The sequence below is a fragment of the Flavobacterium sp. genome (assembly GCF_025352425.1).
GTDB lineage: Bacteria > Bacteroidota > Bacteroidia > Flavobacteriales > Flavobacteriaceae > Flavobacterium.
The window spans coordinates 1-56,529 of the sequence record NZ_JANXTI010000095.1; the positions used below are offsets into that span (position 1 = coordinate 1).

The window sequence follows — 56,529 nt, forward strand, 5'->3', positions numbered from 1 at the left end:
TGAAGACGGTAGGTTTTATATAGAATCACCGGATAATTACACGGAGTTGGTGGTATCATTTGTTGGCTTTCCCGATAAAACCGTTACGTTGCCTGAAAAGGTAAACTATGATTTCAAAATAATCCTGACTGAAGGAAATGCGTTAAAAGAAGTCAAAATTTATGCAGGAAAAACATCCAAAAAGAACAACCCCGCATTGGATATCCTTAAAAAAATATGGGAACGGAGACGAAAGAATGGGTTGAAAATGTTCAAGCAATATCAGTATGAAAAATATGAAAAAGTAGAATTCGACATGAACACTATCGATAGTGCTTTTATGAAAAATAAAATTTTCAAAGGCATGGAATTCGTTTTTAAAAATATTGATACCTCAAAAGTAACCGGCAAAACCTATTTGCCGATCTTCATCAACGAAGCATTATCTGATGTGTATGGCGATAATCAAGCCAAGAAAGTCAAGGAAATTTTAAAAGCCAACAAAAATTCCGGCTTAGGTAATGGTGACGGAGTCAACACTTTTATAAAAGATTTGTATAATGATTTTGATATCTATGACAACTATCTATATTTTTTTGATAAGAGTTTCACGAGTCCACTTTCACGAACGGGAATAGATGTTTACAATTATGTTTTATCAGATACAGCGGTTATTGATAACAAAGTGTGTTACAACATTGTGTTCTATCCAAGGCGTAAAAATGAGTTGACTTTTAAAGGTGATTTTTGGGTGAACGACACTACTTTCGCCATCAAGAAAATAAATATGGCGATTACTAAAAGTGCTAATATCAACTGGGTAAAAGATATTTATCTGGAACAGGAGTTTGAGGTTTTGAACGATTCTGTTTTTCTGCCAACCCGGGATTATATGATGTCGGACTTCGCACTTAGAAAGAAAGAAGAGTCCAAAGGTGTTTATGGAAAGAGAACAACGCTCTACAGAAACTTCAAATTTGACGAAAAAAAACCGGACAAATTCTATAAGGACGAAATCAATTTTATAGACAATTCGGTATATAATAAGACCGATGACTTTTGGGATGAAAACCGATTTGAGAATCTGAATAAAGACGAGAAGAAAATCTACAAGATGATTGATACGCTGAAAACTGTTAAGAAGTTCAAGCATATTTATAATCTGGTTTCCATTTTGGGAAGCGGTTATGCACAATTTGGACATTTTGATTACGGTCCCATTTTTTCTACCATTGGAAACAATGAAGTGGAAGGAATGCGCCTTAGGGTTGGTGGAAGAACCTATTTTGGGCATAATGATCTTTGGCGGTTACAAGGCTATACTGCGTATGGATTTAAAGACAATAAATTCAAATATGGCGCTGCAGGAAAATGGATGATTGACAAGAAAAACAGAATTATTCTTTCTGGTGGGAATAGGCGTGATGTTGAACAAATTGGCGCCAGTTTAACCACCACTAATGATGTTCTCGGCAGAAGTTATGCATCATCGGGCTTATTTACAACAGGGTCCAACGGTAAGTTGACCAATATTAATCTGAGTACTCTTGCGGCAGAAATTGAACCGGTAAAAAACCTAATTTTCCAACTCGGATTTTCCTACCGTACTTTAGAATCGGCATCAGATACATTTAAGCTGGACTATTTTACCGACAATACGTTTACCACTACCAAAACCAATGTGACACAATCGGAAGTAAATCTTCAGTTAGAGTTTACCCCAAAGAAAAAAGCGATTGGTTATGGTGTGGAAAGAAGTGATGTTGATGCACCATTCAGCCGCTTTTTTGTGAATTATAGTCAGGGTTTTAAAGGGTTTATAAATAGTGATTTTGATTATCATAAAATCCAACTTTACTACAAACAGCCAATTATTATTGGGGCTATCGGACGCTCTAATTTTACAATGGAATTGGGAAAAACCTATGGTCAGATTCCACTTGGATTAATGAGCGTTGTGCCCGGGAATCAGACACTTTTCATCATTGATAACACGTTTAGCAATCTTAATTTTTATGAATTTGTAGCCGATACTTATGCAACTTTCCAATGGGAACATAATTTCAACGGCAAGGTATTTTCCCGAATTCCTTATCTAAGAAAACTAAATCTTCGGGAAATCGTTGGAGTAAAAAGCGTTTACGGAACAGTTTCAGATGAAAACAGAGCAATTAATGCTTCAGGATTAATTTACCAGGCTCCGGAAAAACCCTATTGGGAATACAGCGCCGGAATTGGAAATATTTTCAAAGTATTTCGCCTTGATTTTGCCTGGCGAGGAAATTATAGAGATTTGCCGGGAACCAACAACTTTACTGTAAAAGGTTCGTTCGGATTTTACTTCTAAAATGCAGGAAGCCATTTTATTTCTGGTTGAAAAAGATGCTGTTTTCCAAAAATTGCATCAGCAATATGGAAACCCATACATTCCATCAAGACCGGAAGGATTTGTAACACTTTGCAAATTAATCCTGGAACAACAAGTCTCTATTGATTCGGCGAAAGCGTGTTTTTTAAAAATCGAAAACCTTTTAGGAACAGTTTCTCCGGAAACTATAAGCGAATGTTCTGATGAAGATTTGAAAAGCTGTGGTGTCAGCAGACAAAAAATAAGCTATCTAAAAGTACTTGCAAAAGCGGTCTCCGAAGAATTGGATTTAGAAAGTTTGTCTGCAAAAACCGCTGATGAAGTTAGAAGTGAGCTCATCAAAATCAAAGGAATAGGTCATTGGACAATTGATGTTTACCTGATGTTCGCATTGCAATCGCCCGATATTATTCCGCTTGGCGATATCGCAATTGTTAATACGATTAAAGAACTGTTTGATGTTCATACTAAAGAAGAAATGGCCGCGATTTCAGAAACCTGGAAACCACACAGAACCATGGCAACCTTTATGCTGTGGCATCATTATCTGGAGAAAAGAAACAGAAAACCAATGGTTTAGCTCCGCTTCAAACATTCGTTAATTTATTCTTTTTATTTGTTAAAGATTTGTTACTTTTGCGACCGATAAAATTTATAACCAAAATTATATTTATGGAATCATACATGATTTATGTGCCAATAGTTATGGCGTTAATTGGATTGGCTTTTATGGCAATCAAAAGAGCTTGGGTATTAAAACAGGATGCCGGAGATGGGAAGATGAAAGAGATTTCAGATTACATCTACGAAGGAGCGTTGGCTTTCCTAAAAGCAGAATACCGATTATTGGCAATTTTCGTAGTTATTGCGAGTGTTGTTTTAGCTGGAATTACTTTTTTACCAGGCGTTAAAACACATTTATTAATCGTTGTTGCATTTATTTTTGGTGCTTTCTTTTCGGCTTTAGCCGGAAATATGGGAATGAAAATCGCAACAAAAACTAACGTAAGAACAACACAGGCTGCCCGTACGAGTTTGCCACAAGCATTAAAAGTATCTTTTGGTGGTGGAACTGTAATGGGATTAGGAGTTGCTGGTTTGGCAGTTCTTGGTTTGACAAGTTTCTTTATTATATTATATAATATGTTCATGGGCGGTGTTTGGACAGCAAACGGAACTGAGGACATGACCGTGGTTCTTGAAACATTAGCTGGTTTCTCTCTTGGAGCTGAATCTATCGCTTTGTTTGCCCGTGTTGGTGGTGGTATTTATACCAAAGCCGCTGACGTTGGCGCCGACTTAGTAGGTAAAGTTGAAGCGGGAATCCCGGAAGATGATCCAAGAAATCCTGCTACCATAGCAGATAACGTTGGTGATAATGTTGGTGACGTTGCCGGAATGGGTGCCGATTTATTTGGTTCTTATGTTGCTACAGTTCTTGCAGCAATGGTTTTGGGTAACTATGTTATCAAAGATATGGGAGGAATGATTACTGATGCTTTTGGCGGAATTGGACCAATCTTGTTGCCAATGTCAATTGCTGGTTTTGGAATTTTATTCTCTATCATCGGAACCATGTTAGTAAAAATTACTAGCGACGATGCTAAAGAGGCTCAAGTTCAAAAAGCATTAAATATTGGAAACTGGGTTTCTATTGCATTAACAGCTGTTGCTTGTTTCTTCTTGGTTAAATGGATGTTACCTGCTGAAATGAAAATGACTTTCTTCGGAGAAGGTTTACAACCTATTTCTTCAATGAGAGTTTTCTATGCAACATTAATCGGATTATTTGTTGGTGGAGCTATTTCATCAGTAACAGAATATTACACAGGATTAGGTACTAAACCAGTTATGGCCATCGTACAAAAATCATCAACAGGAGCAGGAACTAACGTAATTGCCGGTTTAGCTACCGGAATGGTTTCTACTTTCCCAACAGTATTATTGTTTGCCGGAGCAATCTGGTCAACTTATGCGTTGGCTGGTTTCTACGGTGTGGCTCTTGCGGCTTCTGCAATGATGGCTACAACAGCTATGCAGTTGGCAATCGATGCTTTCGGACCAATCTCTGACAACGCTGGCGGAATTGCTGAAATGAGTGAATTACCAAAAGAAGTTCGTACACGTACAGATATTTTAGATTCAGTAGGTAACACAACTGCTGCAACAGGAAAAGGTTTTGCAATTGCTTCTGCTGCTTTAACATCGTTAGCATTATTTGCTGCTTATGTAACGTTCACAGGAATCGACGGAATCAACATCTTCAAAGCGCCGGTATTAGCAATGTTATTCGTTGGTGGAATGATACCTGTAGTATTCTCTGCATTAGCAATGAATTCTGTTGGAAAAGCGGCAATGGACATGGTGTACGAAGTACGTCGCCAGTTCAAGGAAATCCCGGGAATCATGGAAGGAACCGGAAAACCTGAATATGGTAAATGTGTTGAAATTTCTACTAAAGCGGCTTTAAGAGAAATGATGTTGCCTGGAGTTTTAACTATCGGTTTCCCAATCGCAATCGTATTATTAGGTAAATTAGTTTACGGAGATAACAACCAATTAATCGCCGAAATGTTGGGGGGTTATATGGCCGGAGTTACAGTATCTGGAGTTCTTTGGGCAGTGTTCCAAAACAACGCTGGTGGCGCTTGGGATAACGCTAAGAAATCTTTCGAAGCCGGAGTTATGATTAATGGTGAAATGACATACAAAGGTTCGGATGCCCACAAAGCTGCCGTAACGGGAGATACAGTTGGAGATCCATTTAAGGATACTTCTGGCCCGTCAATGAACATATTAATCAAATTAACTTGTTTAATTGGATTAGTAATTGCTCCAATCCTGGGTGCTGGTCACAGTGAAGGAACAAAATCGATGGAGATGAAAATGGAGTGCAATGAAGTTATGGGTAAATGTGATTTAAGCAAATGTAAAGACATGACTAAAGAAGAATGTGCTGCAATGTGCGACTCTTTAGGCTGCAATGCAGAAGAAAAAGCTGCCTGTCTTTCTCACTATGATGCTGATGGAAAATTCATCACAGATAAAAACATGGATTGTTGTGCCAAAAAAGATGATGGTGCCATAAAATCATCTGTAGAGAAAAACGTAAAAGTTGTAATAACCAATACTAACGGAAAATCTAAAGCAATGATTACCACAACAGTAAACGGAACTGCAGCAACTGAAACATTTGAAGGAACAGAAGCAGAAGTAAAAGCTAAAGTTGATGCATTGAAATAATAAATTTCAATAGTTTATAAATAAAAAAGGCTCGCACTCGCGAGCCTTTTTTATTTATAAAAGTCTTTAAAAAAGTCCGTTTATCTCAGCGTTGATTTTATTGATTACAATACCTAAATCTTCGGGATTATTGACGAAATCAATATTGTCAACATCAATGATTAGCAGCTTGCCTTTGTCATAAGTGTGAATCCAGGCTTCATAGCGTTCGTTAAGTCGACTCAGATAATCAATGGAAATCGTGTTTTCATAATCCCGACCGCGTTTGTGGATTTGGGCAACCAAATTTGGAATCGAACTTCGCAAATAAATCAATAAATCCGGTGCGCCAACCAATCCTTCCATCAATTCAAAAAGATCGGAGTAATTCTGAAAATCACGATTAGTCATCAAACCCATAGCGTGCAAATTGGGAGCAAAGATGTGCGCATCTTCGTAGATAGTTCTGTCCTGAATTATGTTTTTACCACTTTCTCGAATTTGCAATACCTGACGAAAACGACTGTTCAGGAAATAAATCTGCAGGTTAAAACTCCAACGTTCCATTTGGTGATAGAAATCATCCAGATACGGATTGTCAACTACGTCTTCATAATGTGGTTCCCACTTAAATTGCTTTGCCAAAAACCGTGTTAACGTTGTCTTTCCTGCTCCGATATTTCCTGCTACTGCTATGTGCATTATGGTAATTTTATTTTATAATTCTTAATTTGCTGGTTGGTAAAAATAGCCAAAATTTGGTCTTTGTAATAATAATTTTGAAACGACTTCTCAACAATTTCTATTTCGTGAACAACTTTGGTCTGATTATTCAGGCTATAAATAATATTGTCTCTCGAAAACAACAGTTTTTCATTGTCTATAATCTGAATTTTCTCAAATGGAGGAATATTTGCCAGCAACGTTATCTTACCGAAAATATCAATCGAATACCAATTATTGATTTCATCTATCCAATAAAAATTATTAAAATCAGATTGTGTATACTTTATGCTTTCCTGAATAGGATTTCCAATGGCTTTCGAAGTGTTTTTTAAATAATCAAATAACATTATCTGCTGTGTCAGCGAATTATAAATCCAAAACTGATCCTGCGATGCCAGCCCAACTTTTGAAGCGAAAATAGCATTGTCAATTTCAAAAATATTGAGTTTCTGAATTTCGTTTAGCTGATTGTCAAGTGTGATTATCGTATTAAAATCTTCATAGAAAACAACTATTTTCAGAGGATTTACATAGTCAACAGAAGTTATTTTCCCCAAAGCCACGTTTTTATATTCCCAAACCTGACTTTCATTTTGCTTACTGAAAACATTATCTTTAATGTAATAATTGTTGCCCAAACCATCAAAACCAATATAAGTTTTGTTCTCAAGTTCTTTTGTATCTAATGCCGTAGTTTTTAGTTTTTTGCTTTGACAAAAACCAATCGTACAGCAGAATACTAAAAAGAAGAAAAGTGTTTTTTTCATTGTAGCGCTAATTTACATTAAACCAAATTAATTCCAACGGCTCCAAAAAGATATTTTAACAAAAGATTGGTAACAGAATTCATTCGGATTCGTCATATTTGTTCTTTAAAAATAAAAAGCAAATGCAAAACTTACTTTATACTTCATTATTCCTTTTAGCGTTTATTACTTCAAATGCACAAAAAGATTTTCAGGGAATGGCAGTTTATGAATCAAAAACCAGCACGTCCGATTTCAAATCCCGTTTTGAAGGTAACAAGGAAATTACTCCGGAAATGCAGAAAATGATTGAAGAGCGAATGAAAACAATGTTCGAAAAAAGATTCATTCTTAATTTTGATAAATCGGCTTCCATTTATAAAGAAGAAGAAAAACTTGATGCTCCGGGCGGACAACAAGGCGGTTTCAAAATGATGAGTTCCATGATGGGCGGTGGTGGAACATACTACAAAAATGTAAAAGACAAAAGCTACACAGTCGACAAAGAATTTATGGGGAAAGAATTTCTAGTAAAAGATTCCTTGCCTCAATTAAATTGGAAATTGGAAAGCGAAACACGAATAATTGGCGGCTACAATTGTTTCAAAGCCACGGCAGTTCGACCTGTAAGCAAATCAGATTTTAGAAATTTCAGGCCTAAAAAGCAGGAAGAAACGAAAGAAGGCGAAGTTAAAAAAGAAGAAAAGGATAAAAAAACCAATTTTATGGATGATTTCGATATGCCAAAAGAAATCATTATCACAGCATGGTACACGCCGGAAATTCCGGTGAATCAAGGACCTGAAAGCTATTGGGGTTTACCAGGTTTAATCCTTGAAGTAAATGATGGAAAAACGGTTATTCTGTGTTCCAAAGTGGTTTTGAATTCAAAAGACAAAGTCGAAATAAAAGCACCAACCAACGGAAAGGTAATTTCTCAAAAAGAGTACGATGAAACCGTTATAAAAAAAATGGATGAACTAAAGCAGATGAATCAAGGACAAGGAAGAGGTGGAATGCAAATCAGAATGGGTAACTAAGCAGCTCGTATGAAAAAAAGTTTACTGTTCTTTTTGATTCTTGCGGCAACTACTGTTTTTTCCCAAAATATCCGTTTTGAAGGTAATATCCTGGACTCAAACAAAGCGCCACTCGAAATGGCAAACATCATGGCAATGAACCAAGGCACCAAAACCATGGATGCATATGCTATTACAAATGACAAAGGAAAATTTGTTTTAAACCTCAAAGCAAACACAACTTACGCAATCAAAATGAGTTACCTCGGAATGCAAAACAAGGAACTTACAGTTACCACGCAAACTCAAAACATCACCCAAAATATTACGATGGAAAGCGGAGGGATTGAACTCGAAGGCGTTGAAATTGTTCGCGAAATGCCAGTGTCAATAAAAGGTGATACCATTGTTTACAACGCGGATTCTTTTAAAACTGGAACCGAAAGAAAACTGGAAGATGTCCTCAAAAAATTACCCGGAGTAGAAGTTAACGAAGATGGTGAAGTAGAAGTAGAAGGTAAAAAAGTCACCAAATTAATGGTTGAAGGCAAAGATTTTTTTGATGGCGATACAAAACTAGGCGTAAAAAACATTCCTGCGGATGCCGTTGATAAAGTGCAGGTACTGAGAAACTACAACGAAAATTCCATCCTTAAAGGTGTAGAAAACAATCAGGATAATGTGGCAATGAACATTAAACTTAAAGCAGGAAAGAAGAATTTTTGGTTTGGTGATGTCACAGCTGCCGGAGGTTTTGGCCCTGATGGTAAATTTGATCGCTACAATGTAAATCCAAAACTGTTTTATTACAATCCAAAATACAGCATCAACGTTATAACCAATACAAACAATATTGGAGAACTGCCCTTGACCGCTCAGGACTATTTTAAATTCACCGGCGGATTTAAAAACATGATGGCAAAAGGCGGAAGCAGCTTTAATGTTTCGAGCAATGATTTGGGAATTTCACTGTTGCGAAATAACAGGGCAAAAGAAATTGACACCGATTTTGGTGCTACAAATTTCTCTTATAACCCAACAAAGTCATGGAGTTTGAGCGGCTTTGGAATTCTTTCTTCTTCCATTACCGATTTGGAAACAAAGACGACGACTAATTTTTTAAATGAAAATTCGGAAACCGTTGCAGCTACAGAAAACCGACAGGAAATAGCTCATCAAAAAAATAAATTAGGATTGTTTAAGTTGAGTTCGAGCTATAAACCCAATATAAATTTTCAGTTTGATTATGACATTTTAGCCAAGTTATCGAAGCAGGACGAAGACAATTCCCTTCTTCGGGAAACTATTGATGAGAGTAGCAACTCAACAACAGAAAATATATTTACAGCGAAAAAGCAGGATCCAATAACGGTAAACCAAAACCTGAGTTTTTATTACACAGCTACTGAAAAAAGTGTTTTTGCTTTAGAAATGCAGCATTTATATCAGGAAGAAAATCCTTTTTATAACGCGAATCTGGAATCAGACCCGTTTGTAGATCAGTCTACAACCCCGGTAATAAATATTTTGAATTACGATTACAATCAAAACCGAACAAATCTGAACCAAAACCGGTTTGTAAAAACCAATAAATTAGATGCTAAATTGGATTATTACTATATGATTACCCCAAAAAGCAACATCAATGTTACGGTTGGAAATACTTTTTCGCAGCAGAATTTTGACTCGAGCATGTACCAAATTTTAGATAACGGAAGCGTAAATAATTTAGACAATCCGCCAAACACAAACGATGTAAACTACCGCTTTAATGATGCCTTCCTTGGATTTCATTACAAAATGCTGAAAGGAAAATTCACCTTTACACCAGGTGTGAGTTTACATACGTATGCATTAAACAATGAGCAATCGGGAACAAATTCTAAACAAAATTTCGCAAGAATATTACCTGATTTCTTGGCAATTTATCAAATTAAGAAGGCAGAAACCCTGACGTATAATTTTTCGTTTACCAATAATTTTACTGATATTAATCGCCAGGCGGAAGGATTTGTGATAAACAGTTACAGTAGTTTGTCAAGCGGAAACAGAATACTCGAAAATGCCATTCAGCAATCACATTCGTTGCGTTATTTTAAATACAATATGTTCAACTTTGAAAACATATCCGCTTTTGTGAGTTACAACAGGACAGTTAATGCTGTAAAAACAAGAGCGCTTTTTGATGGTGTAAACCAAATTTCATCGCCATACAATTCGGAGTTTGCTGATCAATCACTTATATTTTATGGAAATTACGGACGTTCCTTTTTAAAATATTATAAGATTTCCGTAAACGCGAATCTAAATTGGTCAAAATACAATAACATTCAGGTAGACAGAACTACTTTTCTGGATGGTGCAGTGACTAACGAAAGTTTCAGCCAAACCTATGGCATAAAAGCATCCACCAATTATAAAGATTTGCCCAATATCGAAATCGGTTACAGTTACACCATTAACGATTACCCGACGGATACTTTTTTCATCGATAAACCAACGATCAGATTGGACTATTTCTTCTTAAAAAGCTTCTCCTTTGTTTCCGAATATGAGTTTTATCATTACTATAACAAAGATAAATCGGTCGAGAATAAATATGACTTTTTGTCGGCTAGTTTAATTTATCAAAAAACAAAAGACAGCAATTGGGAATATAAAATTTCGGCAACCAATTTGCTAAACACAACGTCTTTAAACGACGATAGTTTTAGTCAGTTCTCTACACGCACATCTCAATATAAAGTGCAGCCGCGTTATGTGATGTTTAGTTTGAAATATAACTTATAAAAAGAAAACCCTGACTTTCATTGAGAATCAGGGTTTTTTCTTAGTGAACTTTGTGTATTTCTTTGAGGACTTTGTGGTTAAATTCCAAAAGCTGCTTTTACTTTATCTACAAAATCCAATTTCTCCCAGGTAAATAATTCAACTGTAACTGTTTTTGGTGCACCATTTGGCAATTTGAAGGTTTTAGTAACCGTTTCAGGTTTTCTCCCCATATGGCCATAAGCTGCAGTTTCACTGTAAATTGGATTTCTCAGTTTCAAACGCTGCTCAATAAAATACGGGCGCATATCAAAAATAGCTTCCACTTTTTTGCTGATTTCTCCATCAGTCAGATTAACTTTTGAAGTACCATATGTTACCACATTGATAGATGTGGGTTTTGCCACGCCAATGGCATACGAAACCTGCACCAAAACTTCCTCACACAATCCCGCAGCAACTAAGTTTTTAGCAATATGACGCGTTGCATACGCAGCAGAACGGTCCACTTTACTTGGATCTTTTCCAGAGAAAGCTCCGCCGCCGTGAGCACCTTTTCCACCATAGGTATCAACAATAATTTTTCTTCCTGTCAAGCCAGTGTCGCCGTGTGGTCCACCAATTACGAATTTTCCGGTTGGGTTAATGTGATAGGTAATATTGTCATTAAACAAATGAGTATATTGAGGATATTTTACCTTAATTCTTGGAATTAAAATCGACACTAAATCGCTTTTGATTTTGGCTAACATTTCAGCTTCGGGTGCAAAATCATCATGCTGTGTAGAAATTACAATAGCGTCAATTCGAACTGGTTTGTTATCATCAGAATACTCTAAAGTTACCTGTGATTTCGCATCCGGCCGTAAATATTTTATTTCGTTATTCTCTCTTCTTAAATTGGCTAATTCAATTAACAAAGCATGGGACAAATCCAAAGCCAATGGCATATAATTTTCAGTCTCATTTGTTGCATAACCAAACATCATTCCCTGATCACCCGCACCTTGCTCTTCCTTACTTGCTCGGTCTACACCTTGATTGATATCGGCAGATTGCTCATGAATAGCAGACAAAATTCCACAAGAATCCGCTTCAAACATGTATTCGCTTTTGGTATAACCAATTTTACGGATTACTTCTCTTGCAATTTGCTGAACATCTAAGTAAGTATTAGACTTTACTTCTCCGGCAAGAATTACCTGGCCAGTAGTAACCAATGTTTCGCAAGCCACTTTTGATTCAGCATCAAATGCCAAAAAATTATCAATCAACGCATCAGAAATTTGGTCTGCAACTTTGTCCGGATGTCCTTCACTCACTGACTCCGACGTAAATAAATAAGCCATAACTATACTTAGTTTAATATTAATGTTAAACGAAAAAAGAGAAATTAGGACTAAGTGCTAAAGAAGAAATGCTGCTTTAGCATTTTTTAACGAGGTTGCAATCAGTTCAAATTTTTCCTCTCATTTTTTCGACTGCAAATGTATAAAATCAAATTGAATTTCAAATTATTCTAAACTTTTTTTTGATAATTAACACATCGGTGTGATGTTTATTTTTAAAAAACTGTTGCAAAATAAGTTTCTATGCCTTTACTTTGCAGCGTTCATAAATTTATTGTTTGTTATCACGAAAGCTTGAGGGAATAGACCCGATGAAAGCTTAGCAACCCTTTGCTAAAAGAAGGTGCTACATTCTATCTCGTTTTTAGGAACGAGAGCAGATAACCCAGAGAATTCTTCTCACTTTCACGATGACATATTTATAATTTTTAGGAGCTGTTTCCTGCTGTACGCTATATCTTTTTTGTTTTGTCCCCCTGAGCGCAGTCGAAGGGCTTTTTCTAAAACAAAAAAGGATGCCGCTTCCATCAGGGCTAGATAAAATCATATTACAACTAAACTTTGCAACGCTGCAACGCTGAAAAAATGTCAACAATTCAACAAGCAATACAAGAAAGAATCCTCGTTCTCGACGGAGCAATGGGAACTATGCTGCAACGCAACAATTTCTCCGAAGAAGATTTCCGTGGCGAACGATTCAAGGATTTTCCACATCCATTAAAAGGCAATAACGACTTACTTTCCATCACGCAACCCGAAGCTGTAAAACAAGTCCATCGACTCTATTTCCAAGCCGGTGCTGATATTGTTGAAACCAATACTTTTTCGGGAACAACAATAGGAATGGCCGATTATCACTTAGAGGATTTGGTTTACGAACTAAACTACGAATCCGCAAAAATTGCCCGCGAAGTAGCCGATGAATTTACAGACCGACCACGTTTTGTGGCTGGTTCCATCGGACCAACAAACCGCACAGCATCAATGTCGCCTGACGTGAATGATCCGGGTTTCCGCGCCGTAACGTTTGACGATTTACGCATCGCTTACAAACAACAGGTTGAAGCTTTAATAGATGGTGGTTGTGACGTGCTTTTAGTAGAAACTATCTTCGACACGCTCAATGCCAAAGCCGCATTATTCGCCATAGAAGATGTAAAAGAAGAACGCAATCTGGATATTCCGGTGATGGTTTCAGGAACAATCACCGATGCTTCAGGAAGAACACTTTCCGGACAAACCGTCGAAGCATTTTTGATTTCCATTGCACACATCGATTTGCTAAGCATCGGATTTAATTGCGCTCTTGGTGCCGACCAATTGAAACCCTATTTAAAACGTTTGGCTCATAATACACAATTAAATATTTCAGCGCATCCGAATGCAGGATTGCCAAATGCTTTCGGGCAATACGACCAGACTCCAGAGGAAATGCAGGCATTAATTAAAGAATATTTACAAGATAATTTGATAAACATAATTGGCGGCTGCTGCGGCACAACTCCAGAGCACATCAAAGCAATTGCTGACGTGGCGAAGCAATTCAAACCAAGACAAATTTTAGAAACGATATAATGGCGGAAGCAAAAAAATATTTAAAACTATCAGGATTGGAACCGCTAATCGTTACGCCTGAATCCAATTTCATAAACGTAGGCGAACGAACTAACGTAACCGGTTCGCGTAAATTCCTGCGTTTAATCAAGGAAGAAAAGTATAACGAAGCGCTTACTGTCGCCAGAGAACAAGTCGAAGGCGGTGCCCAAATCATCGACATAAATATGGATGAAGGAATGTTGGATGGCGTATATGCTATGACAAAATTCCTAAACCTAATTGCTGCTGAACCAGATATCGCAAGAGTTCCGGTTATGGTTGACAGTTCCAAATGGGAAATCATCGAAGCCGGATTGAAAGTTATTCAGGGAAAAGGTGTTGTGAATTCCATTTCACTAAAAGAAGGAAAAGAAGCATTCATCCATCACGCCAAGTTAATTAAAAGATATGGCGCAGCAGTCATCGTAATGGCTTTCGACGAAAATGGTCAGGCAGATAATTACGAAAGAAGAATCGAAATCTGTAAAAGAAGTTATGATATCCTGGTGAATGAAGTTCATTTTCCGGCCGAAGATATCATTTTCGACCCGAATATTTTTCCGGTTGCTACCGGAATGGACGAACACAAATTAAACGCGTTAGATTTTTTCAGAGCCACAAAATGGATTCGCGAAAATTTGCCGCATGCAGGAATTTCAGGTGGCGTGAGTAACGTTTCGTTTTCGTTTCGCGGGAATGACAAAGTTCGTGAAGCGATGCATTCGGCTTTCTTATATCATGCTATTCAAAACGGAATGACAATGGGAATTGTAAATCCTGAAATGCTGGAGATTTATGATGAAATCGACCCAACTTTATTAGAGCATGTTGAAGATGTTTTGCTAAACAGAAGAGAAGACGCTACCGAAAGATTATTGGATTTAGCCGAAACTTTCAAAGGTGATTTTAAAGTAAATGAAAAAGCAATTCAGGAATGGCGTAATGGTTCGGTTCAGGAACGATTGACACATTCGTTGGTAAAGGGAATTGACGAATTTATAGAAATTGATGTAGAAGAAGCCCGAGCAAATTCCGACAAAGCAATCGAAGTTATCGAAATTAACTTAATGGCCGGAATGAATGTTGTGGGAGATTTATTCGGAAGCGGAAAAATGTTCCTGCCACAAGTAGTAAAATCAGCACGGGTGATGAAGAAGGCTGTGGCTTATTTGCTACCATTCATTGAAGCGCAAAAAGACGGAAAATCATCATCTGCCGGAAAGGTTTTGATGGCAACGGTAAAAGGCGATGTACACGATATTGGCAAAAATATCGTAGCCGTAGTTTTATGTTGCAACAACTTTGAAATTATCGATTTGGGCGTTATGGTTCCGCCGGAAAAAATTATTGAAGCGGCTATTCGTGAAAATGTTGACATCATTGGATTAAGCGGATTAATTACGCCATCGCTTGACGAAATGGTGTATTTAGCCAAAGAAATGGACAAACTCAATATCAAAATTCCAATTATGATTGGAGGCGCAACGACTTCGCGTGCGCATACTGCCGTAAAAATTGCTCCTGAATATAAAGAAACTGTAGTGCACGTAAACGATGCTTCGCGTGCGGTAACGGTTGCGAGTAATCTGCTGCAAAACGAAACCAAAGGAAGTTATGTGAAAGCCATTCGTGAAGAATATGACAAACTCCGTGAAGGTTATTTGAATAGAAGTCGGGATAAAAATTACTTATCTATTGAAGATGCGAGAAAAAATAAACTAAAGTTAGATTGGGATAATTTTACTCCGGTTAAACCAAATTTCATCGGAACAAAAACCATTGATGTAGAATTGTCTGAATTAGTTGATTTCATTGACTGGACACCTTTTTTCAGCTCATGGGAATTGTACGGAAAATATCCTGCAATCCTGACCGATGAAGTTGTAGGCGAACAAGCCACGGTTTTATTTGCCGATGCCCAAAAAATGTTGCAACAAATCGTTTCAGATAAATGGTTGACTGCTAAAGGAATTCTTGGAATCTTTCCTGCAAACACCATAAACGATGATGACATTGAGGTGAAGCTGACAACCGACAAACTACAACCCACTACTTTTTTAACGCTTCGCCAGCAATCGCAAAAAACAGCTGGTGCTCCAAACATTGCGTTAGCGGATTTTGTTGCGCCGAAAGATTGTGCAAAACAAGATTACATCGGATGTTTTTGTGTGACAACAGGTTTTGGTGTGGATGAAAAAGCAGCGGAATTTGAAAAACAATTAGACGATTACAATTCGATTTTAGTAAAAGCGCTTGGTGATAGATTGGCAGAAGCTTTCGCGGAATATTTGCACCTAAAAGTTCGTAAAGAAATTTGGGGTTATGCATCAGATGAAAATCTGTCGAATCAGAATTTAATTGATGAAGAATATAAAGGCATCCGTCCGGCTCCGGGCTATCCTGCATGTCCTGACCATTTAGAAAAACCAACCATCTGGAAATTATTGAATGTAGAAAAGGAAATCGGCGTAACGCTTACCGAAAGTATGGCAATGTGGCCGGCATCATCCGTTTCAGGTTATTATTTCGGAAATCCGGAAAGCAAGTATTTTGGACTCGGGAAAATAAAGGAAGATCAGGTAATAGATTACGCCAAAAGAAGAGGTGTTTCAACAGAAACAGCTACAAAATGGCTTAATCCAAATATAGCAGATTAAGAACCGTTGTCTGTTGTCAGTTTTCAGTTAAAATTGGAAAAAGGATAACAGACAACAGATAACAGATAACAGAAATGAAAGTAACCCAACATATAGAAAACGCTAACGGAAAACCATTGTTTTCGTTTGAAATTTTACCACCTTTAAAAGGACAAAACATCCAGTCAATTTTTGACAGTATTGATCCGTTGATGGAATTCAATCCGCCATTTATAGATGTGACGTATCATCGTGAAGAATACGAATACAAGGAATTGCCAAGTGGACTGTTGCAAAAGAAAATTGTAAAGAAACGCCCGGGAACGGTTGGGATTTGCGCCGGAGTTCAAAATAAATACAACGTAGATGCTATTCCGCATATTTTGTGTGGCGGTTTTACCAAAGAAGATACTGAAAACTTACTTATTGACCTGGATTTTCTCGGAATTGACAATGTGGTGGCACTTCGTGGTGATGCCCTGAAAACAGAAACCTATTTCAAACCCGAGAAAGAAGGCAATGAATATGCTACCGATTTGGTTTTGCAAGTTAGTAATCTTAACAACGGAATTTATTTGGATGAAGATTTGAAAAATTCGGCGCAAACAAATTTTTGTATCGGCGTTGCGGGTTATCCCGAAAAACATATGGAAGCACCAAGCCTTGACAGCGATATTTATTTTTTAAAGCAAAAAATCAAAAACGGTGCGGAATATATCATTACGCAAATGTTTTTTGACAATAAAAAATTCTTTGATTTTGTGGCAAAATGTCGCGCTTCCGGAATTACAATTCCGATTATTCCCGGTTTGAAGCCAATTGCGACCAAGAAACAACTGAATTTAATTCCGCACCGATTTAGTGTTGAATTACCCGATGATTTGATTATGGCAGTTGTAAAAGCCAAAGACAACGACCATGTAAAACAAATTGGAATTGAATGGTGTACGCAGCAAAGTAAAGAATTGGTTGCTGCAGGAATTCCGGTTTTACACTATTATTCAATGGGAAAAGCGGAGAATATTAAGGCAATAGCTTCAGACATTTTTTAGAGACTTTCACAAAAGACAATTTCCATTTAGCCCCGATTGCAACGGTATATTTTACACCTGTCAGGTTTTTTACACCTGACAGGTGTAAAAATTTAGTGGAAAGCGGGAATATAGAAACCAAAAAATGCCCGAACCACTCGCTCCTAATTTTAAAAATGCCGAATGTTTACTGGACATTCTCCTCTTAATATCAAATTAAAGATATTCTGTTATATTTGTGCGAATTAATTTTAGGATGAGGAAAATTTACCTACTGTTTTTATTGCTTCCACTTTCTTTTTTTGGTCAAAAGAATAATCCTTTTGCGGTTGAAGCTTCTTTTTTGAGAGGAAACGCTTTGCCACACACAGAAGATATGTACCATTTAATCAATGGACATCCCGATGGTCTGATGCTCAGCATAATCAAAAGGGCCGATGGTTCCAAAGAGTGGCATCAGGCTTATAATTATCCCGATTATGGCGCTTATTTTTTATATCAGGATTTTAAAAGTCAGCCTTTGGGCGAAAATTATTCTGTTGGAGCGTTGTATAATTTTTATTTTTGGAAGAGGCAATTGCAATTCAAACTGGCGCAAGGAATTGCTTATGCAACTAATCCTTACGATAAGGTTCATAACAGCAAAAATAGGGCGTTTGGAAGTCGTTTGATGGGAAACACTAATTTTGGTTTGTCTTATGATAATCAGGCGTTGTTTAAGAATGTTGGCTTTCATGCGGGAATTTTATTTACACATTATTCCAATGGACGAATGAAATCGCCCAATAGTGGCATCAATACGTATCTGCTGAATCTTGGTTTGAATTATAATTTATCCGAAGATTTCAAACGACAACCAGATACTGCTTTAGTCAAAAAATCATATAAGGAACCAATTCATTATAACTTTGTTTTCCGAACCGGGATTAATGAAAGTCCGATAATTAACAGTGGTAGATTTCCTTTTTACCACATAAGTTTTTATGCAGACAAACGCATCAACAGAAAAACATCACTACAATTGGGAACCGAATTGTTTTTGACAAAATCCCTTAAAGAATACATTAAATATTATTCAGTTGCCTACCCTGAAGAAAATATCAGTGCCAATACTGATTATAAAAGAGTCGGAATCTTTGTCGGTCATGAATTAATGATCAACAGGATTTCGCTTGAAACCCAAATAGGATATTATGTTTACGAGCCTTTTAAAAAGGATATTCCGGTTTATGACAGGGTCGGAATTAAATATTATTTTACCAATAAACTCTTTGGTGGTTTTACGATAAAAACGCATTTGTTTTTGGCGGAAGCCTTGGAATTTGGAATTGGATACAGAATTTAAAATATAGCTATGAAAAAGTTTTCCATATTGATAGTTTCGTTTTTGATATTAACCGCTTGTGAAAAACCAAGTGATTGTGTCGAGAGTTCAGGCCTTACGATTACTAAGGAAATTGCTGTTCAGCCTTTCAAAAAAATAAAAGTATATCGCGGGATTGAAGTAATTATTACTCAGGGAAGTGAATACAAAGTTGCCATTGTTGCGGGTTCCAATTTTATTGATAATGTGGAAGTGCGACAAAATGGCGACCAACTTATATTTAAGGATGAAGTCAGTTGCAATTGGGTTCGTGCTTATGGGAACACCAAGATTTTAGTGACTACACCAACTCTGGAAGAAATATATTCTAAAACCGACAGGAACATTAGTTCTAACGGTGTATGGACATTTCCAAACCTGACCATAACCGCTTTTGATAAAGATGCCGATGGCGAAACTGGCGCAGCAACAGGTGACTTTATTATTAATTTGGATAATGATGTTTTCACAATCAACAATAATAATGTATCAAGGTTTTATCTTTCAGGTCAGACCAATACAGCAAATTTTTATTTCTATTTTGGCGATGGGAGAATTGAGGCAGGCGATTTCACTGTTCAAAATATACAAGTTTACCATCGCGGCTCCAATGATATGATTGTAAAACCTATTCAAAGCATTACCGGAACCATGAATAGTACGGGAAATATCATCTTAAAAAATGTGCCGCCAATTGTTGATGTGAATGAGTTATATCAAGGAAGAGTTGTTTATCCCTAAAATTACTGCTTACTAATAAATGAACACTATTTTTTAGTTTTTTCCCTAAAAATTTGTTCTAGATTTTTGTTTTTCAAACTAATCTGAAGTGTTTTCAAACCGTTGTCGTGAGCAAAATCAAATATTTTTGGACGCATGTCTTCTTCTGTTGCGAAAGTTAATGTCCAAAGATTTTGGTTGGTTTTAGTATAAGATTTGATATTTGATAAACCTGCTAATAAAGCTTCGTCAATAGTTTTGTCAAATTCAACTTCGATGATTTGCTCTTTTTCTTCAGAAACTAATTTGTCAAGTTTTTTGTCGGTAACTATTTTTCCGTTATCAATGATAATTACGCGGTCACAAATTGCTTCCACTTCCTGCATTATGTGCGTAGAAAGAAAAACGGTTTTGTCTTTCCCAACATTTTTAATTACGTTTCTGATTTCCACTAATTGATTTGGATCAAGACCTGTTGTTGGTTCATCTAAAATCAAAACATCCGGATTGTGAAGCAAAGCGGTTGCCAAGCCAACACGTTGACGAAAACCTTTCGATAATTGTCCAATTTTCTTATGGCTTTCGGGCGATAAACCGGTTAGCTGAATGACATCTTCAATACGCGCTTTGGAAACTTTATACACATCAGCATTGAATGCCAAATATTCGCGAACATACAAATCAAGATACAAAGGATTGTGTTCCGGTAAATAGCCAATCGAAAGCTGCACCGCTTTTTGGTTTTCGGTTACATCATTTCCGTTGACAGTTGCTGTGCCTTCATCGGCATTGAGAAAAGTGGTCAAAATTTTCATCAGGGTAGATTTTCCGGCGCCATTTGGACCAAGAAAACCCACAATTTCTCCTTTTTTGATGGAGAAAGAAACCTTGTCTAATGCTTTTTGGGAACCATAACTTTTGGAAACATTTTGAACCTCTATCGACATAAACGTAATATTTGTGGCAAATGTAAAGAGAAATTGGCTTGATTTTTGGTTTTGGGCGCAGATTAACTTTCTTTTTAGTTAGGGATTTGATTCTTATATTTACCCTTTAATAAAATGATTATGAAAAAATATGTTTTAGTAGTTCTTTCTTTTGGATTTTTGGCGCAGGGCCAGATGAAACCTGACATTCAAAAAAGCGAAATTGTTCGTATTGAAACTGAACTTGCTTCTGATAAAATGGAAGGAAGAAAAATTTTCACTGCGGGGATTGATTCTGCTTCTGCTTTTATTGAAAATGAATTTGTGAAAATTGGGTTGGATTATTATAAAAATTTAAAAAATTATCGCCAGGAATTTGAAGTTGATGATAAAAATGCCAATAATGTAATTGGTATTCTTCCGGGAATATCAAAACCAAACGAGTATGTGGTTTTTTCGGCACACTATGACCATTTAGGGATGAATGTTAGGTATGGAAGTAAGCATCAAAACGAAGATAAAGTATACAACGGTGCCAATGATGATGCTTCGGGAACAACCGCTGTGATTGCGTTGGCGAAATATTTTAAGGAGTTGAATAACAATGAACGCACAATTATTTTTGTGGCTTTCACTGGCGAGGAAGTAGGAGGTTACGGGTCCAAATATTTCTCCCAAAACATCAATGCCGATGCTGTAATAGCTATGTTCAATATAGAAATGATTGGAACGGAAAGCAAGTGGGATAAGAACTCGGCCTATATTACCGGTTTTGAAAAATCTGATTTCGGAACCATTTTGCAAAAAAATTTAAAAGGAAGCAACTTCAACTTTTATGAAGATCCCTATCCGAATGAACACCTTTTTTACCGTTCTGATAATGCAACATTAGCGGCACTTGGTGTTCCCGCTCATACTATTTCGACTTCAAAAATGGATTCTGAACCAAATTATCATAAAAAAAGCGATGAGATATCAACTTTGGATTTAGATAATATGATCGAGATTATTAAAGCCATTGCCATCAGTTCGGAAAGTATTATCAGTGGGAAAGACACACCAAGCCGGGTGGAGAAGTTGTAATCAAGACATTTACGAAACCTTACAGTAATTTTTTTGCCACGTCATGTAAAACCTATGTTTTAATTTTTTACATTAGCCAAATACAAAAAATAAATTGTCAAACGCAGCTACATATTATAACAATTCTTTTTATTTCTTCTGGGAAAGAAACGGGATTGTCGTGTAGTTATTTTAAAGAGAAATCATTAACTAAAGATACAATCCCGATGAAAATCGGGATTTTTTTTTGAATTATGGAAATGAAAATTGCAATACAAGGAATCAAAGGGTCGTTTCATCATCAGGTGGCGCAGGAATATTTTCATCAAAATGTTTTCGTGAACGAGTGCTTGTCGTTCGAAGCATTAATCGACAGCTTACTGCAGGACAAATCCCAATTGGCGGTTATGGCGATTGAGAATTCCATTGCGGGTTCCATTATTCCGAATTATGCTTTGATAGATAAGAATGAGTTGCATATTACAGGTGAATTCTATTTGGATATTATTCAGAATTTAATGGTGCTCAATGGGCAAAAAATCAGCGAGATTGAAGAAGTGCATTCCCATCCAATGGCATTGTTACAGTGCATGGATTTTTTGAAAAAGCATCCAAAAATCAAATTAGTCGAAGACAAAGATACAGCGGAAACTGCGAGAAGAATTCATCAGAAACAAATCAAAGGTATAGCAGCCATAGCCAGTAAAGCTGCAGCTTCAATGTATGATTTGACAATCATTGCGCCTGAAATCCAAACAGTAAACAACAATATGACACGTTTTTTCATTATCAGTAAAAAAGCTAATCTTTTGCCAAAAGAGGAAATCAATAAAGCGTCATTAAAATTTGAGTTGGATGACACGCCGGGAAGTTTGGCCACCGTTTTAAATGTGATGACAAACTGCAAATTGAACCTGACCAAAATCCAATCGATGCCAATTATCGAGACGCCTTTTCAATACTCTTTCTTTGTGGATGTGGTTTTTGAGAAGTACAAACATTATGAAAAAGCGCTGAAAATCTTAGCCATAATGACCAACCATTTTAAAGTGTTGGGTGAATATAAAAATGGGAAACTATGATTACCACAGCCGATAGATTACAAAGTGTACAGGAATATTACTTCTCCCGAAAATTGAGAGAAGTGCGTCAGCTCATTTCAGAGGGAAAACCGGTTATCAATATGGGAATTGGCAGCCCCGATTTAGCTCCGGATATAAACGTTATCGAAGCCATGCAAAAAGCTATGTTTGATGACAAAGCGCATGAATACCAAAGTTACCAAGGCTTGCCGGAATTGCGAAAAGGCATGGCGGATTTTTATAAAAACCATTTTAATGTCGACTTGGATTTCAACACTGAAATTCTTCCATTGATGGGTTCTAAAGAAGGAATAATGCACATTTCGCTGGCGTTTTTAAACGAAGGCGATGAAGTTTTAATTCCAAATCCAGGTTATCCAACTTATGCTTCGGTAACCGAATTGGTTCAGGCAAAAGCTGTGTGTTATGATTTGTCAGCAGCAACCAACTGGCAGCCTGATTTCGATGCATTGGAGAGATTAAATTTGTCAAAAGTAAAACTGATGTGGGTTTCTTATCCACACATGCCAACCGGTGCGAATGGTACTTTGGAATTGTTCGGAAAGCTAATTGCGTTTGGGGAAAAGCATAACATTTTGATTGTAAATGACAATCCATATAGTTTTGTTTTAAATGAAAATCCGCTGTCAATATTGCAGGTTGAAGGTTCGGCAGCTATCGCATTAGAATTAAATTCGTTGTCCAAAACCTATAATATGGCAGGCTGGCGTGTGGGAATGGTTTTAGGAAATTCAACATTCATTGATGCTATCCTAAAAGTAAAAAGCAATATGGACAGCGGTATGTTTTACGGAATTCAGAAAGGCGCCATCGAAGCTCTAAAATTAGGAAAGGATTGGTTCGAAAAACAGAATGAAATCTATACAAAAAGAAGAAACCTGATTTTTAAATTGGCCGAAAAACTGAATTGTACTTTCGATAGAAAGAGCGTTGGATTGTTTGTATGGGCAAAACTTCCGACGGATATTTCTGCAGAAAAATTTATTGATGAAGTGTTATTGGAAAAGCATATTTTTATCACGCCCGGAACTATTTTTGGCAGTAATGGCGAAGGCTACATTCGATTTTCGCTTTGCGTTACCGAAGAAAAAATCCAGCAGGCAATAGAACGATTTTAAAAGAATAAAAATGAAAGTATACGTAATCGGAATAGGTTTAATCGGCGGTTCAATGGCATTGGATATTCAGGCATTGGATAAAGACGCCGTTATTATGGGTGTGGATGCCAATGAAAACCATTTGGAACAAGCCATCAAGCAAGGAATTATTCATCAAAAAGCAGAATTGAAAGAGGTTATCGAAGCTGATTTCGTAATTCTCGCTGTTCCTGTAGATATTGCTCTGGAACTTTTACCAAAAATTTTGGATACTATTTCAGATGAAACCTTGGTTTTTGATGTCGGTTCAACCAAAAGTCCAATATCCGAATCGGTGTCAAATCATCCGAAAAGAAGAAACTTTTTAGCAACGCATCCCATTGCAGGAACGGAATTCTCCGGACCAACGGCTGCCATTCGAAATTTATTTGTAGACAAAACCAACATCATTTGCGAAGTTGAAAAAACCACCTTTAAATTACAGGAAAAAGGGCTTAAATTATTTAAGGATTTGGGAATGAGAATTCGGTATATGGAGCCAAAATCACATGATAAACATATTGCATATATGTCTCACTTGTCACACATTAGTTCATTTATGCTAGGAAAAACGGTCATTGAGAAAGAAAAGCATGAAAAAGATATTTTTGATATGGCAGGAAGCGGATTTGAAAGTACGGTTAGATTAGCCAAAAGTTCACCAGCGATGTGGACGCCTATTTTCAAGCAAAATAAAAAACAAGTCGTAAAATCATTGGAAGAATACATTGCCAATTTATCGCAATTCAAAAATTTATTGGAAAGCGGAAATTACGAACAGATTTTTCATGAAATGGAAAACACAAACAGGATAAAAGAAATATTAAACGGAAAATAATAAAGCTATGGATATTACAAAAGAAAACAAACAATGGTTAGTAGATTTTAATCTGTCGCATCCATTGGTAATTGCGGGGCCATGCAGTGCAGAAACCGAAGAGCAGGTGTTGAAGATTGCACACGAATTGAAAAATTCTGATGTTAGTATTTTTCGTGCGGGAATTTGGAAACCAAGAACGCGTCCGGGAGGATTTGAAGGCGTTGGAGCTATCGGTTTAAAATGGCTACAAAAAGCGAAAGCCGAAACGGGTTTGTTAATGGCAACCGAAGTGGCTAATTCGGCTCATGTAAAACTAGCTTTGGAACATGATATCGATGTACTATGGATTGGTGCCAGAACTACAGTAAATCCATTTGCGGTTCAGGAAATTGCCGATGCTTTGGCTGGAACCGATAAAATCGTGTTGGTTAAAAATCCGGTAAATCCAGATTTGGCTCTATGGATCGGTGGCGTAGAACGACTGTATAACGCCGGAATTAAAAAGCTTGGTGTAATTCACAGAGGTTTTTCAACTTATGAAAAGACGAAATACAGAAATATTCCTGAATGGCAAATAGCTATTGAGTTGCAAAGTCGTTTTCCTGATTTGCCGCTGATTTGCGATCCTTCACACATTACCGGAAACAGGAATATGATTCAGGAAGTGTCACAGCAGGCATTGGATTTGAATTACGACGGATTGATTATTGAAACCCATGTCGATCCGGATAATGCATGGAGTGACGCGGCACAACAAGTTACACCAAAGGTTTTGAAACAGATTTTCGAGGATTTGAAAGTTAAAAAAATAACTACGGAAGATGATGATTTCAATACCAAAATGATAAAACTTAGAGCCAATATTGATATAGCCGACAGCAAATTATTGGAATTGCTTGGCAACAGAATGAAAGTCGCTGAACAAATTGGAGCTTTGAAAAAAGAGAAAAACGTAGCTGTTTTGCAAAATAAAAGATGGAACGAGATCTTAGGTAAAATGATTTTGGACGGTGAAGAAAAAGGATTAAGTGAAGAGTTTATTCTAAAACTTTTCAAAGCCATTCACCAGGAAAGTATCAGCCATCAGGAGAAGATAATTAACGGATAAACGGATAATTTGTGAGAACATCGGTTTAATGTGGTGGCATTAGTAGTTTTTTTTATATTTGTGGGTGTCTTAAAAAGTCTATTAATGCTAAAAATAACGGAGATGAAAAAAATTATTTTACTATTTACATTGGTTTTCGGTTTTAACCTAGCCAGCGCCCAGATCGATGTAATTAAGAAACAAATTGGTGAAACACTTAAAGGCAGAATTATAAGTGTTGATGATAATGTTATCGTGTTTACTTACGAAGGTCAAGATGTACCTTATACTATTGCTAAGAATGCCGTTGAAAAAATTACGTACGGCAGAACAGGTCAGGTAGTACAAACTTCCAACAAAATTGCCGTTAACGGTCAAGCAGATTGGGCAAAAGTTGTCATCCTTGAAAACCTGGAGAATACTAAAGGTTTAGAAGTGGGACAGCAAATTGGCACCAGTGACGATTTGGCAAACTATGATTCCGGGAATACTGCGGTGGTTAAAAGACTAAAAATGGAAGCAGCCAGATTGGGTTATCAGTTTGTTTTAGTAACAACCGATGTTTCATCCAATAGAACAGCTTACGTTTATAAGTATTAAGCTTTAAAAAACGTACTTCTAAAGTTGCCGGAAACGGCAACTTTTTTTATGTCTAAATGGAAATGCTTAGATAAGAAATAGCATTCAATTTTATTAAATAGTAACCCGCTATGTTTTTAGTAGGTTTTTTTGTATCATTGCCACAACAATAAAAACAATCTATTAATTTAAAATCAACTTAAAAATGAAAAAAATCTTTTTATTAATTGTATTTGCACTTGGCTTGAACGTTGCAAATGCACAGTTAGACAAAATTTACAAGCACAGTGGAGAGGTTGTAGAAGGAAAAGTTATCCGTCTAGATGAGTACACAATTGTCTTCAAGTATGATGGTGAAGATGCAGAAAATACCATTGGTAAGTATGCAGTTGAAAAAATTATGTACGGTAAAACAAAACGACAAGAAGACGTTACTGAGAAAATCGTAATCAATGGTGAAGACGATTGGGAAAAAGTTGTTATTCTTGAAGACAAAGGATACATCGCTGGTTTGAAAAAAGTCGGTGAAGTTCGCGGAAAAACAGGTCTTATCAACTTCCAAACAGGAAACACTGGAGATAAAAAAGCTTCTAAGAAAATCAAAATGGACGCTGCAAAACAAGGTTGCCCTTTTGTATTGTTAATGGCTGATAAAGCTACCGTTGGAGCTTCTTCTAACGGTTTAGGAGGTTCTCAAAACATTAAAACAGGAGTTGGTTACAAATACTAACATTCTGATATGAGTTTTAAAAAAGGTTGTGCATTGCTCAACCTTTTTTATTTAAACCAACTTTAAATACAATAACTGTGGTGTTTTTTTACCTTTGTCATTCGTAATTTATAATCGTAATTAATTTTGACAGGACTTGTTTATAAATCTACCGGAAGTTGGTACACTGTAAAATCTGAACAAGGCGATTTTATAGAATGCCGAATTAAAGGCAAATTCCGTATGAAAGGAATCAAAAGCACAAATCCAATTGCTGTTGGCGATGTGGTCGATTTTGAATTGGATGAAAACTCAGATATTGTAACGGGAACAATTCATAACATTCACGACAGAAAGAATTACATCGTAAGGAAATCGGTGAATTTATCCAAGCAAACTCATATTATTGCTTCCAATATTGATGTTGTTTTTCTTTTAGTTACCATAAATAATCCGCCAACTACGACCAGTTTTATCGATAGGTTTTTAGTAACAGCCGAGGCTTATGGCATTGAGGCCGTTTTAATTTTCAATAAAATTGATACGTTTGATCAAGCCATGCAGGAGGAACAATTGTATTTGCAATACATCTATTCTGAAATTGGATATAAATCTTTAAAAGTTTCCGCTAAGGAAAGCAAAGGGCTGGAAGAATTAAAGCAAATGATGATTGGAAAAGCAGCTATGTTTTCCGGACATTCAGGCGTTGGAAAATCAACTTTAGTCAATGCTTTGGAACCGGGTTTAAATTTGAAAACCAAAAACATTTCCGAGCAAAGCAGACAAGGACAGCATACGACAACTTTTGCCGAAATGTATGATTTGTCTTTTGATGCCAAAATAATAGATACACCGGGAATAAAAGGTTTTGGGATTGTTGATATGGAACCTTCGGAAGTGAGTGGTTATTTCCCTGAATTCTTTAAGTTGCAGGACGAATGTAAGTTCAATAATTGTCTGCACAAAGAAGAACCGAATTGTGCAATCAAAAAAGCTTTGGAAGACAATAAAATAGCATGGTCACGTTACAATAGTTACCTCAAAATTCTCGAAGGCGATGAAGAACATTACCGTTCTGATGTTTATAACGATGATAGAATTGCAAGTGATGAAACGAGGAAATAATTCACCATTTAAATGAAAGCAGTAATCCAAAGAGTTGCTGAATGTTCAGTTACAATCGACAACCAAATTGTTGCCAATATCCAAAAAGGATTACTCGTTTTAATCGGCATTGAAGATGCCGATAACAAAGAAGATAGTATTTGGCTAACAGCCAAAATTGCAAACCTCAGAATTTTTAATGACGAAGATGAAGTGATGAATCTATCTCTGAAAGACGTTGGCGGAGACATGATAATCGTAAGCCAGTTTACTTTACACGCCTCAACCAAAAAAGGCAATCGCCCATCGTATCTAAAAGCATCAAAACCCGAAATTGCCATTCCGCTTTACGAATCTTTTATCCAGCAAATGGAAACCGAATTGGGTAAGAAGGTGCAAACCGGGCAATTTGGCGCAGACATGAAAGTTTCATTGCTGAATGATGGGCCGGTGACTATAATTATTGACACAAAAAATAAGGAATAAAATGAACCTAAAAAACTCCCAACTAGAAGTAGACAACTGGATTAAAAACCACGGAGTCCGTTACTTTAATGAACTTACAAACATGGCGCAACTCACCGAAGAAGTTGGCGAGGTTGCCCGTATAATTGCGCGTCGATACGGCGAGCAATCCGAAAAGGAAAGTGATAAAAACAAAGACCTTGGCGAAGAATTAGCCGACGTGGTTTTTGTGGTTTTGTGTCTGGCAAACCAAACCGGAGTTGATTTACAGGCTGCTTTTGATAAAAAACTCGATTTGAAAACCAACCGCGACCATGACCGTCATCATAATAACGATAAACTAAAATAGTTTTGAATTTACTGCTCAAATCATCTACTTGCATTCCACAATCCATAATCGCAATTACAGGAAGCAAATCCGAAACCAACAGATTGTTGTTGCTTCAGGCCTTATATCCAAATCTAATTTTGGAAAACACCTCAAATTCGGATGATTCAGAAGTGATGATGAAAGCGTTACAAAGTAATGAAACGTTAATAGATATTCATCATGCCGGAACTGCCATGCGTTTTCTTACAGCGTATTTTGCCATTCAGGAAAATCGAGAAGTTGTGCTTACCGGTTCATCACGAATGAAAGAACGCCCAATTAAGATTTTAGTTGATGCTTTGCGACAATTGGGAGCCGAAATCAGCTATGAAGAAAACGAAGGATTCCCGCCAATTAGAATCAAAGGCAAAAAAATAACGCAGAACAAAGTTTCCCTTTCTGCTAATGTCAGCAGCCAGTATATTTCCGCACTATTACTCATAGCACCAAAACTTGAAAATGGTTTGGAACTTACATTAGAAGGCAAAATCACATCTGTTCCCTACATCAAAATGACGTTGAGTTTATTAAATGAATTAGGAATAGAAACGTCTTTTATTGATAACAAAATTACAGTAAAGCCTCTTGTCACCCTGAGCGCAGTCGAAGGGCCTAATCCCTTGTCCCTTATAGTAGAATCGGACTGGAGTTCAGCTTCTTACTATTATTCAATAATTGCACTTTCAGCAATCGGAACCGAAATAACATTATCGAGTTATAAAAAAAACAGCCTGCAGGGCGACTCGGTTTTAGCAGAAATCTATAAAAATTTCGGAGTTGAAACGACATTTCAAAATAATACAGTTCTTTTAAAAAAAACTCATAACTCAAAACTCATAACTCAAAACTTACAATTAAATAACTCTCCCGACATCGCCCAAACAATTGCCGTAACCTGCTTCGGATTAGGAATTGGATGTCATTTAACCGGTTTGCAGACGCTAAAAATAAAAGAAACCGACAGGTTATTGGCGTTAAAAACCGAATTGGAAAAATTGGGCGCAAATGTTTTGATTACAAATGATAGCCTGACATTAGAACCATCAGTCATTGCGAGGCACGAATTAATCCCAATCTCAACTTATCAAGACCACCGAATGGCTATGGCTTTTGCACCTTTAGCTTTGAAAACGAATATCATTATTAAAGATGCAGAAGTGGTTTCAAAATCCTATCCGGCTTTTTGGGAGGATTTGAAAAGCATTGGATTTCAATTAGAAAATCACTAAACAACGCAGTAACTAAGGCGCTCAGCAACTTAATATAAAAATAAACACCTTTTTACTTGACAACGCCTATCTGACGATAGTATATTTGCAGGCATTTAAAATTTATGAGAAGAAACTCATAACTCATAACTTATAATTCCTAACTTTTACAGATGAAATTATCTCATTTCCAGTTCAATCTTCCAACCGAATTATTAGCTGAATTCCCAGCAGAAAGTAGAGACGAAGCCAGATTAATGGTTGTCAACCGAAAAACAAAAACTATTGAGCATAAAACATTCAGAGACATTATTGATTATTTTGATGATGGCGATGTGATGATTTTAAACAACACCAAAGTTTTCCCGGCTCGTATGTACGGCAATAAGGAAAAAACCGGAGCCCGAATCGAAGTTTTCCTTTTAAGAGAACTAAACGCCGAGCAACGCCTTTGGGATGTTTTAGTCGATCCGGCGCGTAAAATCAGAATTGGAAACAAACTTTATTTTGGTGACGATGATTCATTAGTGGCTGAGGTAATTGACAACACCACTTCCCGTGGAAGAACATTGCGTTTCCTTTATGATGGTTCCTATGAAGAATTCAGAAGAAAACTAACAGAATTGGGAGAAACGCCAATTCCAAAATACATCAACCGTGAAGTAACCGAAGAAGATGCGGAACGTTACCAAACTATTTATGCCAAAGAAGAAGGCGCAGTAGCGGCTCCAACAGCTGGTTTACACTTTTCTAAACATCTTTTGAAGAAATTGGAAATTAAAGGAATTCAATTTGCAGAAGTAACATTACACGTTGGCTTGGGAACATTTAACCCGGTAGAAGTTGAAGATTTGTCAAAACACAAAATGGATTCCGAAGAGTTAATTATAAATCAGGAAGCCTGTGACATTGTAAATAAAGCAAAAGTAAGAAAGAGTAAAATTTGTTGTATCGGAACGACTTCAATGCGCGCCATTGAAAGTTCAGTTTCATCACAAAGAACCTTAAATACCTTTACAGGCTGGACGAATAAATTCATTTTTCCGCCGCATGATTTCAGTATTGCCGATTGCATGGTAACTAATTTTCACACACCAAAATCAACCCTGTTAATGATGGTTTCTGCATTTTGCGGTCATGACTTGATGAAAAAAGCATACGAAGAAGCAATCAAGGAAAAATACCGTTTCTATTCTTATGGAGACGCAATGTTGATTATATAATCAATTCTAAAACACCAAAATCCCATCAGAAATGTTGGGATTTTTTTAGGAGCTCTTTCCCGCTTTCCGTTCCAATCTGTCATTGCGAGCTTGCGTGGCAATCTCACAATAACAGGATTTCCACTGCAATCGGGGCTAGTAACAAACGCTGCCTCTTTGGAACTTTGCTGCTTTTTCAATACTTTTACGCTTCAATAACTACACAATGACTTTCCAAAACACACTCGAATTTGCTCAGGAATTAGATTCGCAGGACGAATTAAGGCGGTATCGTGACGAATTTCTATTTCCACAACACAACGGCAAAAACGTAATTTATTTTACCGGAAACTCTTTGGGGTTACAGCCAAAGCGCACCAAACAATATGTTGACGAAGTGATGAATGATTGGTCAAATCTAGCGGTCGAAGGCCATTTCTACGCTAAAAAACCTTGGTGGGATTACCATGAACGATTTGCCACTCCGTTGAGTGAATTAGTAGGTGCAAAACCTTCCGAAGTCACCGTAATGAATACCCTGACGGTAAATTTGCATTTGCTGATGGTCTCGTTTTATCGACCAACAAAAGCGCGTTACAAAATCATTTGCGAAGAAAAAGCATTTCCTTCCGATCAATATATGTTTCAAAGCCAGGTTCATTTTCATGGTTATAAATCAGAGGATGCGATTGTAGAAATTAAAAGAAGAGAAGGCGAACACAACATTCGTTTGGAAGATATTTTAGCCAAAATTGATGAAGTTGGCGATGAATTAGCTTTGGTATTAATTGGTGGCGTCAACTATTACACAGGACAGGTTTTTGATATGAAAACCATTACTGAAGCTGGTCACAAAGCGGGCGCAATAGTGGGTTTTGATCTGGCGCATGCAGCCGGAAACATAAAATTGGAATTACACAATTGGAATATCGATTTTGCTGCGTGGTGTTCGTATAAATACATGAATTCCGGACCAGGAAATGCTTCGGGTTGCTTTATTCACGAGAAACACCATGCCAATAATGACTTAGCCAGATTTGGCGGTTGGTGGGGACAAAACAAAGAAAGGCGTTTTTTGATGGAACCAACATTTGATCCAATCGTAGGTGCTGATGGCTGGCAAGTAAGTAATTTACCAATATTGTCTCTGGCACCCTATTTGGCTTCTGTCGAACTGTTTGTGGAAGTTGGAATGGAAAAACTTATCAGAAAAAGAAATCAAATCACGAGCTATTTAGAATTCATTCTGCATGAAATCGATGCAGCAATTGACGGAACTGAATTCGAAATTATAACACCAACCAATCAGGCAGAACGGGCATGTCAACTATCGGTTTTTCTTCATGGTCAGGGCCGAAGTTTGTTTGATTATCTGATGAAAAACGGGGTAATTACTGATTGGCGTGAACCCAATGTAATCCGCTTGGCGCCCGTGCCTTTTTACTGTTCTTATGAAGATATTTACGAGTTTGGACAAATATTGAAACAAGGTATTTTAACACTAAAATAATTTGATTTCTGAAAAACAATTCGTTGATTTGTAGCTAATTATTAATTCAATACCACAAGAATGAAATTGAAATTACATATTGCCATTATAGCAGTGTTTGTATTATCGTTTACAAGTAATGCACAAGTTTCGGAAAATGAAGGAGCAGCACGACAATGGATACAATTGCATGCTAAAGATTTAAAAATTAAATCAACAGATACTTTTAAACTATCGTTTGTTATAAAAACCGAGGCAGGCGAAACGCTCCGTTTTCAACAAATGATGAATGAAGTTCCTGTATATCATTCAGAAATTGTAATAAATTTCAATCCAAGCAACGAACTGGCTTTTTCTTCAGATTCTTATGATAGCACAATTGAAAATGTTACTACAACACCAAGTCTTTCTAAAGAAGCTGCTTTAAATGTGTCAAAAGAAAGTTTGAAACTAAATGGAGAATATACAGTTGCCGAAAATAATTTAGTTGTTACTAAAATTAACGCCCAAACCAAATTGGTTTACAGAGTTGTTACAAATCCACAAAGCGGTAATGGTAGTTGGGTTGTCTTAATTGATGCGCAAACAGGAACTGTTTTAAGTACTTACGACGAGGCAATTTATCATCATAAGAAATCTGAAAACGATAAATTAAGCCCAGCAATTTCCATGGCTCCTTTAGCTTTCGTATCAGGAACTGCTATGGTTTACTTATCTGATCCGTTATCGTATGCCCACGTGGCTTATGGTACTACTGGTTATGTAGATGGCGCTAATGATACCAACACAACACAACTGGCTGCGGCAAGAACATCGGTAACTTTACCGGAAATTGATTTAACTTCCGGAGTTTATAAATTGAAAAGTTCGTATGTAGAGATTCAGGATTTTGAAGCACCAACAACAAGCTTATTTACTCAGGCAACAAGTGCTTTTAATTTCACTAGAGACAATAATGCTTTTGAAGCTGTAAATGCTTTTTATCATTTGGATAAAAGTTTAAGATATATAAACGAAACATTAGGTATTACATGCAGACCAACTTTAAATGGTGGTGTTCTTAGATATGATTCATCAGGACTGAGCGGTGCTGATAATTCACATTTTCTTCCTTCTACAGATCAGATTTCTTTTGGCGAAGGATGTGTAGATGATGCTGAGGATGCAGATGTTATTTGGCATGAGTTTGGTCACGGAGTACATAAATGGATGACTAATGGAAACGTTTCACAATATTTAGGTGAAGGAAATAGTGACTATTGGGCACAGTCGTACAGTAGAAGTTTAAACCAATGGACGGCTGCTGATGCTGCATCGCAGTTTATGTTCAGTTGGGATGGGCATAACACGTGTTGGGCGGGTAGAACTACTGATTATTATGGAGTATATCCGGGTGATTTAGTAGGATTACAAGGAGGTGCCGCTCACACTGACGGACAAATTTGGGCAACAGTATTAATGCAGATTTGGGATGTTATTGGTAGAACAAAAACAGATAAAGCATTTTTACAAGGATTAGCTCTAACAAATAGTGCTACAGATCAACAAAATGGTGCAATAGCAGTGAGACAAGCTGCTATTAATATGAATTATCCTTGTGCCGACGTACAGGTGTTTACTCAAAAATTCACAGACCGAGGATATATTATGCCAGCCTTGACATTAACAATGGCGGCTATAGCTAATCAAACAGCTACTGCTGCTGCCTCTAATACTTACACAGTACCTAGTTATGCTGCTTTGGCTAATCCAATAACAGATAACTGTGATGCAACATTAACTCAAAACCCTGTGGTTGGAACAATTTTAGCGCCTGGTGTGTATACCATCACAATGGTTGCTACAAGTGGTTCTTCGATAACAAGAACATTTCAACTTACTGTAAATCCAAGTTTGGGAATAAATGACGTTATAAAAAACAACTTTGTATTATATCCAAATCCGGCAGCAAATGTGTTGAATGTAAAAGGTGATTTTGATAGCAAAGAAAGTGTAACTATCTACAATATGTTGGGACAAACAATTTTGACAAAAGCGGTAACTACCAATGACGAAAGTATAGATATTACTTCTTTATCAAAAGGTATTTATAGCGTGTACTTCAACAACGCCAAAGTAACTTATAAATTCATAAAAGAATAAATTAAAATTCTAGAATTAAAGAAAAGCCACAATGCAAAAAGTATTGTGGCTTTCTTTTTTGCATCGATACTAAAAATACTTTGCAATCCCGAAGTTTCGGGATAACTTTGCCACTTTATAACTTTTGAATAATGACCAAACAAGAAATCATAGATGCTTTTGACCCGAGTCAGCCAGGTTTAGCGGATGCCACCATTTTTGGATTACCATTTTCTGCAGAACAATCAGAAATCATTATTATTCCTGTGCCGTGGGAAGTAACGGTGAGTTATGGAGCGGGAGCATCAGATGGACCAGAAGCGGTTTTGAATGCCTCTTTTCAGGTAGATTTAAGCCATCAGGACTTTCCGGAACTTTGGCAAATCGGAATATATTATGATGAAGCACCCGAACATTGGAAAATAAATTCGGACAGTCATAAAGCATTAGCGAAACCCATAATTCAGGCACTTGAAAACGGAGAAGATTTAAATAATCATCCAAGTCTACTATCAGATTTAGTAACCATCAACAAAGTGTGCCGCAACTTGCACACGGAAGTCAGGGATAAAGCATTGTTTTGGATGAGGCAAGGAAAAAAAGTTGCCCTTCTTGGTGGCGATCATTCCACACCATTAGGGTATTATGAAGCCCTAGCTTTGGTGCATGATAACTTTGGGATTCTGCATCTTGATGCTCACATGGATTTACGTATTGCTTATGAAGGATTTACTTATTCGCATGCCTCAATTATGTATAATGCCCTTCAGATTCCTCAAATCTCAAAAATAGTTCAGGTTGGAATACGCGATTTCTGTGAGCAGGAAGTTGCAGTTGTGCACCAATCCAAAGGAAGGGTTCTTGTTAACACTGATTCCGACATGAAGTCCGAAACCTATGAAGGCAAAACCTGGGCTGAACAATGTGATTCCATCATTTTGACTTTGCCACAAAAGGTCTGCATCAGTTTTGATATTGATGGCTTGTTTCCGTGGTATTGCCCAAATACCGGGACACCGGTTCCGGGAGGATTTTCCTTTGAGCAAGCTACTTACTTGTTTAACAAATTGGCAGCAAGTGGAAAAGAAATTATTGGTTTTGATTTGGTAGAAGTGGCACCCGGAGCAAATGATGACTGGGATGGCAATGTTGGTGCCCGAATGTTATTTCACATGTGTGGCGTATTGGCAAAAAATAATGGCATGGATGTTGGTAATAGGATTGTTTTCCACAAAGAATAGTCTTTGGAAAATATAGAATATGTTAAAATTTTATAAGAATTAAATCGAATTATGTAAGTTAAATAACAGACTTTTTCTATTACTTTGAATAACCTTAAATTTTATATTATGAAAAATGCAGTAATGATTTTAGCAGCCGTAGGAGTTTTAAGTTTAAGCTCTTGCAAGAACACAGACAAGCAAGGAGTGATAACTGACGATGTACATCAGGCTACAATTGATTCTATGAAACAAGTTGCAGAAAAACAACGTATTATTGATTCAATGCAAATTGTGAGTCAAAATACTCAAAAGCAAAAAGAAGTGGTAGTGGTACACGACCAGGCACCAGTAGCCGCAGCTCCAGCCCCACGACGAAAAAAATGGAGTGGCGCAGCTAAAGGAGCCGTAATTGGAGCAGGTGTTGGAGCCGTTACAGGAGCTGTCATCAGTAAGAAAAAAGGCGAAGGTGCCATAATTGGTGGATTAGCCGGAGCGGGAGTTGGAGCGGGAGTTGGAGCCGTTTTAGACGATAAAAAGAAATAATATTTGCACTTACTCTATATTTAATAAAGCTCGGTTTTACCGGGCTTTATTATTTTTTGGATACTAGGACGTAATATAATTTGGAACTCCAAGTCAATTCCTAGTGGTGTTATAGTTTTTTCAGGAGTACAATTTGACCCAGATGGTAATAGCTATGCTCAATCATCGCATCAATATTCCGGGGATAAGTTCGATATTTTTCATTAGACTAATTCGGTATATTTGTTTAACCAACATTACTACCATGAAACTCCTAAAAAAAACCTTCTTAATCATACTGATTTTATTAATTGTTATTTTCATTGCTGTTTTAGGTTATATTCAAACCACAAAACCAAAATATGAAGGCGAAGAAGATATAGCCAATATTTCCAGACCAACAACGGTTTATTTTGATGAGTATGGTGTTCCGCATATTTATGCCGAAACTCAAAAGGACGCTATGACAACATTGGGTTATGTTCATGCGCAAGACCGATTATGGCAGATGGAACTGATGCGGCGAATTGCGCCTGGACGACTTTCGGAAATCTTTGGAAATCCTGTATTGAAAACCGATAAATTTTTGCGGGAATTGGTATCGATGAAAACTCGACGCAAGCCATTGCTAATCTTGATAAGAATTCTCAAACCTATATTTTGGCAACCGCATATCTAAATGGAATTAACCAATATGTCGAACATGGGAAAACTCCGGTGGAAATTCGACTACTTGGAATAAAACAGAAAAAATTCACTTTGAAAGATGTGTATAATATCTTCGGATTTATGTCTTTTAGTTTTGCAATGGCACAAAAAACGGATCCATTACTAACTGACATTCGCGACCGTTTCGGTATGGAATATCTTCAGGATTTTGGCATTCAGGGCGAATTCGGAACCAAACAATTAAAATCCTATAAAGATGATTACAAAGAGTATGCTGCCATATCGAAATCAGTTGCCGATTTATTGGAAACATCACCAATTCCTGCCTTTATCGGAAGCAATAGTTGGGTAATTGGAGGAGCCAAAACAAAAAATGGAAAAGTGATTTTGGCTAACGATCCCCACATCATGTATTCGCAACCCGGAACTTGGTATGAGGCGCATATTGTTTGCCCGGATTATGAAATCTATGGCTACTACATTGCCGGAACACCATTTCCGCTTTTGGGACACAATCATAATTATGCTTATGGATTAACTATGTTTGAAAACGACGACGTAGACTTCTTTCAGGAAGAAGACAATCCGAATGATGAGCATCAATATAAAACTCCAGAAGGCTATAAAAACTACACGTATAAACAAAAAACCATCAAAGTAAAAGACAGTGTCGATGTAAAACTTAGTATAAAAACATCACAACACGGGCCAATAGTAAGCGGTTTATTAGACGGAGTGAAATCGGATAAATCAGTAGCCATGTCATGGATATTTACACAGCAAAAAAACCAAATCCTAGATGCTGTTTATCAATTGTCTCACGCAAAAGATTTAGAGAGTTTTCATAAAAACATTGAACTTATAAAAGCTCCAGGACTGAATATAATGTATGGCGATGCTAAAGGAAACATTGCCTGGATAACTTCGGGGAAACTTTACAAAGTGGATAAATCGGTCAACACTAATTTTATTCTAAATGGTGCTAACGGAATTGACAATAAAAAAGAGTTTCTTCCTTTTGAAAAAAATCCGGCAGCTATAAATCCGCAATGGAATTACGTTTATACAGCAAACAATCAGCCTGAAGCGATTGACGGTTATTTGTATCAGGGCTATTATCTTCCAAAAGACAGAGCATTGCGAATTGACGGATTATTGTCGCCAAAAAATGATTGGACAAAAGAAGAGGTGAGTAAAATGATTACCGACAATACATCGGCAACTGCAGCAAATATTGTGGCTAACATGACTAAACCATTGAATGTTTCCAAATTTTCTGAAAATGAAAAGAAAGCATTAAATGTTTTAAAAGATTGGAAAGCTACCCATAATCTGGAAGACATCGCGCCAACCATCTACAACAAATGGATTTACTTTTATCTGAAAAATACTTTTGAAGACGAACTGGGAGTTGATGATTTCAAAATGCTGCTTAGCACGCATATTGTAAAACAAGTGATTGAAAATCAAAGCCAAAATACGACTTCAGTTTGGTGGGACAACATCAATACAAAAGACAAAAAAGAAACGCAATCGGAAATCCTTACACAATCGTTTAAGGAAGCAATCGCTTCACTAGAAAGCCAATTAGGTTCTGATGTCAATGAATGGAGATGGGAGAAAGTTCATGAGGTAGAATTTCAGCATCCAATAGGTAAGGTAAAATTGTTAAGTACGTTTTTCAATGTGGGAACATTTGGCATTGCCGGAAGCAATGAAGTTATCAATAATCAATTATTCATCTACACCGATGATGCGCATATTCAGGTAAAAGGCGGGCCGTCAACAAGACGTATCATTGATTTTTCCGATATTGAAAACAGCTGGAGTGTATTGCCAACCGGACAATCGGGAAACCCAATGAGCAAGTACTATGACGACCAAACGGACCTATTTATCAATGGGAAGTTCCGAAAAATGAAATTGAATAAAGAAGAAATTGTGAAAACATCAACCAAGTTAGTTTTTAAACCAAAAGAATAACCAAAAAAAACATTCGTGTTTCGTGGCTAATAATTAAATTTGCAAAACCGTTTAGTAAAATTAAATGCAAACTCCTCAAAAAATTGCCGTTGTCGGTTCTGGTTTAGTCGGGACGTTATTGGCAATTTATCTCAAGAAACTAGGGCACACGGTACATGTTTATGACAGAAGTCCGGATATTCGAACTGTGGAATTTTCTGGACGTTCCATTAATCTAGTAATGTCAACCCGCGGTTGGAAAGCCATGAAAGATGTTGGCCTTGAAGAGGAAATCCGTAAAATTGGAATTCCGGTTGACAAGCGGGCGATTCACTTGAACGACGGAAAACTAAATTATCAATATTATGGTAAGGATGGCGAAGCTATTTTTTCGTTATCGCGAGGCGTTCTAAACCGAAGAATGATTGACCTTGCCGAAGCCCAAGGAGTTGAATTCTTTTTTGAGCATAAAATTTGGGATGTTACTTTAGCAACCGCTACGCTCCACATTGGCGATACTGAAAGAGGTGAATGGACCGAATTAAAATATGACAAATGCTTTGGTGCCGATGGGGCTTTTTCCAGAATTCGTCATAGAATGCAACGTCAGAGCATGTTTGATTACTCGCAGGAATTCATGAAAATGGGCTACAAGGAATTGCACATTCCGGCCAACGCTGACGGGACACACAAAATTGATAAAAACTCACTTCATATTTGGCCAAGAGGCGATTTCATGCTGATGGCTTTGCCAAATTTGGATGGCACTTTCACCTGCACACTATTCATGCCTTTTGAAGGTAATAATTCCTTTGAACAGTTAAAAGATGAAACAACTTTAATACATTTCTTCGCTAACTATTTTCCGGATACCAAAGAAGTCATTCCCGATTTGGTGGAAGATTTTTTCAAAAACCCCACAAGTTATTTAGTGATGATGAAATGTTTTCCGTGGACATTTGCTGACAAAGTGGCGCTAATTGGTGATTCCGCACATGCTATTGTTCCTTTTTACGGTCACGGGATGAATGCGGGTTTTGAAGATATTACCGTTTTAAGCGAGATGATTTCAAAGTATGGCGATGATTGGGAAACTATTTTTAAGGAATACGAAACCTCAAGAAAACCCAATGCTGATGCTATTGCAGAACTGTCTTTTCGAAATTTTATAGAGATGAGTTCCAAAACAGCTGATACCAACTTTTTATTACAAAAGAAAATAGAAAAATGGTTTTCAGGCAAGCATCCTGATAGGTGGATGCCATTGTACAGCAGGGTCACTTTCAGTTTACAACCTTATTCCGAAGCGTTAGCTATTGGCGATTTGCAAAACAAAATCATGGAAGTAGTGATGCAGATGGAAAACATTGAAGAAAAGTGGAATAGCCAAGAAGTCGAAAATAAAATTATAGAATTACTGAATTAATTTTCACGAGCTATTCCCCGCAACTCCTCGAAATAACTAACGCTTAAACATTTTACTCAAAACCCCAAAAACCCCACGAATGAAAGTTGCGCTGGTAACAACTTTAATTACGGATTTCCCAATAACTGCCGCAGTGCTTGGTTCGTTGCTTTTTCTTTCGGCTGTTTTATTTTCTTCTTCGGCTTGCACTTCCGCCTGTTGATTGGCGGCGTCTATTTTTTTGGCCAATATTTCATAAGCACTTTCTCTATCAATTTCTTCTGAATATTTTCTAACCAATTTTGATTTGGCATTGATTTCTGAAATTTCAGTATCAGTTAAAACATCCATTCTGCTCATTGGTGCACGCATCATTGTTGCCGCCAAAGGCGTTGGAATTCCTTTTTCGTTCAAAGCCGTTACAAAAGCTTCCCCAATTCCTAAACTGGTCAACACTTCATCGGTTTTATAGTAAATAGATGTTGGGTAATTATCGGCGGTTTGTCTGATAGCCTGTCGGTCATTGGCTGTAAAGGCACGTAATGCATGTTGGATTTTCAGTCCCAATTGTGCCAAAACACTCGCCGGAACATCCATTGGATTTTGGGTAACGAAATACACGCCAATCCCTTTGGAACGAATTAATTTGATAATAGTTTCTATTTGATCTAGCAATGCTTTACTGGCTTCATTAAAAATCAAATGCGCTTCATCAATAAAAATTACCAATTCAGGTTGTTCAACATCCCCTTTTTCGGGCATTTGCTGATAGATTTCTGCTAAAAGGCTTAACATGAAAGTGGAGAACAATTTTGGTTTATCTTGAATATCCGTCAAGCGGATAATGTTTACATAACCTTTTCCATTTTCATCAAAACGCATTAAGTCATCAATTTCGAATGACTTTTCACCAAAGAATAAATCTCCGCCTTGCTGTTCTAATTCGATAATCTTACGAAGAATGATTCCTGTAGTTGAGGTTGAAATCTTCCCATAATTCTCTTCAATCTCTTCCTTTCCTTCTTCGGTAATATAATTGAGTACTTTTTTGATGTCCTTTAAATCCAGAAGCGGCATTTGTTTATCGTCGCAATATTTGAAAATAACTGCAACAACGCCAGTTTGTGTGTCATTCAAATCAAGAATTCGGGAAAACAAAACCGGACCAAACTCTGATACGGTCGCTCGAAGACGGACGCCGTTTTGTTGCGAAAGCGACATTAACTCTACAGGAAATGAAGATGTAGTATAGGGAATATTTATTTTGGCGTGACGTTCTGTAATAAATGGCTTTTCTTCCCCTTCTTTGGCAATTCCTGAAAAATCACCTTTAATATCCATCATCAGCACTGGAATCCCCAATAATGACAATTGCTCCGAAAGCACCTGAATAGTTTTAGTCTTTCCTGTTCCGGTAGCACCGGAAATTAATCCGTGACGATTTAAGGTTTTTAAAGGCACTTTTACAAAGGTGTCAGCAACCGCTTCTCCATTTAAAATCGCACCGCCAAGGGTTATGCTTTCTCCTTTTGACGCATATCCTTCATTAATATGCTTACTAAAATCTGATGTTGATGCCATTGAAATTTTATACTAGTTAGGTTACTGCAAAGTACTATTATTTTTTTGAAAGAAACGAATTGGAGGCTTTTTTTGAAGCGGACGATTTCTTATGATTTAACCATGCTTTCTTCGTGGTAAGTCCATAGTCAGTCCATGAAAATAGCTTTTTTATGGATTCACTATTGAAGGATTATAAGTTACAACGCTTTAATGGTGAACAATCTATTAAAAACTTAGGCAATTCATAATAGGTGAACCATTAGGGTGCCTGTCAAAGTAAAATGTTAATTGTTTTCAAACTGGATTAAAAAATGTCTAATTTTAAATGTTAAAAAAGTTGGAAAAAAAAATACTTATTCCAAACTTTTGACGTTATACATTTAGATATGTATAAAAACTCCAAAAAACGATTGTATTTTTACCTACATGTATCCTGATTTTCGGAAATACATGGGTCGTCAGTGACGACAAATTGAAAAGCGGGAGTATTAATGTTAAAAAAAGTTTTTTTATTAAGAGTAAAAAATTAAATTTGCTCCTAATCAAGTTCATTAACAACTAAGAAAACTTATAAATTATTTAAAACTTAAAACTTAAAAATTAAAAAAATGGCAAACGTTAAAAAAGAAGGCGGTTCAAACGGGTTAGGGATGATGTCAGGACTCATCATTGTAGCATGTATTTTGGTTGGATGGATTATTTGGTACTTTATCATGGGTAATGGTGCTAATTTTGAAGGTGGTATAAACACGGGTCATCCGCTTCCGGGAAATTACTTGGCAATGGTGTATAAAGGAGGTCCAATAGTACCGGTTTTGATGGGATTATTATTAATGGTAGTGGTATTCTCATTTGAGCGTTTTGCCGTTATTTCAAAAGCAGCAGGAAAAGGAAACTTAGATACATTTATGAGAACTATTACATCTGATATAAAAGGAGGAAAAATTGACGAGGCTATCAATGCTTGTGACAGACAACAAGGTTCTGTTGCAAACGCAGTGAAATCAGCGTTAGTTAAATATCAGGAAGTTAAAGCTGAAGGATTCAACAGCGAAGACGCAGCTGAAACCATTCATGAAGAAATCGAAGAAGCAACAGCACTTGAAATGCCAATGTTAGAGAAAAATTTAACTATTATTTCTACATTAGTATCTCTTGGAACACTTGCCGGATTATTAGGAACGGTTACGGGTATGATTAAAGCGTTCGGTGCGTTAGCATCTACGGGAACTCCGGACCAAGCAGCTTTAGCAAATGGTATCTCTGAAGCGCTTATCAATACTGCAACAGGTATCTCTACATCTGCTTTAGCAATTGTTATGTACAACTTCTTTACCTCTAAAATCGATACGTTGACTTACTCTATTGACGAGGCAGGCGCAACTATCGTTAACACTTACAGAAAAGTCAGAGGAAGTTTAAAAAAATAATACGGTTATAGAAATTCTATAATTGTTATAAAAACAAATAAATAATGGGTAAAGTAAAAATGTCCAAGAAGTCAACATCCATCGATATGACAGCGATGTGTGACGTAGCGTTCCTTTTGCTTACTTTCTTTATCTTAACGGCAACGGCAAAAATGCCTGAACCGTTACCGGTAGATACACCTTCTTCAACAGTGCAAACCAAATTGCCTGAAACAGGTTTAGTAACTATTACGGTAGGGAAAAGTGAAGGAAAAGAGCAAGTCTTTTTTGGAATGAAAGACAGGGCAATCCGTTCAGGAGCTCTTGACTATATGGCTCAGAAATACAAAGTGACTTTTACTGAAGACGAGAAAACACAATTCGCTCTTGTAGACGAGTTTGGTGTTCCGGTTGAAGGATTAAAGCAGTTATTGGCCATGAAAGGTGCTGACAGAGCTAAAAAAGGAGTGCAGCCAGGTATGCCTTGTGATTCTATCAACAATCAATTACAGGATTGGATACAAGGTGCAAGAAAAGCTAACATTGAAAATGGTGGGACGAAAGAACTTCAGTTTGCAATCAAAGGCGATGCTAAAGAAGAATATCCTCAGATTAAAAGAGTGATGGATATTTTACAGGACCAAAAAATCAATAGCTTTAATTTAGTTACTGGTTTAAGAGGAAAAAATTATTAATATTAATAATAATATAAAATGGCTGAATTAAATACCGGCGACTCCGGTAAAAAAGGCGGTGGAAAAGTAAGAAGTAAAAAATCAAATGCAAAGGTAGATTTAACTGCCATGGTGGATTTGGCGTTCTTATTGATTACGTTCTTTATGTTGACTACATCTTTGTCAAAACCACAATCTATGGATTTAGGTTTGCCTGATAAAGACGATCCAAAGGATAAACCAAAAGATATAAAGGTTGATCAAAGAAGAACCATGACAATTCTCATGGGCGATAATGATAAAATCAAATGGTTTCATGGGCTTTTGGAAACTCCAGAACCAAATGGTAATCCAACTGATGCTATCTACGGAAGGAATGGCCTTCGTAAAGAGATATTGAAAAGAGTGATTTCAGTACCGCAGACAACAGGTGATAAGGACAAAGGATTGATTGTAATTATCAAGCCTAGTAAAAAATCAACGTATAGAAATTTGGTAGATGTGTTAGATGAAATGGCAATTTGTAAAGTCCCTACTTATGCCATTGTAAACGACATTACTCCAGAAGAGATGAAGTTGATTGACGAAATGAACAAATAATCCAGTGTTAATCAAAAATATACTAAAAAATGAAATTAGACTTATTTAACAAACAGTGGATAGATATCGTTTTTGAAGGACGTAATAAAGCCTATGGTGCCTATGAGTTACGGAAAGATAATTCAAAAACGACACTTCGTGCCCTTATTATTGGAGCATTTGTTTTTGGGCTTGCAGTAAGTGCACCGCTTATAATTAGCTTAATTCCGGACATGTCAAATGATAACGCTGCTTTGGATCAAAAAATCGTTACTATTAAATTACCTCCAAAAGAGCAACCAAAAGATCTTCCGCCTCCGCCTCCTCCGCCTCCAAAAGTGGATCAGGTAAAGTTTGTAAAGCCTGTTGTGGCTAAAACCGAAGACATAGTTGAAGAGCCGCCAAAGATTGTAGAAATCAAGGATAAAAAACTTGGGGATGAAACTATTAAAGGTGACCCGGATGCACCCTTAAGTGTAGAGCCAGTAGGAACCGGTCCAAGTGTAGTTGAAGAAGACAATACTATTTACAATACTGCAGGTATAGAAGTAAAACCTGATTTTCCTGGTGGAATGCAAAAATTTTACAGCTATATCAGTAGAACTTATACAGCACCAGAAGATTGTGGTAATGGTAAAGTATTTGTTAATTTTGTGGTCGAAAAAGATGGCTCGTTAACGGATATAAAAATTCTTAGGGAGGTATGTCCTGGTTCAGGAAAAGAAGCTCTTCGTGTATTGAAATCTTGTCCAAGATGGAATCCGGGTGAGCAAAATGGTAAAAAAGTGAGGGTATTATATTCTTTACCAATATCAATCCAATCTGAATAAATGATTTCAAAATTCATTGATAACTTTCAGAAGAAATCGCCTAAAGAGCGATTTCTTCTCATTATAGGCATTTTGTTTTTTTTGATTTATTTAACTTTAGGTTTAATAATCATATTTTGGAAGTCACTACCTTTAACATTAGAGTACAAATACAGAATTGTTTTTGGAATTTTACTGATTGTATATTCTTTTTTGCGATTTTTGCGTTTCTTTAATAAAGAATAAATTTAGAAATGAATAAATTATCTAAAACACTTCTTGGCTTTGTTCTATTAATCTTGCTTTTTGTTTTTTCTTGTCAGAAGAAAATCAATAAAAATCAAGATACCATATTGGAAGGGAAAGCAACAGTTTATGTTGATGAATCAATACTGCCCATCGTTGAAGATGAGCAAGCCGTATTTGAAACAGAATATAATGCCAAATTGAATTTAGTTTCAAAATCAGAAAGTGAAGTAATTAATGATTTGTTTAATGATTCCGCACGGATAGTGATTCTGACAAGAACACTTTCAGCAAAAGAATTAAAAGCTTATAAGAGCAAAAAGATTGTGCCAAGGATTACGCCTTTTGCAACCGATGCTATTGCTTTTATTAGAAGCAAAGCAACCAATGACACTTTAATAGCTTTGCAGGAGGTAATTGATTTTGTTCATGGGAAGGCTGTTCCAAATATTAAAGGGTTGGTTTTTGACAATGCTAATTCGAGTATAGCAAGATATATTTCTGAGATTTCAGGTATACCGGTTAACAGTCAGAAAAATGTTTTTTCATTTAAAACCAATAAAGAAGTTTTAAAATATGTTTCAAAAAATAATGGCATGATTGGAATTATAGGGATGAACTGGATTTTTCAGCCGTCATTAGAATTACAGGAAACTGTAGATAGCCTAAACGTTTTGGCTGTTAAAGGTGTCAAAGAATCTGAATATATTTTTCCATCACAAGATAATCTGGCACAGGGGAAATATCCTTTGGCACGCCATTTGTATATTGTCAATTGTCAGGGTTATTCAGGACTCGGAATGGGATTTGCTTCCTTCCTTACAGGAGAAAGAGGTCAACGCATAATTTTAAAATCAGGTTTAGTCCCTGAGCGTATTCCAAGCAGAAAAATCGTGATAAGAAACACAATTATTAAAGATAAAAATTAAATAGAAAGATGAACAAGTTTAAAATTTTCAGCTTAGCGTTAGTAGCAACAACCATTGCCAAAGCACAAGATTTGGAGCCAGCGAAGAAAGCTATTGATGCTGAACAATTTGAAAAAGCAAAATCGTTGTTAAAATCTGTAATACTAGCAAAACCATCAAATGGTAAAGCGGCATTTCTTTTGGGTAATATTTACCTAAAACAAAATATCTCCGATTCTGCCTCAATATATTTCAAAAAAGGTTTGGCAGCAAGTGAAGGCTCAAGATTAAACAATGTTGGTTTAGGCCAATTGGATTTAGACGCTAATAACCGAGTAGCTGCACAAGCCAAATTTGATTTGGTTATGAAAGAATTGAAAAAGAAAGATACCGAGGAATATGTATATATCGCCCGTGCCTACATTAATGCTGATAAACCAGATTATAAAAGCGCTATTGCTGTTTTGACAAAAGCTGCAGCCGCTAATCCAAATGATGCTCAGGTTCAGTTAGCATTAGGTGATGCTTATTATGGAGATAAAAATCAAAATGATTCTTATATCGCTTATAGAAATGCGTATCAGTTTGATAGTTCTTTAATCAGAGCCAAAATGCAATTAGGGGTTTTGTTAAAAGGTGCCAAAGCTTATACTGAAGCGGTAAAAGCATATAATGAAGTGATTGCTATAAACCCAAATTACGGCCCGGTTTATCGCGAATTAGCGGAAACTTATTATTTGTGGGGAAACAATATTCCAAAAACGTATGATGAAAACATTCAAAAAGCTCTAGGTTTTTATGAAAAATATATGGGCTTAACTGACTATTCAGTCAACTCACGTATGCGTCATGCTGACTTTTTAATATTGGCTAAAGATTATAAAGCATTAGAGTTAGAAGCGAACAAAATGAAAGAATTAGATGGTGTTAATCCAAGAATTCTGCGTTACCTAGGTTATTCAGCTTATGAAAATGGAAATGTCGACGTGGCGTTGACTTCATTGCAGAATTACACTGCTAACCCTACCAATAAGATTATTCCTCGCGATTATTTGTATTTAGGTCAGGCCAAAATCAAAAAAGGCGCAAGTATTGACGGAAAATTGGTTGATCCAACTCAGTTAGCATCTGGAATAGCAGATTTGAAAAAAGCAGTTGAAATGGAGCCGTTAGCTGCTAATGAGTTGAATGAAATCGGAAAAAAATTGTACGATCAAAAAGCATTTGCAGCCGCAGCAGCAGTTTTTGAACTTGCTGTAGCCAATCCAAATTCTAAAAATTACCTGATTGACAATTTCTATCTTGGAAACTCGCTTTATTATGACAACACCAGAAAAGACATTGTAAAACCAGATCCAATTGCTTTACAAAAAGCTGATGTTGCTTTTGGAAATGTAATTACGGCTTCACCAACAACACAAGATGCTTACCTTTTTAGAGCGAGAACTAATAGATTATTGGAAAATGATGCAATGATGGCTACTTACTACCAACAATATATTGATGTGGTAACAGCAAAAGGTGAAGAAGAAGTTACTAAAAACAAAGCTAAGTTTATTGAATCATACAACAATATAGCATCAGCTTTAGCTAATACTGATAAAACAAAAGCAAAAGAAATGCTAAACAAAACCTTAGCACTTGACCCAACTAATGCTTATGCGCTTGAAGCAATGAAATTATTAAAGTAAAAAAGAATAGCATTTTTAAAACCGTCCCGATTTTCAAATCGTGGCGGTTTTTTATTTAAAGACATTTTTACTCAAGGATAAAATCCGAACAGAGCGAAACTAAATTAAGTATCTTTGCCGACTAGATTAAACAAAATGTTATCAAAACAAACACAGCAAGCCGTTGAAAAGGGAGAAATGCTTCCACTCATGGAAGAATTCTATACCATTCAGGGCGAAGGATTTCACACAGGAACAGCTGCCTATTTCATTAGAATTGGTGGTTGCGATGTAGGGTGTCATTGGTGTGATGTAAAGGAAAGTTGGAATGCGGAATTGCATCCCCCAACAGTAACAGATATTATTGTGGCCAACGCAAAAAAATATGCGGATACCGTTGTAGTAACCGGAGGAGAACCATTGACCTGGGATATGACATTGCTCACTCAAAAGTTAAAAGATGGCAATTTAAAAGTCCATATCGAAACTTCTGGGGCGTATCCTGTTTCAGGAACTTGGGATTGGTTTTGTCTTTCGCCTAAGAAAAATAAATTGCCGGTCGCTGGTGCTTATGCTATTGCCAATGAATTAAAAGTGATTATTTACAATAAACACGATTTTATTTTTGCCGAAGAGCAAGCTGGTAAAGTAAACCCTAATGCTATTCTTTTCCTGCAACCCGAATGGAGTAAAAAAGAAGAAATGACACCACTTATTGTTGATTATGTAATGAAGAATCCAAAGTGGAGAGTTTCATTGCAAACCCATAAATATTTAAACATTCCTTAAAATTATTTTTATGAAACTAATTAAATTTTTACTGATTTTACTATTGCCGTTTGCTGTATTTTCACAGATCGGAGGCGAAGATGAAGTGTATTTAAAAGGCGACAGGGTTGAAGCTAAATTCGGTGGCGGAGGAATTGACAATTTCAAAGCTTTTGTAAATAGGAATTTTGATTATTCGAAAGTTACAAAAGCAGGAAAGCTGGAAGGGGCATTTACCATTGATGAGCACGGGAATGTAACCAAGATCAGAATTACTCAGGTTTTAGATGTAGAATCGGCAACTGAATTTATACGAGTTTTAAAAATGTGTCCAAAATGGGAACCGGCAAAACGCGGCGGAAAACCAATCAGCATTGAAATAAAATATCCAATGGTATTTAGTCCTAAGCCAAAGGTGGAGACTAACGCTAACGAGCCGTTTAAGAAAGCTCCTAAAATTGTAGATTCAACTGTCAAGAATGATGATAAAGAAAAAAATGATCCTTTAAATTTATATCCTGCAGAAAATAAAGAAACCAACACTGGGAAAGAAGATAATAATATCTACAATACAGCGGGCATTGAGAAAAAACCAGATTACCCGGGTGGCTTGAACGAATTTTATAAATATATAGCTAAAAACTATAAAACTCCGGATGTTAAAGGTGTGGGAGGAAAAGTATTTGTGACTTTCATAGTTGAAAAAGATGGAAGCATTACGCATGTTAAAATACTTAGGGATATTGGTTATGGAACTGGAGAAGAAGCTGTCAGAGTTTTACAAAATTGTAAAAATTGGATACCGGGAGAGCAGCAAGGTAAGAAAGTCAGAGTACTTTATTCTTTACCAATCTCGATTCAACCCTTTAAATAGAATAACTAAATCCCAAACATTTGTTTGGGATTTTTTATTTTTGCCAAAAAATCATCAGTGATGAAATCACAATTCTTGTTAGACCCAAATATAACATTCTTAAATCACGGTTCTTTTGGCGCTTGTCCGAAACCTATTTTTGAAGAATTTCAACGCTTTCAGACGGAACTTGAAACAGAGCCGGTAGAATTTATTCAACAGAAACAGCCTAAGTATTTAAAAGCCGCAAGAGAAAGTTTAGCCAAATTTGTAGGCAGTCAGGCTGAAGATTTATTTTTCACTTCTAACCCTACATATGCTATTAATGTTATTATGCGAAGCATAAAGCTAAATGCAGGAGATGAAATTTTAGCCACCAACCACGAATATGGTGCAATGGACAGAACCTGGAACTTCTATTGCAAAAAGTCCGGAGCAAAATACATTCGGCAAAATATCTCATTGCCAATCGTTTCCAAGGAACAAATTATTGCCGAATTCTGGAAAGGCTATAATCAAAACACCAAAGTCATTTTTTTAAACCAAATGTCGAGCGCTACCGCCTTGATTTTCCCGGTAAAGGAAATTTGCGACAGGGCCTCAGCACTTGGTTTGATTACCATTGTTGATGGTGCGCATGTTCCCGCACATATCGATTTAAACATTTCAGCATTAAATGTGGATTATTACACAGGAACCTTACACAAATGGATGCTTGCACCCAAAGGCAGCTCATTTTTATATGTAAAACCCGAACTGCAAAATAATTTAGAACCGTTGGTAGTAAGTTGGGGCTACGAAAGTGTGGCGCCAGGCGAAAGTCAGTTTTTGGATTATCATGAATTGCAGGGAACCCGTGATGTTTCGGCTTTTTTGTGTACACCAAAAGTGGTAGAGTTCCTGGAGCAAAATAATTGGAAAGCCGTTTCAAAATCATGTAAGCAACTTGTTTTTAATAACTACCAACGCTTTTGTGATTTGTTAAATACAAAGCCACTTAGCCCAATCACAACTGAGTTTTTAGGACAAATGGCAAGTATTCCTGTCAATACCAAAAAGCCGGCTGAGCTGAAGGAAATATTATATTCAAAATACAAAATCCAGGTTCCGGTGATGCCTTTAAATGATAAAATCTATATCCGGTTTTCAATTAATGCCTATAATTCTCAGGAAGATTTGGATATTTTGTATAGCGCTTTGGAAGACATCATTAAAACGACAGATTTGATTCAACGCTAGATTTCTAGCCCCGATTGCAATGAAAATCCTTTTTGTTTTGTTTTTTAACATAATAAAAAGATTGTAATGGAAAGCGGGAAACAGCTCCTGATTGCCTCGTGCCTCGCAATGACAATTACTCCCAGTTTTCTCTTTTCTTGAGTTCCGTAATGTGCGCCAGGTGATGATTGCAATGCCATTCATAAAGACAAATCATTTCGCGAAGTTGGAATTCCTTGTTGTGTTCGGGATGAATGTAAGCCATTTCCAAATCACTTTCGGACAAACTTTTCATTACAAATGCCAGGCGATAATGCAATCCTTCCAGAAATTGCAGCGTTGGTTCAATCGGCATGGTTTTGTTGTCAATGCCTTGCGCCCAAAGATTTTCATAGTAGAATTTTATCGTCGGATTGTTCTCAGTCATGGTCCATTTCAAACGGATAAAACAATTCATATGGCTGTCAGCACAATGGTGAATCACTTGGCGAACAGTCCAGCCTGCAGGGCGATAGGGCGTTTCAAGTTGGTCGTTGTCCAAATGTTGAACTTCGGTTTTTAATTTTTGAGGAAAATCCGCAATGGTTTGTATGGCTTTCGCCAAAAGTTCGGCCGAATAGACTTCAGGAGCTTCAAATTTCCCAATAGGATAACGCAGTTTTTCCAGTTCAATATTTCCCATAATTAAAGTGTGAGTTTTGCTAAATAATCAAAATGCTTTCCTTCCAAAATCAGTTCGCATTGCAAGCCATTGGCATGTGCCGCATTTTGCAAAGTAGTATAATCCAAGTAAAGCCAAGGGAACGTTTCTTCGCTTTCATTTTTATAAGAAATGGTAAAAGTTAGTTCGCCATAATAACCGTCAGCCGGAACCAAATAGCTTCCATCGTCATCCGCATCAAACATATAAATGATATCAGAACTGTCAATTAAGATTTGTCCATTCGGGTTCAAAAGCGATTTCATTTTTTGTAAATAGTTAGAGGTTTCGGCTAAGGTTCCAAAAATTCCTGTGCCGTTCATTAATAATAGAATGGTGTCAAACTTTTCATTTTCTAATTCCAAAACATCCTGAACTTTGGCATTTTTTAAACCGCGTAGTACGCAGGCTTTGATGGCTTTCGCCGAAATATCTATAGCCATAACATCAAATCCTTTTTTCTGAAGGTACAAAGTATGACTTCCCGCACCGCAACCTACATCGAGAACTTTTCCTTTAGCAAGCTGCAACGCTTTCTTTTCGAGCTTTGGCATTTCATTGAAACTTCTGAAAAGATAAGAAACACTCATTTCATCCGCTTCGGAAATGTTGGTTTCGGTAATCAAATCTTCAGGTGAGTTGTTAGTTTGAAAATCAAGTATTGCTTTCCCGAAAAGGTCTTTCATATTGTCATTGCGAGGCACGAAGCAATCTGTCCTCAGTTTTTAAGTTAATTTAATCAGAAGTTGTTTAATTTTGCGGCATGAGTTTGAAGCCATCATTAAACGAAATCCAAAAGCTTTCCAAAGATAAGCATATCGAAAACAAAAAGTATTTTGATAAGCTCAAAAAGAAAACGCCCAAGAATTTGGATTATGTGATGCAGGAAATACATGGCGCCGAATTCAAACGAACCAATTGCCTGAACTGCGCCAATTGCTGCAAAACAACCGGGCCACTTTTTACGTTGGCGGATATTGAGCGGATTTCGAAACATCTCAAACAAAAGCCACAACAGTTTATAGACCAATATCTTCGTATTGATGAAGACAAGGATTATGTGCTGCAAAATGTGCCGTGTACGTTTTTGGACAATGAAAATTACTGTATGATTTATGATGTGCGTCCGAAAGCCTGTCGCGAATTTCCACATACAGACAGAAAAAAATTCCAGCAAATTTCAGATTTGACGTTGAAAAATTTGGCAATTTGCCCGGCAGCTTATAATATTGTGGAAGAAATGAAGAAAAAATTACCGTTATGAAAATATACAAATCAAAAATAGATTGGTGGTTAGGCTTAGTTTTAGCTTATCCAATATTTAGAAGTATCGTAAGCATTATTGATGGTGAATGGATTGGTTATCTTGGCATTGTCCTTTGTCTGCTGTTTATTTTTTTTATTTCAAAATCTACCCGATATATTATTGCAGAAAATCAACTGATTGTTAAATGCATGTTTATTGTAAACTACAAAATAGAAATTTCAAAAATCAGGAAAATAGAAAAAACCAATAATGTCTTAAGTTCACCAGCCTTGTCGCTTGACAGGATAGCGATTAAGTACAATAAATATGATGAAGTTTATATTTCGCCAAAGGATAAACAAGTATTTGTTGACGACTTGTTAAAAATCAATTCTGAAATTGAAGTAACTATTTAGTTATAAATCAAATACTTTTTCCGCATCATATTAAAATCATTCAATCCTTTCTCCCATGATTTTCTAATAGCTGCTTCAGATGTTCCGGCTTCAATTTGCTGTTGTAGCTTTTTGGTTCCGGCTAACTTGGTAAAAAAAGGTGTAAAGAACTTTGACTTGTCAGTAGTTTCGCTATAAGCTTTGATTAACCATTTTAATTCCAGTTTGTTAATTTTTGGTGCTTGAGTCAAATCTTCACCATAACACAATTGGTTTTTAAAAGGCGGTTCTTTTGATCCAAAATTTGGGATTGGAGTAAAACTGAAATTACCTTTAGGAAGAAATGGCGAACCATAAATCTGGAATTGCTTCTCGGTGCCACGACCTACGCTTACATTGGTTCCTTCAAACAAACACAAACTCGGATACAAATTAATGGCCTGGTCATTCGGTAAATTAGGTGAAGGCTTCATAGGTAAACTATAAAACATCTCACGGGTATAATTTAAACACGGAATCACAGTCAGCTTACATTGAATACCATCTTTAAGCCATCTTTCACCATTTATCATATTAGCATATTCGCCAATCGTCATGCCGTGCAACAACGGAATTTGATGCATTCCGACAAAGCTGCTAAATTCCTTTTCTAAAACAGGTCCGTCAACAATGGCTCCATTCGGATTCGGTCGGTCTAAAACTATAAGCTGAACATTATTTTCGGCACAGGCCTCCATAATATAATGAAGCGAAGAAATATAAGTATAGAATCGCGCGCCAACATCCTGCAGATCAAAAACCAAAACTTCAATATCTTCCAATTGTTCTGGTTTTGGTTTTTTGTTATCGCCATAAAGCGAAATAATAGGCAATCCGGTTTTAGCATCTTTTCCATCAATCACATGTTCGCCGGCATCTGCTGTTCCTCTAAAACCATGCTCTGGAGCGAAGATTTTTTGGAGGTTGATTTTTTTAGATATCAGAAAGTCAACAATATTTAAATTTACTTGAGTGTCTTCCGGGGAATAGTAGTTTAGTACGCCGGTTTGATTGGTAACAATTCCAACTTTTTTATCATTTAGCAAAGGAAGATAAGCGGCATAATTCTCCGCGCCAGTTCTGAATTCCTGTGTTGCGTTTTCAACAATAACCTCTTTTTTCTTTTCTCTTTCTTCTTTGCTCTTAACCGAACTCCCGCAAGAAAGCATTAGCAAAACCGAGAATAAAACAGTATTTTTGAACACCAAATTTGAATTCATAGTATTGAAATTAGAATATTTTATAGCAAAACGACTTATTACTGCTAAAGACCATAAAAGTAGTATATCTGCGCCAATAATAAAAATTGCCATAACAGCAATTGCACTCGGAATGATCATGATGATTGTTTCTATTGCTACGGGAATTGGGTTGCAACAAAAAATACGCCAGAAAGTTTCAGCGTTCAACGGACATATAATTATTTCCGGTTACAACGACAACAATTCTGATGTTAGCACTACCCCGATTTCCATTAACCAAAACTTTTATCCAACATTTAAAACTGTCGACGGAATACAACATGTGCAGGCTGTTGCCAGCAAAGCCGGAATGATTCGCACAGAAAAAGCTTTTGAAGGAATTATTTTTAAAGGTGTTGGAAAGGACTATCAAGCCAATAATCTGAAAGAATATTTAATCGAAGGTCGTTTACCCGATTTCAAATCAAATCTTAACGAAGAAACTTTGATTTCGCAATATTTATGTAACCGATTGGGACTCAAACTCGGCGATAAATTCGTGACCTATTTTATGAAAGAAGATAGTGAAGGCTACAACCTCCGAAATTTTAAGGTAGTTGGGATTTACAATTCCGGTTTTCAGGAATTTGATGCCAATTATGTGATTGGCGATATCCGGCATGTGCAAAGAATTAACAAATGGAAACCCGACCAAATCGGCTCTTTCGAGGTTTTTGTGGATGATTTTACACAAATTGAAAGCAAAGGACAGCAAGTCTACCAGGAAACATCATCAACGCTCGATTCGCAGACTATTGTTGAAAAATTCTATTATATATTCGAATGGCTCAAACTGTTCGACTTTAATATTATCGTTATTCTAATCGTCATGATTGCCGTTTCCACCATTAATATGGTGGTCGCGCTTTTAGTATTAATCCTGGAACGAACCCAAATGATTGGAATTCTAAAATCACTCGGTGCCAACAATTGGTCTATCAGAAAGATATTTCTTTACAACTCCGCCTACTTAATTTCTCGGGGATTACTTTGGGGAAATGTTATTGGAATAGGATTGCTGTTGCTTCAAAAACAGTTTGGTATTATCAAGTTAAACCCCGAAAGTTATTACGTTAACGTAGCTCCTGTAAATATTAATTTGCTCTACATTTTGTTTCTCAACATCGGAACTGTCGCAATCTGCCTGTTGGTTTTGATTATTCCTTCTTACATTATTACTAAAATCACACCATCAAAGTCTATTCGTTTCGAATAATAAGGAGCACGGGAATCGCAGTCTTGAGGACGCCTCGTCCCGCTATCCGCTCTATCTTTTGCAAAAGCAAAAGGATGCCGCTGCTATCGGGGCCATCGAGAGGTTTTGTACAATCGGGACAAAGACCTTCTGTAAGGCACAAGTTATCAACACCTTAAAAAAACATCCAAAAAACCTCAAAATTTATTTGGAACAAAAGTGATTTAGTTTTTATATTTGCACCCCGCAAGAGTGAAGTTCTATTTAAAAACTGGAAAAACGAGGAGATTAAAATAAATTCAAAAATAATTTTAAAAAGCCTTGTTGGTT

47 protein-coding genes, 2 pseudogenes and 1 riboswitch are annotated in these 56,529 nt (G+C 36.7%); of the genes and pseudogenes, 40 read left to right on the forward strand and 9 right to left on the reverse strand.

What is annotated here, in order from left to right; all coding sequences use genetic code 11:
• The 3 genes from Q0Q99_RS11655 to Q0Q99_RS11665 form a co-directional block, all read left to right on the forward strand.
• Window positions 1-2,326: DUF5686 family protein (locus Q0Q99_RS11655; RefSeq protein ID WP_293896061.1), on the forward strand; the 2,326-nt coding region annotated here is incomplete at its 5' end.
• 1 nt (window position 2,327) lies between these two features.
• Window positions 2,328-2,927, forward strand: a complete 600-nt coding sequence (locus Q0Q99_RS11660; RefSeq protein ID WP_293896064.1) for a DNA-3-methyladenine glycosylase 2 family protein — start codon at window positions 2,328-2,330, stop codon at window positions 2,925-2,927.
• Between the two features lie 92 nt (window positions 2,928-3,019).
• Window positions 3,020-5,590, forward strand: coding sequence for a sodium-translocating pyrophosphatase (locus tag Q0Q99_RS11665; RefSeq protein WP_293896067.1), 2,571 nt, complete (start codon window positions 3,020-3,022; stop codon window positions 5,588-5,590).
• 66 nt (window positions 5,591-5,656) lie between these two features.
• On the opposite strand, the gene Q0Q99_RS11670 is transcribed toward Q0Q99_RS11665, so the two are convergent.
• Both Q0Q99_RS11670 and Q0Q99_RS11675 read right to left on the reverse strand, forming a co-directional pair.
• The gene (locus tag Q0Q99_RS11670) at window positions 5,657-6,271 is read right to left on the reverse strand and encodes a deoxynucleoside kinase (RefSeq protein WP_293896070.1); all 615 of its coding nucleotides are present in this window, start codon (window positions 6,269-6,271) and stop codon (window positions 5,657-5,659) included.
• The gene (locus Q0Q99_RS11675) at window positions 6,271-7,062 is read right to left on the reverse strand and encodes a hypothetical protein (RefSeq protein WP_293896072.1); all 792 of its coding nucleotides are present in this window, start codon (window positions 7,060-7,062) and stop codon (window positions 6,271-6,273) included. The genes Q0Q99_RS11670 and Q0Q99_RS11675 overlap by 1 nt, the downstream gene beginning before the upstream one ends.
• A 122-nt stretch (window positions 7,063-7,184) precedes the next feature.
• On the opposite strand from Q0Q99_RS11675, the gene Q0Q99_RS11680 reads away from it, so the two are divergent.
• Both Q0Q99_RS11680 and Q0Q99_RS11685 read left to right on the forward strand, forming a co-directional pair.
• Entirely contained in the window at window positions 7,185-8,081 is an 897-nt protein-coding gene (locus tag Q0Q99_RS11680; protein ID WP_293896075.1) for a GLPGLI family protein, read from the forward strand.
• A gap of 9 nt (window positions 8,082-8,090) precedes the next feature.
• Window positions 8,091-10,850, forward strand: a complete 2,760-nt coding sequence (locus Q0Q99_RS11685) for a carboxypeptidase-like regulatory domain-containing protein (RefSeq protein WP_293896077.1) — start codon at window positions 8,091-8,093, stop codon at window positions 10,848-10,850.
• Between the two features lie 77 nt (window positions 10,851-10,927).
• Here the strand turns inward: Q0Q99_RS11685 and metK are convergent, their stop codons facing one another.
• Complete coding sequence (metK, locus tag Q0Q99_RS11690; RefSeq protein ID WP_293896079.1) at window positions 10,928-12,178, reverse strand: methionine adenosyltransferase; 1,251 nt, start codon at window positions 12,176-12,178, stop codon at window positions 10,928-10,930.
• A gap of 278 nt (window positions 12,179-12,456) precedes the next feature.
• Window positions 12,457-12,565: riboswitch (SAM riboswitch) on the forward strand.
• 198 nt (window positions 12,566-12,763) lie between these two features.
• On the opposite strand from metK, the gene Q0Q99_RS11695 reads away from it, so the two are divergent.
• The 5 genes from Q0Q99_RS11695 (at window position 12,764) to Q0Q99_RS11715 (ending at window position 19,545) form a co-directional block, all read left to right on the forward strand.
• Window positions 12,764-13,753 (forward strand): homocysteine S-methyltransferase family protein, encoded by a 990-nt coding sequence (locus Q0Q99_RS11695; protein WP_293896081.1) that lies wholly within the window; start codon window positions 12,764-12,766, stop codon window positions 13,751-13,753.
• Complete coding sequence (metH, locus tag Q0Q99_RS11700; protein ID WP_293896083.1) at window positions 13,753-16,431, forward strand: methionine synthase; 2,679 nt, start codon at window positions 13,753-13,755, stop codon at window positions 16,429-16,431. Before Q0Q99_RS11695 ends, metH begins: the two co-directional genes overlap by 1 nt.
• A 74-nt stretch (window positions 16,432-16,505) precedes the next feature.
• Complete coding sequence (gene metF, locus Q0Q99_RS11705; RefSeq protein WP_293896085.1) at window positions 16,506-17,462, forward strand: methylenetetrahydrofolate reductase [NAD(P)H]; 957 nt, start codon at window positions 16,506-16,508, stop codon at window positions 17,460-17,462.
• 235 nt (window positions 17,463-17,697) lie between these two features.
• Complete coding sequence (locus Q0Q99_RS11710) at window positions 17,698-18,786, forward strand: acyloxyacyl hydrolase (RefSeq protein WP_293896088.1); 1,089 nt, start codon at window positions 17,698-17,700, stop codon at window positions 18,784-18,786.
• Between the two features lie 9 nt (window positions 18,787-18,795).
• The gene (locus Q0Q99_RS11715; protein ID WP_293896091.1) at window positions 18,796-19,545 is read left to right on the forward strand and encodes a head GIN domain-containing protein; all 750 of its coding nucleotides are present in this window, start codon (window positions 18,796-18,798) and stop codon (window positions 19,543-19,545) included.
• 26 nt (window positions 19,546-19,571) lie between these two features.
• On the opposite strand, the gene gldA is transcribed toward Q0Q99_RS11715, so the two are convergent.
• Complete coding sequence (gene gldA / locus Q0Q99_RS11720) at window positions 19,572-20,471, reverse strand: gliding motility-associated ABC transporter ATP-binding subunit GldA (protein WP_293896094.1); 900 nt, start codon at window positions 20,469-20,471, stop codon at window positions 19,572-19,574.
• A gap of 120 nt (window positions 20,472-20,591) precedes the next feature.
• Here gldA and Q0Q99_RS11725 point away from each other — a divergent pair, with 120 nt between their 5' ends.
• The 16 genes from Q0Q99_RS11725 (at window position 20,592) to Q0Q99_RS11800 (ending at window position 36,671) form a co-directional block, all read left to right on the forward strand.
• The gene (locus Q0Q99_RS11725; RefSeq protein ID WP_293896097.1) at window positions 20,592-21,533 is read left to right on the forward strand and encodes a M20/M25/M40 family metallo-hydrolase; all 942 of its coding nucleotides are present in this window, start codon (window positions 20,592-20,594) and stop codon (window positions 21,531-21,533) included.
• Window positions 21,534-21,766: 233 nt separating this feature from the next.
• Complete coding sequence (locus tag Q0Q99_RS11730; RefSeq protein ID WP_293896100.1) at window positions 21,767-22,594, forward strand: prephenate dehydratase; 828 nt, start codon at window positions 21,767-21,769, stop codon at window positions 22,592-22,594.
• Window positions 22,591-23,733: an aminotransferase class I/II-fold pyridoxal phosphate-dependent enzyme gene (locus tag Q0Q99_RS11735; protein WP_293896103.1), complete on the forward strand. Its 1,143-nt coding sequence runs from the start codon at window positions 22,591-22,593 to the stop codon at window positions 23,731-23,733. The genes Q0Q99_RS11730 and Q0Q99_RS11735 overlap by 4 nt, the downstream gene beginning before the upstream one ends.
• 10 nt (window positions 23,734-23,743) lie before the next feature.
• On the forward strand, window positions 23,744-24,589 hold the full coding sequence (locus Q0Q99_RS11740) for a prephenate dehydrogenase (protein ID WP_293896106.1): 846 nt from the start codon (window positions 23,744-23,746) through the stop codon (window positions 24,587-24,589).
• Between the two features lie 7 nt (window positions 24,590-24,596).
• On the forward strand, window positions 24,597-25,679 hold the full coding sequence (locus Q0Q99_RS11745; protein WP_293896109.1) for a bifunctional 3-deoxy-7-phosphoheptulonate synthase/chorismate mutase type II: 1,083 nt from the start codon (window positions 24,597-24,599) through the stop codon (window positions 25,677-25,679).
• A 102-nt stretch (window positions 25,680-25,781) separates the two neighbouring features.
• Complete coding sequence (locus Q0Q99_RS11750; protein ID WP_293896112.1) at window positions 25,782-26,258, forward strand: hypothetical protein; 477 nt, start codon at window positions 25,782-25,784, stop codon at window positions 26,256-26,258.
• Between the two features lie 184 nt (window positions 26,259-26,442).
• Window positions 26,443-26,967 (forward strand): hypothetical protein, encoded by a 525-nt coding sequence (locus tag Q0Q99_RS11755; RefSeq protein WP_293896115.1) that lies wholly within the window; start codon window positions 26,443-26,445, stop codon window positions 26,965-26,967.
• 126 nt (window positions 26,968-27,093) lie between these two features.
• Window positions 27,094-28,071: a ribosome small subunit-dependent GTPase A gene (gene rsgA, locus Q0Q99_RS11760; protein WP_293896118.1), complete on the forward strand. Its 978-nt coding sequence runs from the start codon at window positions 27,094-27,096 to the stop codon at window positions 28,069-28,071.
• Window positions 28,072-28,083: 12 nt separating this feature from the next.
• Entirely contained in the window at window positions 28,084-28,536 is a 453-nt protein-coding gene (gene dtd / locus Q0Q99_RS11765; protein ID WP_293896121.1) for a D-aminoacyl-tRNA deacylase, read from the forward strand.
• A 1-nt stretch (window position 28,537) separates the two neighbouring features.
• Window positions 28,538-28,864: a nucleotide pyrophosphohydrolase gene (locus Q0Q99_RS11770; RefSeq protein WP_293896124.1), complete on the forward strand. Its 327-nt coding sequence runs from the start codon at window positions 28,538-28,540 to the stop codon at window positions 28,862-28,864.
• Window positions 28,865-28,866: 2 nt separating this feature from the next.
• On the forward strand, window positions 28,867-30,114 hold the full coding sequence (locus Q0Q99_RS11775; RefSeq protein ID WP_293896127.1) for a 3-phosphoshikimate 1-carboxyvinyltransferase: 1,248 nt from the start codon (window positions 28,867-28,869) through the stop codon (window positions 30,112-30,114).
• A gap of 152 nt (window positions 30,115-30,266) precedes the next feature.
• Window positions 30,267-31,316, forward strand: a complete 1,050-nt coding sequence (gene queA / locus Q0Q99_RS11780; protein WP_293896130.1) for a tRNA preQ1(34) S-adenosylmethionine ribosyltransferase-isomerase QueA — start codon at window positions 30,267-30,269, stop codon at window positions 31,314-31,316.
• Window positions 31,317-31,521: 205 nt separating this feature from the next.
• Window positions 31,522-32,805, forward strand: coding sequence for a kynureninase (gene kynU / locus Q0Q99_RS11785; protein WP_293896133.1), 1,284 nt, complete (start codon window positions 31,522-31,524; stop codon window positions 32,803-32,805).
• Between the two features lie 60 nt (window positions 32,806-32,865).
• Window positions 32,866-34,926: a T9SS type A sorting domain-containing protein gene (locus tag Q0Q99_RS11790; RefSeq protein WP_293896136.1), complete on the forward strand. Its 2,061-nt coding sequence runs from the start codon at window positions 32,866-32,868 to the stop codon at window positions 34,924-34,926.
• Window positions 34,927-35,057: 131 nt separating this feature from the next.
• Window positions 35,058-36,146, forward strand: coding sequence for an agmatinase family protein (locus tag Q0Q99_RS11795; protein ID WP_293896139.1), 1,089 nt, complete (start codon window positions 35,058-35,060; stop codon window positions 36,144-36,146).
• A gap of 108 nt (window positions 36,147-36,254) precedes the next feature.
• Window positions 36,255-36,671, forward strand: coding sequence for a YMGG-like glycine zipper-containing protein (locus Q0Q99_RS11800; RefSeq protein WP_293896142.1), 417 nt, complete (start codon window positions 36,255-36,257; stop codon window positions 36,669-36,671).
• 109 nt (window positions 36,672-36,780) lie between these two features.
• On the opposite strand, the pseudogene Q0Q99_RS11805 reads toward Q0Q99_RS11800, so the two are convergent.
• Window positions 36,781-36,873: pseudogene (locus Q0Q99_RS11805) on the reverse strand (DUF1572 domain-containing protein); the annotation flags it as partial.
• Between the two features lie 42 nt (window positions 36,874-36,915).
• Between Q0Q99_RS11805 and Q0Q99_RS11810 the strand changes: the two are divergent.
• Window positions 36,916-39,302: pseudogene (locus Q0Q99_RS11810) on the forward strand (penicillin acylase family protein).
• A 64-nt stretch (window positions 39,303-39,366) separates the two neighbouring features.
• Complete coding sequence (locus Q0Q99_RS11815; protein WP_293896145.1) at window positions 39,367-40,707, forward strand: NAD(P)/FAD-dependent oxidoreductase; 1,341 nt, start codon at window positions 39,367-39,369, stop codon at window positions 40,705-40,707.
• A 36-nt stretch (window positions 40,708-40,743) separates the two neighbouring features.
• Here the strand turns inward: Q0Q99_RS11815 and Q0Q99_RS11820 are convergent, their stop codons facing one another.
• A complete protein-coding gene (locus tag Q0Q99_RS11820; RefSeq protein WP_293896148.1) occupies window positions 40,744-42,267 on the reverse strand; it encodes a helicase HerA-like domain-containing protein in 1,524 nt (507 codons plus the stop codon).
• 590 nt (window positions 42,268-42,857) lie between these two features.
• Here Q0Q99_RS11820 and Q0Q99_RS11825 point away from each other — a divergent pair.
• The 9 genes from Q0Q99_RS11825 to Q0Q99_RS11870 all read left to right on the forward strand — a co-directional run bounded on the left by Q0Q99_RS11825 (window position 42,858) and on the right by Q0Q99_RS11870 (window position 51,404).
• On the forward strand, window positions 42,858-43,679 hold the full coding sequence (locus Q0Q99_RS11825) for a MotA/TolQ/ExbB proton channel family protein (protein WP_293896152.1): 822 nt from the start codon (window positions 42,858-42,860) through the stop codon (window positions 43,677-43,679).
• A gap of 44 nt (window positions 43,680-43,723) precedes the next feature.
• Window positions 43,724-44,353 carry a biopolymer transporter ExbD gene (locus Q0Q99_RS11830; protein ID WP_293896155.1) on the forward strand — a complete coding sequence of 210 codons (630 nt, stop codon included), beginning with the start codon at window positions 43,724-43,726 and terminating at the stop codon, window positions 44,351-44,353.
• 18 nt (window positions 44,354-44,371) lie between these two features.
• Window positions 44,372-44,932, forward strand: a complete 561-nt coding sequence (locus tag Q0Q99_RS11835; protein WP_293896158.1) for a biopolymer transporter ExbD — start codon at window positions 44,372-44,374, stop codon at window positions 44,930-44,932.
• Between the two features lie 29 nt (window positions 44,933-44,961).
• On the forward strand, window positions 44,962-45,741 hold the full coding sequence (locus tag Q0Q99_RS11840) for an energy transducer TonB (protein WP_293896161.1): 780 nt from the start codon (window positions 44,962-44,964) through the stop codon (window positions 45,739-45,741).
• 233 nt (window positions 45,742-45,974) lie between these two features.
• The gene (locus tag Q0Q99_RS11850; RefSeq protein WP_293896167.1) at window positions 45,975-46,895 is read left to right on the forward strand and encodes a PstS family phosphate ABC transporter substrate-binding protein; all 921 of its coding nucleotides are present in this window, start codon (window positions 45,975-45,977) and stop codon (window positions 46,893-46,895) included.
• Window positions 46,896-46,903: 8 nt separating this feature from the next.
• On the forward strand, window positions 46,904-48,565 hold the full coding sequence (locus tag Q0Q99_RS11855; protein WP_293896170.1) for a tetratricopeptide repeat protein: 1,662 nt from the start codon (window positions 46,904-46,906) through the stop codon (window positions 48,563-48,565).
• A 135-nt stretch (window positions 48,566-48,700) separates the two neighbouring features.
• A complete protein-coding gene (locus tag Q0Q99_RS11860; RefSeq protein WP_293896173.1) occupies window positions 48,701-49,333 on the forward strand; it encodes a 7-carboxy-7-deazaguanine synthase QueE in 633 nt (210 codons plus the stop codon).
• Between the two features lie 10 nt (window positions 49,334-49,343).
• Complete coding sequence (locus Q0Q99_RS11865) at window positions 49,344-50,186, forward strand: energy transducer TonB (RefSeq protein ID WP_293896176.1); 843 nt, start codon at window positions 49,344-49,346, stop codon at window positions 50,184-50,186.
• Window positions 50,187-50,246: 60 nt separating this feature from the next.
• Window positions 50,247-51,404, forward strand: a complete 1,158-nt coding sequence (locus Q0Q99_RS11870) for an aminotransferase class V-fold PLP-dependent enzyme (RefSeq protein ID WP_293896179.1) — start codon at window positions 50,247-50,249, stop codon at window positions 51,402-51,404.
• Window positions 51,405-51,519: 115 nt separating this feature from the next.
• Here Q0Q99_RS11870 and Q0Q99_RS11875 read toward each other — a convergent pair whose 3' ends face one another.
• Together Q0Q99_RS11875 and Q0Q99_RS11880 are read right to left on the reverse strand one after the other, a co-directional pair.
• Complete coding sequence (locus tag Q0Q99_RS11875; protein WP_293896182.1) at window positions 51,520-52,065, reverse strand: YfiT family bacillithiol transferase; 546 nt, start codon at window positions 52,063-52,065, stop codon at window positions 51,520-51,522.
• A gap of 2 nt (window positions 52,066-52,067) precedes the next feature.
• Window positions 52,068-52,769 (reverse strand): bifunctional 2-polyprenyl-6-hydroxyphenol methylase/3-demethylubiquinol 3-O-methyltransferase UbiG, encoded by a 702-nt coding sequence (locus tag Q0Q99_RS11880; protein ID WP_293896185.1) that lies wholly within the window; start codon window positions 52,767-52,769, stop codon window positions 52,068-52,070.
• A gap of 83 nt (window positions 52,770-52,852) precedes the next feature.
• Between Q0Q99_RS11880 and Q0Q99_RS11885 the strand changes: the two genes are divergently transcribed.
• Both Q0Q99_RS11885 and Q0Q99_RS11890 read left to right on the forward strand, forming a co-directional pair.
• Complete coding sequence (locus Q0Q99_RS11885) at window positions 52,853-53,347, forward strand: YkgJ family cysteine cluster protein (protein ID WP_293896194.1); 495 nt, start codon at window positions 52,853-52,855, stop codon at window positions 53,345-53,347.
• Window positions 53,344-53,745, forward strand: a complete 402-nt coding sequence (locus tag Q0Q99_RS11890; RefSeq protein ID WP_293896188.1) for a PH domain-containing protein — start codon at window positions 53,344-53,346, stop codon at window positions 53,743-53,745. Before Q0Q99_RS11885 ends, Q0Q99_RS11890 begins: the two co-directional genes overlap by 4 nt.
• On the opposite strand, the gene Q0Q99_RS11895 is transcribed toward Q0Q99_RS11890, so the two are convergent.
• Window positions 53,742-54,983: a DUF1343 domain-containing protein gene (locus tag Q0Q99_RS11895; protein ID WP_293896191.1), complete on the reverse strand. Its 1,242-nt coding sequence runs from the start codon at window positions 54,981-54,983 to the stop codon at window positions 53,742-53,744. The genes Q0Q99_RS11890 and Q0Q99_RS11895 overlap by 4 nt on opposite strands.
• Window positions 54,984-54,987: 4 nt before the next feature.
• Here Q0Q99_RS11895 and Q0Q99_RS11900 point away from each other — a divergent pair, with 4 nt between their 5' ends.
• On the forward strand, window positions 54,988-56,220 hold the full coding sequence (locus Q0Q99_RS11900; protein ID WP_293896197.1) for an FtsX-like permease family protein: 1,233 nt from the start codon (window positions 54,988-54,990) through the stop codon (window positions 56,218-56,220).
• The last annotated feature ends 309 nt before the right edge of the window (window positions 56,221-56,529 follow it).

What these genes read in the sequence shown, in the direction of transcription:
- Q0Q99_RS11660 (WP_293896064.1), top strand. Translation starts at nt 2,328, where the DNA reads ATGCAGGAAGCCATTTTATTTCTGGTTGAAAAAGATGCTGTTTTCCAA.
- Q0Q99_RS11665 (WP_293896067.1), top strand. Translation starts at nt 3,020, where the DNA reads ATGGAATCATACATGATTTATGTGCCAATAGTTATGGCGTTAATTGGA.
- Q0Q99_RS11670 (WP_293896070.1), bottom strand. Translation starts at nt 6,271, where the DNA reads ATGCACATAGCAGTAGCAGGAAATATCGGAGCAGGAAAGACAACGTTA.
- Q0Q99_RS11675 (WP_293896072.1), bottom strand. Translation starts at nt 7,062, where the DNA reads ATGAAAAAAACACTTTTCTTCTTTTTAGTATTCTGCTGTACGATTGGT.
- Q0Q99_RS11680 (WP_293896075.1), top strand. Translation starts at nt 7,185, where the DNA reads ATGCAAAACTTACTTTATACTTCATTATTCCTTTTAGCGTTTATTACT.
- Q0Q99_RS11685 (WP_293896077.1), top strand. Translation starts at nt 8,091, where the DNA reads ATGAAAAAAAGTTTACTGTTCTTTTTGATTCTTGCGGCAACTACTGTT.
- metK (WP_293896079.1), bottom strand. Translation starts at nt 12,178, where the DNA reads ATGGCTTATTTATTTACGTCGGAGTCAGTGAGTGAAGGACATCCGGAC.
- Q0Q99_RS11695 (WP_293896081.1), top strand. Translation starts at nt 12,764, where the DNA reads ATGTCAACAATTCAACAAGCAATACAAGAAAGAATCCTCGTTCTCGAC.
- metH (WP_293896083.1), top strand. Translation starts at nt 13,753, where the DNA reads ATGGCGGAAGCAAAAAAATATTTAAAACTATCAGGATTGGAACCGCTA.
- metF (WP_293896085.1), top strand. Translation starts at nt 16,506, where the DNA reads ATGAAAGTAACCCAACATATAGAAAACGCTAACGGAAAACCATTGTTT.
- Q0Q99_RS11710 (WP_293896088.1), top strand. Translation starts at nt 17,698, where the DNA reads ATGAGGAAAATTTACCTACTGTTTTTATTGCTTCCACTTTCTTTTTTT.
- Q0Q99_RS11715 (WP_293896091.1), top strand. Translation starts at nt 18,796, where the DNA reads ATGAAAAAGTTTTCCATATTGATAGTTTCGTTTTTGATATTAACCGCT.
- gldA (WP_293896094.1), bottom strand. Translation starts at nt 20,471, where the DNA reads ATGTCGATAGAGGTTCAAAATGTTTCCAAAAGTTATGGTTCCCAAAAA.
- Q0Q99_RS11725 (WP_293896097.1), top strand. Translation starts at nt 20,592, where the DNA reads ATGAAAAAATATGTTTTAGTAGTTCTTTCTTTTGGATTTTTGGCGCAG.
- Q0Q99_RS11730 (WP_293896100.1), top strand. Translation starts at nt 21,767, where the DNA reads ATGGAAATGAAAATTGCAATACAAGGAATCAAAGGGTCGTTTCATCAT.
- Q0Q99_RS11735 (WP_293896103.1), top strand. Translation starts at nt 22,591, where the DNA reads ATGATTACCACAGCCGATAGATTACAAAGTGTACAGGAATATTACTTC.
- Q0Q99_RS11740 (WP_293896106.1), top strand. Translation starts at nt 23,744, where the DNA reads ATGAAAGTATACGTAATCGGAATAGGTTTAATCGGCGGTTCAATGGCA.
- Q0Q99_RS11745 (WP_293896109.1), top strand. Translation starts at nt 24,597, where the DNA reads ATGGATATTACAAAAGAAAACAAACAATGGTTAGTAGATTTTAATCTG.
- Q0Q99_RS11750 (WP_293896112.1), top strand. Translation starts at nt 25,782, where the DNA reads ATGAAAAAAATTATTTTACTATTTACATTGGTTTTCGGTTTTAACCTA.
- Q0Q99_RS11755 (WP_293896115.1), top strand. Translation starts at nt 26,443, where the DNA reads ATGAAAAAAATCTTTTTATTAATTGTATTTGCACTTGGCTTGAACGTT.
- dtd (WP_293896121.1), top strand. Translation starts at nt 28,084, where the DNA reads ATGAAAGCAGTAATCCAAAGAGTTGCTGAATGTTCAGTTACAATCGAC.
- Q0Q99_RS11770 (WP_293896124.1), top strand. Translation starts at nt 28,538, where the DNA reads ATGAACCTAAAAAACTCCCAACTAGAAGTAGACAACTGGATTAAAAAC.
- queA (WP_293896130.1), top strand. Translation starts at nt 30,267, where the DNA reads ATGAAATTATCTCATTTCCAGTTCAATCTTCCAACCGAATTATTAGCT.
- kynU (WP_293896133.1), top strand. Translation starts at nt 31,522, where the DNA reads ATGACTTTCCAAAACACACTCGAATTTGCTCAGGAATTAGATTCGCAG.
- Q0Q99_RS11790 (WP_293896136.1), top strand. Translation starts at nt 32,866, where the DNA reads ATGAAATTGAAATTACATATTGCCATTATAGCAGTGTTTGTATTATCG.
- Q0Q99_RS11795 (WP_293896139.1), top strand. Translation starts at nt 35,058, where the DNA reads ATGACCAAACAAGAAATCATAGATGCTTTTGACCCGAGTCAGCCAGGT.
- Q0Q99_RS11800 (WP_293896142.1), top strand. Translation starts at nt 36,255, where the DNA reads ATGAAAAATGCAGTAATGATTTTAGCAGCCGTAGGAGTTTTAAGTTTA.
- Q0Q99_RS11815 (WP_293896145.1), top strand. Translation starts at nt 39,367, where the DNA reads ATGCAAACTCCTCAAAAAATTGCCGTTGTCGGTTCTGGTTTAGTCGGG.
- Q0Q99_RS11820 (WP_293896148.1), bottom strand. Translation starts at nt 42,267, where the DNA reads ATGGCATCAACATCAGATTTTAGTAAGCATATTAATGAAGGATATGCG.
- Q0Q99_RS11825 (WP_293896152.1), top strand. Translation starts at nt 42,858, where the DNA reads ATGGCAAACGTTAAAAAAGAAGGCGGTTCAAACGGGTTAGGGATGATG.
- Q0Q99_RS11830 (WP_293896155.1), top strand. Translation starts at nt 43,724, where the DNA reads ATGGGTAAAGTAAAAATGTCCAAGAAGTCAACATCCATCGATATGACA.
- Q0Q99_RS11835 (WP_293896158.1), top strand. Translation starts at nt 44,372, where the DNA reads ATGGCTGAATTAAATACCGGCGACTCCGGTAAAAAAGGCGGTGGAAAA.
- Q0Q99_RS11840 (WP_293896161.1), top strand. Translation starts at nt 44,962, where the DNA reads ATGAAATTAGACTTATTTAACAAACAGTGGATAGATATCGTTTTTGAA.
- Q0Q99_RS11850 (WP_293896167.1), top strand. Translation starts at nt 45,975, where the DNA reads ATGAATAAATTATCTAAAACACTTCTTGGCTTTGTTCTATTAATCTTG.
- Q0Q99_RS11855 (WP_293896170.1), top strand. Translation starts at nt 46,904, where the DNA reads ATGAACAAGTTTAAAATTTTCAGCTTAGCGTTAGTAGCAACAACCATT.
- Q0Q99_RS11860 (WP_293896173.1), top strand. Translation starts at nt 48,701, where the DNA reads ATGTTATCAAAACAAACACAGCAAGCCGTTGAAAAGGGAGAAATGCTT.
- Q0Q99_RS11865 (WP_293896176.1), top strand. Translation starts at nt 49,344, where the DNA reads ATGAAACTAATTAAATTTTTACTGATTTTACTATTGCCGTTTGCTGTA.
- Q0Q99_RS11870 (WP_293896179.1), top strand. Translation starts at nt 50,247, where the DNA reads ATGAAATCACAATTCTTGTTAGACCCAAATATAACATTCTTAAATCAC.
- Q0Q99_RS11875 (WP_293896182.1), bottom strand. Translation starts at nt 52,065, where the DNA reads ATGGGAAATATTGAACTGGAAAAACTGCGTTATCCTATTGGGAAATTT.
- Q0Q99_RS11880 (WP_293896185.1), bottom strand. Translation starts at nt 52,769, where the DNA reads ATGAAAGACCTTTTCGGGAAAGCAATACTTGATTTTCAAACTAACAAC.
- Q0Q99_RS11890 (WP_293896188.1), top strand. Translation starts at nt 53,344, where the DNA reads ATGAAAATATACAAATCAAAAATAGATTGGTGGTTAGGCTTAGTTTTA.
- Q0Q99_RS11895 (WP_293896191.1), bottom strand. Translation starts at nt 54,983, where the DNA reads ATGAATTCAAATTTGGTGTTCAAAAATACTGTTTTATTCTCGGTTTTG.